Annotated in this window: 45 protein-coding genes, 2 tRNA genes and 1 pseudogene (2 of these 48 running past the window's edge); 25 read left to right on the forward strand and 23 right to left on the reverse strand. The window is 57.7% G+C overall.

Annotation, left to right across the window (positions count from 1 at the left end):
• The 5 genes from JHC09_RS08265 to JHC09_RS08285 all read right to left on the reverse strand — a co-directional run.
• Nucleotides 1-476, reverse strand: the 5' portion of a protein-coding gene (locus tag JHC09_RS08265) for an ABC transporter permease (RefSeq protein WP_199531553.1). The gene continues 364 nt to the left of window position 1, outside the view; the window shows 476 of its 840 coding nt (coding positions 1-476); its start codon is at nt 474-476; its stop codon lies beyond the left edge, outside the window.
• Nucleotides 473-1,417, reverse strand: coding sequence for an ABC transporter permease (locus JHC09_RS08270; protein WP_199531554.1), 945 nt, complete (start codon nt 1,415-1,417; stop codon nt 473-475). Before JHC09_RS08270 ends, JHC09_RS08265 begins: the two co-directional genes overlap by 4 nt.
• 59 nt (nt 1,418-1,476) lie before the next feature.
• A complete protein-coding gene (locus JHC09_RS08275; RefSeq protein WP_199531670.1) occupies nt 1,477-3,078 on the reverse strand; it encodes a TIGR04028 family ABC transporter substrate-binding protein in 1,602 nt (533 codons plus the stop codon).
• Between the two features lie 552 nt (nt 3,079-3,630).
• A complete protein-coding gene (locus JHC09_RS08280; RefSeq protein WP_199531555.1) occupies nt 3,631-4,797 on the reverse strand; it encodes a M20 aminoacylase family protein in 1,167 nt (388 codons plus the stop codon).
• A 75-nt stretch (nt 4,798-4,872) separates the two neighbouring features.
• Nucleotides 4,873-6,390 carry a M81 family metallopeptidase gene (locus JHC09_RS08285; protein ID WP_199531556.1) on the reverse strand — a complete coding sequence of 506 codons (1,518 nt, stop codon included), beginning with the start codon at nt 6,388-6,390 and terminating at the stop codon, nt 4,873-4,875.
• A 342-nt stretch (nt 6,391-6,732) separates the two neighbouring features.
• Between JHC09_RS08285 and JHC09_RS08290 the strand changes: the two genes are divergently transcribed.
• The 4 genes from JHC09_RS08290 to JHC09_RS08305 all read left to right on the forward strand — a co-directional run bounded on the left by JHC09_RS08290 (nt 6,733) and on the right by JHC09_RS08305 (nt 12,057).
• Complete coding sequence (locus tag JHC09_RS08290) at nt 6,733-8,328, forward strand: ABC transporter substrate-binding protein (RefSeq protein ID WP_199531557.1); 1,596 nt, start codon at nt 6,733-6,735, stop codon at nt 8,326-8,328.
• A 75-nt stretch (nt 8,329-8,403) separates the two neighbouring features.
• Nucleotides 8,404-9,345, forward strand: coding sequence for an ABC transporter permease (locus tag JHC09_RS08295; protein WP_199531558.1), 942 nt, complete (start codon nt 8,404-8,406; stop codon nt 9,343-9,345).
• A 28-nt stretch (nt 9,346-9,373) separates the two neighbouring features.
• A complete protein-coding gene (locus JHC09_RS08300) occupies nt 9,374-10,195 on the forward strand; it encodes an ABC transporter permease (protein WP_248308935.1) in 822 nt (273 codons plus the stop codon).
• 14 nt (nt 10,196-10,209) lie between these two features.
• Complete coding sequence (locus JHC09_RS08305) at nt 10,210-12,057, forward strand: ABC transporter ATP-binding protein (RefSeq protein ID WP_199531560.1); 1,848 nt, start codon at nt 10,210-10,212, stop codon at nt 12,055-12,057.
• Between the two features lie 17 nt (nt 12,058-12,074).
• Here JHC09_RS08305 and JHC09_RS08310 read toward each other — a convergent pair whose 3' ends face one another.
• Nucleotides 12,075-12,644 (reverse strand): cupin domain-containing protein, encoded by a 570-nt coding sequence (locus JHC09_RS08310; RefSeq protein WP_282567679.1) that lies wholly within the window; start codon nt 12,642-12,644, stop codon nt 12,075-12,077.
• A 113-nt stretch (nt 12,645-12,757) separates the two neighbouring features.
• On the opposite strand from JHC09_RS08310, the gene hisD reads away from it, so the two are divergent.
• Together hisD and JHC09_RS08320 are read left to right on the forward strand one after the other, a co-directional pair.
• The gene (gene hisD, locus JHC09_RS08315) at nt 12,758-14,035 is read left to right on the forward strand and encodes a histidinol dehydrogenase (RefSeq protein ID WP_199531562.1); all 1,278 of its coding nucleotides are present in this window, start codon (nt 12,758-12,760) and stop codon (nt 14,033-14,035) included.
• A gap of 69 nt (nt 14,036-14,104) precedes the next feature.
• The gene (locus tag JHC09_RS08320) at nt 14,105-15,466 is read left to right on the forward strand and encodes a M20/M25/M40 family metallo-hydrolase (RefSeq protein WP_199531563.1); all 1,362 of its coding nucleotides are present in this window, start codon (nt 14,105-14,107) and stop codon (nt 15,464-15,466) included.
• A 741-nt stretch (nt 15,467-16,207) separates the two neighbouring features.
• On the opposite strand, the gene JHC09_RS08325 is transcribed toward JHC09_RS08320, so the two are convergent.
• Nucleotides 16,208-16,284, reverse strand: a tRNA-Asp gene (locus JHC09_RS08325).
• Between the two features lie 369 nt (nt 16,285-16,653).
• Between JHC09_RS08325 and sulP the strand changes: the two genes are divergently transcribed.
• From sulP to JHC09_RS08340, 3 genes are all read left to right on the forward strand, one after another.
• The gene (sulP, locus tag JHC09_RS08330) at nt 16,654-18,360 is read left to right on the forward strand and encodes a sulfate permease (protein WP_199531564.1); all 1,707 of its coding nucleotides are present in this window, start codon (nt 16,654-16,656) and stop codon (nt 18,358-18,360) included.
• A 77-nt stretch (nt 18,361-18,437) separates the two neighbouring features.
• Entirely contained in the window at nt 18,438-19,316 is an 879-nt protein-coding gene (locus JHC09_RS08335; RefSeq protein WP_199531565.1) for an alpha/beta hydrolase, read from the forward strand.
• Nucleotides 19,317-19,498: 182 nt separating this feature from the next.
• Nucleotides 19,499-20,362, forward strand: a complete 864-nt coding sequence (locus JHC09_RS08340) for a hypothetical protein (RefSeq protein WP_199531566.1) — start codon at nt 19,499-19,501, stop codon at nt 20,360-20,362.
• Between the two features lie 808 nt (nt 20,363-21,170).
• Here JHC09_RS08340 and clpA read toward each other — a convergent pair.
• Nucleotides 21,171-23,513 carry an ATP-dependent Clp protease ATP-binding subunit ClpA gene (clpA, locus tag JHC09_RS08345; protein WP_199531567.1) on the reverse strand — a complete coding sequence of 781 codons (2,343 nt, stop codon included), beginning with the start codon at nt 23,511-23,513 and terminating at the stop codon, nt 21,171-21,173.
• Between the two features lie 9 nt (nt 23,514-23,522).
• A complete protein-coding gene (gene clpS / locus JHC09_RS08350) occupies nt 23,523-23,939 on the reverse strand; it encodes an ATP-dependent Clp protease adapter ClpS (RefSeq protein WP_199531568.1) in 417 nt (138 codons plus the stop codon).
• A 388-nt stretch (nt 23,940-24,327) separates the two neighbouring features.
• Here clpS and JHC09_RS08355 point away from each other — a divergent pair, with 388 nt between their 5' ends.
• Both JHC09_RS08355 and JHC09_RS08360 read left to right on the forward strand, forming a co-directional pair.
• On the forward strand, nt 24,328-25,902 hold the full coding sequence (locus tag JHC09_RS08355) for an SPOR domain-containing protein (protein ID WP_199531569.1): 1,575 nt from the start codon (nt 24,328-24,330) through the stop codon (nt 25,900-25,902).
• 110 nt (nt 25,903-26,012) lie between these two features.
• Nucleotides 26,013-26,285: a hypothetical protein gene (locus JHC09_RS08360; protein ID WP_169193781.1), complete on the forward strand. Its 273-nt coding sequence runs from the start codon at nt 26,013-26,015 to the stop codon at nt 26,283-26,285.
• Nucleotides 26,286-26,307: 22 nt separating this feature from the next.
• On the opposite strand, the gene JHC09_RS08365 is transcribed toward JHC09_RS08360, so the two are convergent.
• Nucleotides 26,308-27,669, reverse strand: a complete 1,362-nt coding sequence (locus JHC09_RS08365) for an MATE family efflux transporter (RefSeq protein WP_199531570.1) — start codon at nt 27,667-27,669, stop codon at nt 26,308-26,310.
• A gap of 216 nt (nt 27,670-27,885) precedes the next feature.
• Here JHC09_RS08365 and JHC09_RS08370 point away from each other — a divergent pair, with 216 nt between their 5' ends.
• The 3 genes from JHC09_RS08370 (at nt 27,886) to JHC09_RS08380 (ending at nt 30,758) form a co-directional block, all read left to right on the forward strand.
• On the forward strand, nt 27,886-28,614 hold the full coding sequence (locus JHC09_RS08370; RefSeq protein ID WP_199531571.1) for an AzlC family ABC transporter permease: 729 nt from the start codon (nt 27,886-27,888) through the stop codon (nt 28,612-28,614).
• Complete coding sequence (locus JHC09_RS08375) at nt 28,598-28,906, forward strand: AzlD domain-containing protein (protein WP_199531572.1); 309 nt, start codon at nt 28,598-28,600, stop codon at nt 28,904-28,906. The genes JHC09_RS08370 and JHC09_RS08375 overlap by 17 nt, the downstream gene beginning before the upstream one ends.
• A gap of 421 nt (nt 28,907-29,327) precedes the next feature.
• The gene (locus tag JHC09_RS08380; RefSeq protein ID WP_199531573.1) at nt 29,328-30,758 is read left to right on the forward strand and encodes a trypsin-like peptidase domain-containing protein; all 1,431 of its coding nucleotides are present in this window, start codon (nt 29,328-29,330) and stop codon (nt 30,756-30,758) included.
• A 215-nt stretch (nt 30,759-30,973) separates the two neighbouring features.
• On the opposite strand, the gene JHC09_RS08385 is transcribed toward JHC09_RS08380, so the two are convergent.
• The 3 genes from JHC09_RS08385 to JHC09_RS08395 all read right to left on the reverse strand — a co-directional run bounded on the left by JHC09_RS08385 (nt 30,974) and on the right by JHC09_RS08395 (nt 34,791).
• Nucleotides 30,974-31,057: transfer RNA gene (locus tag JHC09_RS08385), tRNA-Leu, on the reverse strand.
• 97 nt (nt 31,058-31,154) lie between these two features.
• Entirely contained in the window at nt 31,155-33,620 is a 2,466-nt protein-coding gene (locus JHC09_RS08390) for a penicillin-binding protein 1A (RefSeq protein WP_199531574.1), read from the reverse strand.
• 67 nt (nt 33,621-33,687) lie between these two features.
• Nucleotides 33,688-34,791, reverse strand: a complete 1,104-nt coding sequence (locus tag JHC09_RS08395) for an N-acetylmuramoyl-L-alanine amidase (RefSeq protein ID WP_199531575.1) — start codon at nt 34,789-34,791, stop codon at nt 33,688-33,690.
• Between the two features lie 672 nt (nt 34,792-35,463).
• Between JHC09_RS08395 and JHC09_RS08400 the strand changes: the two genes are divergently transcribed.
• Nucleotides 35,464-38,169 (forward strand): ribonuclease E/G, encoded by a 2,706-nt coding sequence (locus JHC09_RS08400; RefSeq protein WP_199531576.1) that lies wholly within the window; start codon nt 35,464-35,466, stop codon nt 38,167-38,169.
• Between the two features lie 33 nt (nt 38,170-38,202).
• Here the strand turns inward: JHC09_RS08400 and JHC09_RS08405 are convergent, their stop codons facing one another.
• The 3 genes from JHC09_RS08405 to JHC09_RS08415 form a co-directional block, all read right to left on the reverse strand.
• Nucleotides 38,203-38,778 carry a hypothetical protein gene (locus JHC09_RS08405; RefSeq protein ID WP_199531577.1) on the reverse strand — a complete coding sequence of 192 codons (576 nt, stop codon included), beginning with the start codon at nt 38,776-38,778 and terminating at the stop codon, nt 38,203-38,205.
• 155 nt (nt 38,779-38,933) lie between these two features.
• Nucleotides 38,934-39,446 (reverse strand): GNAT family N-acetyltransferase, encoded by a 513-nt coding sequence (locus JHC09_RS08410; RefSeq protein WP_199531578.1) that lies wholly within the window; start codon nt 39,444-39,446, stop codon nt 38,934-38,936.
• 10 nt (nt 39,447-39,456) lie between these two features.
• Nucleotides 39,457-40,602 carry an aminotransferase class I/II-fold pyridoxal phosphate-dependent enzyme gene (locus JHC09_RS08415; RefSeq protein WP_248308937.1) on the reverse strand — a complete coding sequence of 382 codons (1,146 nt, stop codon included), beginning with the start codon at nt 40,600-40,602 and terminating at the stop codon, nt 39,457-39,459.
• Between the two features lie 152 nt (nt 40,603-40,754).
• Between JHC09_RS08415 and JHC09_RS08420 the strand changes: the two genes are divergently transcribed.
• The 6 genes from JHC09_RS08420 (at nt 40,755) to JHC09_RS08445 (ending at nt 45,475) form a co-directional block, all read left to right on the forward strand.
• Nucleotides 40,755-41,615, forward strand: a complete 861-nt coding sequence (locus JHC09_RS08420) for a DsbA family protein (RefSeq protein ID WP_199531579.1) — start codon at nt 40,755-40,757, stop codon at nt 41,613-41,615.
• A gap of 93 nt (nt 41,616-41,708) precedes the next feature.
• On the forward strand, nt 41,709-42,146 hold the full coding sequence (aroQ, locus tag JHC09_RS08425; protein ID WP_182395835.1) for a type II 3-dehydroquinate dehydratase: 438 nt from the start codon (nt 41,709-41,711) through the stop codon (nt 42,144-42,146).
• Nucleotides 42,147-42,179: 33 nt separating this feature from the next.
• The gene (gene accB / locus JHC09_RS08430) at nt 42,180-42,671 is read left to right on the forward strand and encodes an acetyl-CoA carboxylase biotin carboxyl carrier protein (protein ID WP_169193770.1); all 492 of its coding nucleotides are present in this window, start codon (nt 42,180-42,182) and stop codon (nt 42,669-42,671) included.
• Between the two features lie 10 nt (nt 42,672-42,681).
• Nucleotides 42,682-44,028 (forward strand): acetyl-CoA carboxylase biotin carboxylase subunit, encoded by a 1,347-nt coding sequence (gene accC / locus JHC09_RS08435; RefSeq protein ID WP_169193769.1) that lies wholly within the window; start codon nt 42,682-42,684, stop codon nt 44,026-44,028.
• A gap of 39 nt (nt 44,029-44,067) precedes the next feature.
• Nucleotides 44,068-44,724, forward strand: coding sequence for a leucyl/phenylalanyl-tRNA--protein transferase (aat, locus tag JHC09_RS08440; protein ID WP_199531580.1), 657 nt, complete (start codon nt 44,068-44,070; stop codon nt 44,722-44,724).
• Nucleotides 44,699-45,475 carry an APH(3') family aminoglycoside O-phosphotransferase gene (locus JHC09_RS08445; RefSeq protein ID WP_199531581.1) on the forward strand — a complete coding sequence of 259 codons (777 nt, stop codon included), beginning with the start codon at nt 44,699-44,701 and terminating at the stop codon, nt 45,473-45,475. Before aat ends, JHC09_RS08445 begins: the two co-directional genes overlap by 26 nt.
• A 1-nt stretch (nt 45,476) precedes the next feature.
• Here the strand turns inward: JHC09_RS08445 and JHC09_RS08450 are convergent, their stop codons facing one another.
• Genes JHC09_RS08450 through JHC09_RS08460 form a run of 3 tightly spaced genes read right to left on the reverse strand, consistent with a single transcriptional unit; the run spans nt 45,477 to nt 46,849 of the window.
• The gene (locus JHC09_RS08450) at nt 45,477-45,974 is read right to left on the reverse strand and encodes a GyrI-like domain-containing protein (RefSeq protein WP_199531582.1); all 498 of its coding nucleotides are present in this window, start codon (nt 45,972-45,974) and stop codon (nt 45,477-45,479) included.
• A 60-nt stretch (nt 45,975-46,034) separates the two neighbouring features.
• Nucleotides 46,035-46,418 carry a DUF2155 domain-containing protein gene (locus JHC09_RS08455; protein ID WP_248308945.1) on the reverse strand — a complete coding sequence of 128 codons (384 nt, stop codon included), beginning with the start codon at nt 46,416-46,418 and terminating at the stop codon, nt 46,035-46,037.
• A 44-nt stretch (nt 46,419-46,462) separates the two neighbouring features.
• The gene (locus JHC09_RS08460) at nt 46,463-46,849 is read right to left on the reverse strand and encodes an NADH:ubiquinone oxidoreductase subunit NDUFA12 (RefSeq protein WP_199531672.1); all 387 of its coding nucleotides are present in this window, start codon (nt 46,847-46,849) and stop codon (nt 46,463-46,465) included.
• Between the two features lie 482 nt (nt 46,850-47,331).
• On the opposite strand from JHC09_RS08460, the gene JHC09_RS08465 reads away from it, so the two are divergent.
• Together JHC09_RS08465 and JHC09_RS08470 are read left to right on the forward strand one after the other, a co-directional pair.
• Nucleotides 47,332-51,018, forward strand: a complete 3,687-nt coding sequence (locus tag JHC09_RS08465; RefSeq protein WP_199531584.1) for a vitamin B12-dependent ribonucleotide reductase — start codon at nt 47,332-47,334, stop codon at nt 51,016-51,018.
• A gap of 199 nt (nt 51,019-51,217) precedes the next feature.
• Nucleotides 51,218-52,321: an STAS-like domain-containing protein gene (locus tag JHC09_RS08470; RefSeq protein WP_199531585.1), complete on the forward strand. Its 1,104-nt coding sequence runs from the start codon at nt 51,218-51,220 to the stop codon at nt 52,319-52,321.
• A 218-nt stretch (nt 52,322-52,539) separates the two neighbouring features.
• Here the strand turns inward: JHC09_RS08470 and JHC09_RS08475 are convergent.
• From JHC09_RS08475 to JHC09_RS08490, 4 genes and pseudogenes are all read right to left on the reverse strand, one after another.
• Nucleotides 52,540-52,827, reverse strand: a pseudogene (locus tag JHC09_RS08475) (GIY-YIG nuclease family protein).
• Nucleotides 52,828-52,941: 114 nt separating this feature from the next.
• Nucleotides 52,942-53,751 carry an ABC transporter ATP-binding protein gene (locus tag JHC09_RS08480; protein ID WP_199531586.1) on the reverse strand — a complete coding sequence of 270 codons (810 nt, stop codon included), beginning with the start codon at nt 53,749-53,751 and terminating at the stop codon, nt 52,942-52,944.
• On the reverse strand, nt 53,741-54,775 hold the full coding sequence (locus tag JHC09_RS08485) for an iron ABC transporter permease (protein WP_199531587.1): 1,035 nt from the start codon (nt 54,773-54,775) through the stop codon (nt 53,741-53,743). Before JHC09_RS08485 ends, JHC09_RS08480 begins: the two co-directional genes overlap by 11 nt.
• Entirely contained in the window at nt 54,772-55,743 is a 972-nt protein-coding gene (locus tag JHC09_RS08490; RefSeq protein WP_210338125.1) for an iron ABC transporter permease, read from the reverse strand. Before JHC09_RS08490 ends, JHC09_RS08485 begins: the two co-directional genes overlap by 4 nt.
• Nucleotides 55,744-55,869: 126 nt before the next feature.
• Here JHC09_RS08490 and JHC09_RS08495 point away from each other — a divergent pair, with 126 nt between their 5' ends.
• Both JHC09_RS08495 and JHC09_RS08500 read left to right on the forward strand, forming a co-directional pair.
• Nucleotides 55,870-56,793 carry an iron-siderophore ABC transporter substrate-binding protein gene (locus JHC09_RS08495; RefSeq protein WP_199531588.1) on the forward strand — a complete coding sequence of 308 codons (924 nt, stop codon included), beginning with the start codon at nt 55,870-55,872 and terminating at the stop codon, nt 56,791-56,793.
• A gap of 59 nt (nt 56,794-56,852) precedes the next feature.
• Nucleotides 56,853-57,671: the 5' portion of an iron-siderophore ABC transporter substrate-binding protein gene (locus JHC09_RS08500; RefSeq protein WP_199531589.1), read on the forward strand. 105 nt of this gene lie beyond the right edge of the window; 819 of the gene's 924 nt are visible here — the first part of the coding sequence; it begins with the start codon at nt 56,853-56,855; the stop codon falls past the right edge of the window.

The following is a 57,671-nucleotide window of genomic DNA, read 5'->3' on the forward strand; positions in this document are numbered from 1 at the left end:
GCAATGGTCGTGACACCTACCGCCGCAGCAACATTGATCGTGCCAAAGCCAAGAATGATGATGATGGAAAGTTGAAGCAGCAGCCCCGGCACCGACAAGAGAACATCAACAAGGCGCATGATTAGCGTATCAATTCTGCCCCCGGCCGACCCTGAGATCAGCCCCAGTGCCGCGCCACCGACAAAGCCGACGATAACCGCGACAAGCGCGCCGGAGAGCGAATTGAACGCGCCGTAGATAATGCGCGCCAAGACATCGCGACCGATTTCATCAGTCCCAAACCAGTGCGCGGCATCGGGCGCTCGCAGCTGATTGCCCGGCAGGCCAATTGTCCCGCTATGTGGGGTGAACAGTCCCGGCGCGACCGCAAAGGCGACGGCAAGGGCGATCACCACCCAGGCTAGCACCAAGGTCACGTCAACCCGAGGCAAACGCCCAGGGCCAGTCTTGGCCCGAAAGACATCAAGCGTCGTCATGCGCCAACCTCCAGATTGCGTTTCAGACGGGGATCGATCAGCGGCGCGACGAGATCGACAATGAGGTTGATGAGCACAAAGCCCAGCGCCGCCAGCAGCACGATGGCCTGCAATACGGCCGTGTCCTGATTGCTCACCGCCTGTTCGGTCACCCGGCCCAGGCCATTGATGCCGAAAACGGTTTCCGTCACCACGGCTCCGGCCAGCAGCTCGCCGAACAACAGTCCCGCAACGGTCAGAACCGGCAGTAGCGCATTGCGCAGTACATGCCGCCACAACACGCCCTTACGCGTTGCGCCCTTGGCCCGCGCGACAGAGACGAAAGGCTGCGCCTCCACCTGATCAAGGCTCTGGATGAGGATTTGTGCCAAGGGCGCGGCGATGGGCAGGGCCAGGGTTAGCACCGGCAAGACCAAGGCCTGAAACTCGTTGGGGTTGATGATCGGCACCAACCGCAGGCGGAACGAAAAGATTTGGATCAGCATGATGCCGAGCCAGAATACCGGAACGGAGACAATGAGCGCAGGCAGCGTGACAAGAGCATTTCGCAGCCAGCGGAACGGCGCGAGCGTTGCGGCAAAGGCCAAGGCAAAGGCGACCACGACAGCAGCCACCACAGCCAAAGACGCCAGCTTCAAGGTCGGCGGCAGGTTGACCGCCAGCACATGCGTCACCGGCACGCCAGCCTGCATTGAGTAGCCAAAACTACCCTTTGCAAAGTTCCAGAGCGTATTACCATACTGCACCCAGAGCGGCGCATCGGCTCCATAGAGCAGCCGGATTTCGGCAATCTGCTCAGCGCTCAGCCCCATTTCCGGGTTCTGATATTTGATCAAAATAGCGTCGCCGGGCAGCGCCTGCAGCAATAGGAATGACGCAGTGAACGCCAGCAGTAGCACGATGGCCGCCTGCCCAATCCGATGTGCGAGATATGTCATCAAACCTCTCCAGCAAGGGATGTTTTTCGGTGGCGCCCCGATGACCGGGGCGCCTGACCGCCTCAGCGCGGCGCGAGCCAGGTGCTGTAGAAGCTTGGGCGCGCCACAGCCTCGAAGCCCACACCGTTGACATAGGGCGCTCCTGCAAAAACCTGCGGCTCCTCGAAGATCGGGATCACATAGGCCTGGTCGAGAAGGTAGGCCTGCACCTGCCCTGTCAGCTCAAGGCGCTTGGCGCTGTCAGCTTCCGAAGCGATCGCCACAAGCAATTTGTTCAGCTCGGGGTCTTCCCAGGTTGCATTGGCGTTGAGCCCGCCCTTTTGCAGCAGAGCATCACGATTGGTCGGATAGAAATTGGATTTGATCACGTCCGGATCGGCGCGGCCCACCATGGCCGGGGTCACCGGGGTCTTGAGCGGGTCGAGGCGATCGACAGCGGCGCTGCCGGCGTCACCGGCCAGCACGTTCAACTTGACACCCACCTGCGCCCACTGCTGGCTCAGCAGTTGCAAGGAGGCCCGGCTCTGAGGCTGTGGCAGCGACTCATAGACATTGAGCTCGAGCTTCTGCCCATCCTTTTCGCGGATGCCATCGGCTCCCACGGTCCACTCGGCCTCATCCAGCAGTGCCTTAGCGCGCTCAACGTCATGGACAAGCTTGTCGCTGAGGTCGACATAGCCAAGCGCTGTGGAGGCAATCACCGAAGTCGCGACGGGATAATGCTCAGAAAATATCGTCTCTACGATTTCCTTGGCATTAGTCGCCGCCGTCAGCGCCTGGCGCACCTTAACGTCAGCGACTAGCGGGTTTTCCGGACGGAACACAGCATTGTTGTTGACCCCACGGGTCGGTGCAGAATGGATCAGATAGTTTTGCGCTTCCACTTGTGGCTCGTCATAGGCCTGGATCTGGCGAATGAAATCGGCCTGACCCGCCAGCAGAGCACCGATGCGCACACTGTCTTCCGGCGTTACGATAAACTGGATGCCGTCGAGATAAGCGCGGCCCTGATGCTCGAGACTAGCCGGTCCCCATTTGTAGTCTTCGCGCACCTTGAGGTTGAGGCTCTGCCCCAGCACTTCGCTCTCCACCACAAATGGGCCCGAGCCGATGATTTTGGTGGCGTCACCCAATTCGTCATAGGGCAGCGCCAGGACATCCGGAGACACAAGACCAGACCCAATCACCGAGGTCGCTTGCAAAAAGCCGGGCGCTGGCGCCTTGAAGGTGAAGCGAATGGTCAGCGGATCGATGACTTCGCTACTGGCGTAGTTATTGATTGCCTCGGCGACCGGGTAGCCCAGTGTTTTGTCGCCGAGACCAAAGATGTCGAAATTCTTTTTGACGGCCTCCGCATCAAGCGGCGTGCGATCGGAAAAGCTCACGCCCTCGCGCAGCTTGAACACGTATTCGGTGGCGTCCTCATTGATCTCCCAGCTCTGGGCGATCCACGGCTCGATCGCGAGCGTTTCCGGATTTTGCCAGGTCAGCTTGTCGGTGATCTGATTGAGAATGCCGCTATTGGGGTAAAATCCGCCAGCGGGTGGGTAAAGGTTAGTATGGGCTTGCTGTTCGAGGTAAATCAGCGTCCCGCCCTGCACCGGCGCATCCTGCGCCATCACCCCGAGCGCTGAGACAGAAGCAAAGAGCGCGCCCAAGAGCATGGTTCTGCTGCGCTTTTTGCCATTCGTGATCGACAAGAACATTCGAGGCCCCTTTTTCTCAACGACCGGTTTGCGGTCTTCATCTGAGAAAAAGCCTACGAGGATTGGCGAACAACACAACAAACTCTACAGAACTAGTCGTCTATTATTACGTGCGACCAGGTAGTGTTTTTTCTTAATTTTTCAGTCTTCGTAGAAAGTGCGCATTTCGGGGGTAACACTAGTCTGGAGCGCCGCCGCCTAGAGATGCAAATGGCACGCGCCCCTCAATATATCGCCCCCACTCGTGTAGGAACGAGGCTTAAGACGTAGAAAGCGAGGCCCTGCGGCAGTGTGCAATGCTACACAGAACCACCCCTTAGCTTTCATTGCGCGTCCAATAGCTAGTGGTCGATCAATCAATACTTTTAACCAGCCATGATGCGGCGCGACTGGGCTGCCAAACTGTTTGGGAGACTAACCGGAATGCCTGTGGTCGCCCCAATTCCTGCATTCCCCAACGCAATGCAGGAATTGGTGACTGCGTCTTTCTTCTGATTGCGAAACTCGCTCCTACGCGCGTCCGAGTGCTGTATCGACCAAGGCAGCCCAATATCGAGCGCCAGAGGTTAGAATGCTGTCGTTGAAGTCATAGGTAGGGCTGTGCAGCACGCAGCCAGGTCCTTGGTTACCTGCACCGAGGAATACAAACGCGCCAGGTTTTGCCTCGAGCATGAATGCGAAGTCCTCCGAGCCCATCAACGGCTTTTCGGTGACTTCGAACTTATCAGCACCGAGCGCTGCAATCGCCGCGTCCGTGGCAAGAGCCGTCTCGCGGGGGGTATTTATCGAGGCCGGGCACGCTTTGCGATAGTCTAGATGGCCTTCGATGCCAAAGCTTGTGGCGACCCCAGCGACGACTTCTGCCATGCGCTTCTGGATCATGGCTTGGGTCGATTTATCGAGGTGGCGCGTACATCCCGAAACCGTGGCGGTGTCAGGCAGGACATTGCAACTGTCACCGCCATGGATTTGCGTTACCGAGATGACGGCAGCGTTCTGCGGATCAAGATTGCGCGAGACAATGGATTGCAGTTGAGTGTGAACCTGCCCAGCCGCCAGCAACACGTCTTGCCCAAGATGAGGCTGGGCCGCGTGTGCACCTTGGCCGGTCAAAGTGATGTCAAATAAGTCGATGGCGGCCATTTGAGTGCCGACGCGGACGGTGACCATGCCCTCTTCGATGCCAGGCATATTGTGCAGGCCGTAGACGGCGTCCATTGGGAAAAGATCGAAAAGCCCATCTTGGATCATTGCTGCCGCGCCTTGGCCCAATTCTTCAGCAGGCTGAAAGATCAGGTGCAAGGTGCCAGAGAAGGTCGCTTGCGATGCGAACCATTTCGCACCGCCGAGCAACATGGCCATGTGTCCGTCGTGACCACAGGCATGCATCTTGCCTTCCATCCGCGACGCGTGAGGCAGGTTAGTCCGCTCGTGAATCGGTAACGCGTCCATGTCGGAACGCAAGCCAATCGAAGGCCCCTGCCCGCGCCGGAGTGTGCCGACAACGCCTGTCTTGCCCAAACCGCGATGGACCTCATACCCGAATTCGGTCAGCAGCTTGGCAACACGGTCCGACGTCCAGACTTCTTGGAAACCCAGCTCTGGGTTTCGATGAAACTCACGACGCCAAGCGATCATCTCGCTTTCGATCGATGCAAAGAATGCGTCCGGCGACATTGTGAACTCCTAAGAAATTTCCGGGCGAGAGAACGGTTGAGAGCTCGGCAGATCGGCCGCCAAGCTCTATGCCTATTAGGCAGCGGGGTGACCCGGTACGCCATTGCGGCGACGGATAGCGCGCTGCGGCTTGTAGGCGATGTCATCCAGTGGATAGATCGGACGAGCGCGCTTAAAGGGCAAATTTTCGACCTGATAGGATGTCATGCCTGGTGTTTGAACCACGACGCACTCACCGGCCTCGGCGAAGTTCATGGTGTAGTGATAACCTGAGCGGGTGACGACGATGTCATAAAGTTGAGGTTCGATGCCCATCACCACGAAGTTGTTCGGGTCGATATAGTAGCAAGGCAGTTCCGTCAGAACGATGTCGATAGCGCCAACGCGAACAACGGCGAACGGGCCCGTTGGCTCGGACAACCCTGCACCCGACGGACCACGACGGGTGTAGCGCTCATTCTCGCTGATCCGTACGAGCTCCCCGGTCACTGTTACGGGCTCGAAAAAGCCCGACATTCCGCCCCCGACGGACAGTGTCACAACGTCACCAACAGCATGCTGACGCAGTGCGGCCATAGCCGCAGGGTCGGTAATCGGGATCGCAGCCTTGATTTCCGGCGCCAGCTCCAACACGCGTTTGAGAATATGCGTGCTATCCCCCAATCCACCACCGGCAACGCGGTCTCCCTGATCACCCAAGATCAGCGCCCGCTTCTGCTCTGCAGATTTGGCACGCAGAATCTGTTGGTCGAGGTCGGCGAAAGTCTCTCTCAAGCTATCACGCGCGCCCCACAGGCCAGTCGCGAGTTCCTCTGCGAATGCCATCGCTTCGCTGTGGATGCCGTTGCCATATACAAGAATGGTCTGGCCGACGTTTTCGATATCCAAGAACTGCTGAACAGTGAAGATACTGGAGTCGACCACCCGACCAGTAGCCTCTGCTGCACGGGACCGCTCATAAAGCGAAAACAGCGGTTCCTGATCGTGACGGTCGTTCCCAAGCGTCAGCATTGGGAAATGGATATAGGCGCAAACGGGCTCGAACTCACCGTTGATGATGTCCATTGTCTTGGCGAAGAGCCGATGACCGGTCTCGCCCATGTCAATGTGCGGGTTGGTCTGGAAAGCGGTGAGATAATCGCACTCAGCGATAGTGTGCTCGGTGACATGGGCATGCAGATCAAAGCCTGCCGTGATCGGCACATGCGGTCCGACCACACTACGCACGGCTTGCATGAGATCGGCCTCAGGATCATCGAGCTCAGTAGTCATCATCGCGCCGTGCAATGCTAGAACGATCGCATCGTACGTGCCTGCCGCCGCTGCCTCGACCACTACATTCTTGAAATACTCATAGATGGAGTGTTCAACGCGCCCACCTGCGCCAAAGCGCATGTCGATGGGGCAAACGACTTCCACACCAGCCTGTTCCGCCATATCAATGACGCCACCCGCGACAGTGTTTGTGCCGCGCAATCGAGCTATGCTCGCGTCGCCTTCGTGCAACTGACACTGCGCATGTGACATCACGTATGGATTAAAGCTGTGCGCTTCTTGAATCAGGTGCGCGAGCAAAAGGCGGCGATTGGGCATGACGACACTCATAAAGTCTCTGAGCGGAGCGCCAGAGATGCTGGTCTATTGGCAGCATCGTGAAAAACCACCTCGCCCAGGTCAATGACTACAACAGCAACGTTGCATTTTCTCACCTGCGAAATGGACGCCAGACCACAAACTAGAGCTTGATTTACCTCGGTTTTTTACTCCAAAGCTGACACTCAGCGTGGATAGCACGCACATCCGCCGCCCCAGACCTCGCGTCATGGTTAGTATATTGAACGCACGGTTTTTGCCCCGTTGTCCAATCTGCGTCCGCTCGGTCACTCTGAAAGACAAGCGACTGTCACAAGCGCTACAAGATTGGGAGAAAATCGAATGAAACGTCGCAGCTTCCTTGCGCTGGGAACCGCAGCCTCTGCCTTATTGGCAACTGGCGCCCTCCCTAGAGTAGCTTTTGCTCAGGACGCGCAGAAGACTCTAAAGCTGTTCTACACCACGAACCTGGTCAGCCTTGACCCAGTGACCTCTACCGCAGAAACCGTCATTCAGCACGGCTACTATGTTTTCGATACGCTTTTCGGTGTTGACGAGAACTTTGCACCGCAGCCGCAGATGGTCGACACCTATTCGATGTCGGAAGATGGTCTGGCGTGGACCTTCACCCTGCGCGAAGGCCTCAGCTTCCATGATGGTGCACCAGTTACGGCAGAAGACTGCGCAGCATCAGTGCACCGTTGGAGCCAGATCGACGGCTTTGGGCGTCTGCTTGGGGAAGCGACCGAAACCATCGAAATCGTCGACGACGTCACATTCAGCATTAACCTGAAGTGGAAGTTCCCGCGCATGCTCGATGCTCTGGCGAAGGTACACTCCTCGCCGTGTTTCATCATGCCGGCACGCCTAGCCGCGCAGCCAACCTCTGAACCTGTCACCGAAATGGTTGGCTCGGGCCCGTATAAGTTCATCGCTGAACAGTTCGTCTCCGGCAGTAAGGCTGTCTACGAGAAGTTCGAAGGGTACAAACCACGCGCTGAACTGGGCGCAATGACTGCTGGCGGCAAAGTTGCCAAGTTTGACCGCATTGAGTGGGTGATCAACACCGACCCGGCGACCGGTCTGAACGCACTCAACCAAGCAGAAGTCGATATTCTGCAGTATGTCTCCGCTGACCTGTTCCCACTGATCGAAGGTCGCGACGACGTAAAAGCAATCCCGTACAACGCACAGGTTCCAATCGTTCGTTTCAACAGCACTCAGGCGCCGTTCAACAACGCCGAGTTCCGCCGTATCGCGGCGCGCGCGCTGTCCCCGAAGGACGTTCTGGCCTCGCTCGTCGACCAGATTCCTGACCTCTACTCTGATTGTAAGGCGACGTATCCCTGTGGCCTTCCGGGTGTAATCGAAAACGCTGGCGAACTGTTTGACATCTACCAAGGCGATTTCGAACGCTCTAAAGCAGAACTGGCAGCAGCAGGTTACAATGGCGAACGCGTCGTTATCCTCAACCCTACGACCAGCTTCATCGGCACAACAGTATCGACCATTGTTGCTGACCAGTTGCGCAAGGCCGGCTTCAACGTTGACCTGCAGGACATGGATTGGGGCACATTGCTTGAGCGACGCCGGTCGCGTGAATCTGTCGACAACGGTGGCTGGTCTATCTTCACCTCCGCCTGGACACCAGTTTCTATCGCGAACCCAGCCCTAAACCCGTTCATGCGTGGTGATGGCGATGCGGGCTACGCTGGCTGGTATGAGAATGCAGAGCTGGAAGGCCTCATCACTGAATGGATGCAGGCAGAAACACAGGAAGACAACGTCACTGTCTTCGCGCGGATCCAGGACATGCTGGTTGAGGAAGTGCCCACGGTTCCTCTCGGTCAGTTCTATAGCATCGTCGCAGCGCGCTCCAACATTACCGGTCTTGAACCAAAGCCTGTAATCTACCCTTGGCTCCTCGACCGCGTATAAACCGATCCTGCGGAGGCTTTCGAGCCTCCGCATTCCCAACATTGCTAGGGTGCCGCAGAGCACTAAGGATGGCTTATGCTCCCATTCGTTTTTTGGCGGACGCTCGCCTCTATTCCTGTCGTGGCGCTCGTAGCATTGCTGGTTTTCAGCATGCTGTATCTTACTCCCGGCGACCCAGCGACAATGCTGGCGGGCGAAGCAGCGTCAGATGCGGATATCGAGCGCATCCGCGAAGCATTGGGCCTCAATAAGGGCTTTATTGAGCGCTTCAGCATTTGGGCTTTGGCACTCATCCAGGGCGATTTTGGCTCTTCCATCTACACCAAAATTCCGGTTCTCCAGACCATACTCTCCCGTCTCGAGCCGACATTATCGCTTATGGCTTTGACTTGCGTAATAGCGGTTACCGTTGCCATACCGCTCGGCGTTCTCGCCGCTTGGAAACGAGGCTCGGCTCTGGATGCCGCAGTTATCGGCGGCGCTGTTCTGGGCACCTCCGTGCCGGTGTTCGTGATGGGGTATTTGCTCGCCTACCTCTTTTCAGTTCGCTTAGGGTGGTTCCCCGTTCAGGGCTATAACCCCATCGCCAGCGGGTTCAGTAAGTGGGTGATGAGCATTCTGCTTCCCTCCTTCGTGCTTTCACTTGGGTTTATCGCCTCGATTGCCCGCATTACCCGCGCCACCATGCTCGAAGTGCTCTCTCAAGACTACGTGCGAACGGCCCGCGCCAAAGGTCTTTCTGAGCGCGCAGTGCTGTTCGTTCACTCCCTACGCAACGCTGCTGTACCAATCGCGACCGTCGTCGGTCAGGGTGTCGTCATGCTCATCGGCGGCGCTGTTGTAACCGAAACCGTCTTCAACATCCCAGGGATTGGCCGTCTGACCGCTGACGCGATCTTCCAACGCGACTATCCGATCATTCAAGGCATCGTGCTGCTGTTCAGCTTTGCCTATGTCTTCGTGAACATCCTCATCGACGTCTTCTATGCGGCCATGGATCCGCAGATGCGCCGCTAACCAGAGCCCAGCCCCGGACATGACGAAAATGACAATCCTAAGTGCCATTCGTCGCCACCCCAGTGTGGTGTTTGGCGCAACTGTAGTTCTAGTACTCGCCACTATCGCCATTTTAGCGCCATGGCTGGGCACCGTAGACCCAACAGCAATGTCGCCCGCGATGCGCAATCGCGCTCCGTCTGCGGAACACTGGTTCGGCACAGACTCATTCGGCCGAGACATCTACTCTCGCGTTCTCTACGGCGCCCGTGTGTCGCTGACAGTTGGCCTGAGCGTAGCCGTTATCGCATCGCTTATCGGCATCGTCATCGGCCTGTTAGCGGGTTACGTCCGCGTCCTTGAAGGCCCTCTAATGCGCCTCATGGATGCGATCATCTCCATCCCATCTATCTTGCTAGCCATCGCTCTGATGACCCTGATCGGCGGTAGCGTGGTCAATGTGATCATAGCCATCGCAATTACGGAAATTCCGACCGTTGCACGCTTGGTTCGTGCCGGTGTCCTGAGCCTCCGCAACAAGCCATACATCGAGGCTGCGCTGACTGGCGGTACGCCGGAGTGGAAAATAGTGCTCAAGCATATTCTTCCCAACACCATGACCCCCGTGATTATCGCCGCCACATTCATCTGCGCCTCAGCCATGGTGGTGGAGTCGATCCTGTCGTTCATCGGTGCAGGCACGCCTTCAAGCATTCCATCCTGGGGCAATATCATCTCGGAAGGCCGCACGCTCTGGCAGGTTAAGCCACACATCGTGTTCTTCCCTGCTGCTTTCCTTTCTGTCTGCATTCTTGCTGTGAACGTCCTTGGTGACGGCCTGCGCGACATGCTTGACCCACGCGCTCGCTGATCACGGAACAGACCATGACCAATCCACTCCACACACAGGTCTCCTCCCCGCCGAGCCTTTTAAGCGTGCGCGATCTCAACGTGTCGTTCCGAACTCAAGGCGATTGGAAGCAGGTTCTTCAGAACATCTCATTCGATTTGACCGCCGGCCAAACACTGGCCGTCGTGGGCGAAAGTGGCTCTGGCAAAAGCGTCAGCGCGCTGGCGGTCATGGGCCTCCACGACCCGGTTCGGACGAAGATCACCGGACGCGCGCAATTTGAAGGCAAAAACCTCTTCGACCTGCCCGCCTCTGAAATGAACGCCATCCGTGGCAATAAGATCTCGATGATCTTTCAGGAGCCGATGACCTCACTCAATCCGGTGCTGACCGTTGGCCAGCAACTCTGCGAGACCATCCGTCGCCACCGTGATGTATCGGCCGCGGAGGCCAAAAAGCTCGCCATTGAGCTGATGGACAAGGTTCACATTCCATCAGCCGCGGCGCGCTTTGACGAATATCAGCATCGGTTCTCTGGTGGCATGCGCCAGCGCATCATGATCGCAATGGCTCTGGCGTGCCAACCCAAGATCTTGATTGCTGACGAGCCGACAACTGCGCTTGACGTGACGGTGCAGGCGCAAATCCTCAACCTGATCAAGGAGCTACAGCGCGAAGAAGACATGGCCGTGCTCTTCATCACCCACGACATGGGCGTGGTGGCGGAAGTTGCTGACCAGACCATGGTGATGTTCCGCGGGGACATGCTGGAAACTGGATCGTCAGAACAGGTATTCCTGAAGCCTGAAAATGCCTACACGCGAAAGCTTCTTGCCTCTGTGCCGAAGCTGGGCGACGTGGCTCATATCAATACCCCAATCCCGTTCCCCGAAATCATCGATGGCCAACCCCAGCCCGTCGAGCCCTGCGCCGATACAGTTAGAACCGACATCGAACCGGTCCTTCGCGTCCAAAACCTGAGGACCCGATATGACGTTCGTGGCGGAATTCTCAATCAGGTGCGCTCACGCGTTCACGCAGTTGAGGGCATTTCATTTGATCTCTACCAAGGCGAAACTTTGGCCATCGTGGGAGAGTCTGGCTGTGGAAAGACAACAACCGGCCGCAGCCTCATGGGTCTGGCGCCGGTAGTCGATGGCACTGTAACGCTTGATGGCGTTCAGATTACGGGCAAAATGCCAAATGGCAAAATAGCTGCTCACACGGCCCAAACGCGACCGAAAATCCAGTTCATATTCCAAGACCCGTTCGCGGCCCTCAATCCGCGCCAGCGTATCGCCGACGCGATTGTTGAGCCCTACCTCGAACAGGGGCTGGGCAGGCGAGAGCAGGCCAAGGCTTTGGTGCCAGAGTTACTCGAGAAAGTTGGTCTTCCTGCACAAGCTGCGGAGCGCTTCCCGCATGAGTTTTCAGGGGGACAGCGTCAGCGCATCTGTATCGCCCGAGCGCTCTCGGTAAACCCTAAGGTGCTCGTCGCCGACGAAGTGGTGTCCGCACTCGATGTCTCGATCAAAACGCAGGTAATCAACCTGTTGCTTGAGCTTCAGGCAAAGACGGGAATTTCGTTGATTTTCATCAGCCACGACATGGCTGTGGTCGAGCGCATCAGCCATCGCGTGGCGGTGATGTATCTCGGTGAAATCGTCGAGATTGGTCCGCGCCAATCGATCTTCAACGCCCCGCAGCACGCCTATACCCAAACGCTCATCGGAGCAGTTCCGGTGGCAGATCCCGCCAATAGGCACATCATTCGACCCGTTATTGATCGTGAACTTGCCTCCCCGGTGCGGATGCCGGATTTCGTGCCGCCGGCCCGCTCCTATCGCGAAGTGGCAAAGCACCACCTCGTGCGTATCGACTGAGAGTTCTGATCAGCCCGTCAATAAGTTGGCGGGCTGATCGCGCTAAAGATCTCGCTTTCTCCGTCCGACACATTCTTAAATGCGTGCGGAACACGGCTATCGAAATAATAGCTGTCGCCCCGTTCTAACACGCGTGTCTGGTCACCGACGGTAACCTCCACTGCACCCGAGATGACGATCCCAGCCTCCTGCGCAACATGCGAGAAGAGATTGCCCGTGTTGGTCCCAGGCTTATAACGTTCGTGCAGAACCATCATATTGCGGTGCGGAAAATCAAAACCCACAACGCGATAGGAAATGGCGTCTATGCGTCCAATCTCGACCAAGTCCTCGGACCGGTAGAACGGGCTATATCTCTGTCCTGAATCATGACCAGAAAAGAAGCCTGAGAGCGTCAGACCTAATGCGTCGAGAATTGCGCCCAGCGTATCTATCGACGGGCTCATTTTATCGCGTTCGATGAGCGAAATAGTGGAATGTGAGACCCCAGAGCGCGCCGCGAGCTCCCGCACCGTCAAATTTCGGCGTCGACGATGCTCGTAAATCTGGCCACCGATCTTGGGCATTAGAGCGCTCTTTCTAACCAGCTGAGCGAAGTGTGGTGAGTTTAGTCACCATCGCTGTTTCGTGGAATTGTCGTTGTCTTACAGGTGTTTCATGTTGCGAACATCATCTGTTGTCAACCGAGACCACACACCAAATGACCACTCGCTTCACCACCGTCAAATCCCGCGTCGAGCATATCAAGGCGCCAGTCGCCGACGTGGTGGCCGACAGCTCGGCAATCGAGAACACCGTCAAGGACGTTATCGCGGCCGTACGCGAACGTGGCGATGCTGCGGTTCGTGAGTTCTCTGAACGCTTCGACAAGGTTGCGCCAGAAACACTCGAAGTGACCATGGCAGAGCGTCTTGCGGCAGTTGAAGCGCTGGATCCGCAAACCCGCGCCGATACAGAATTTGCCATCGCTAACGTGAGCGCCTTTGCCAAGGCCCAGCTTGCCACTTTGGCGCCCCTGGAAGTCGAACTGCTGCCCGGTCTTCACCTCGGCCATCGCATCATCCCAATCGAGACCGTCGGTTGCTACGTGCCAGGCGGCCGCTATCCGCTGCTCTCCGCACCAATCATGACCATCGTTCCGGCCAAGGTTGCGGGCTGCGATAACGTCGTTGCTTGCCTGCCGCCAAACGCACATGAGGCGATGATTGCTGGCTGCCACCTGTCGGGCGCAGATCGCATCTTCCGAGTCGGCGGCGCTCAGGCAATCGCGGCAATGGCACTCGGCACTGAATCCATTCCTCAGGTCGATAAGATCTTCGGCCCGGGCAATGCCTTCGTCAACGAAGCCAAGCGACAGTCGTTCGGCCCAGTCGGCATTGACCAGCTCGCAGGCCCTTCCGAGATCTATGTTGTTGCTGACGACACGGGCAATGCGGAACTGATCGCAACCGATCTGCTAGCGCAGGCGGAACACGACATTCGCACTCGCGTCGGCCTGATCACGACCTCGCGTCGTTTGGCAGAGGAAACCCTCGCTGCAGTGGAACGCCAGTTGCTCGATCTGCCAACCGCACCGACCGCTGGTCAGGCATGGCGCGACTATGGTGAAATCGCAGTCTGCGCGACCGAGCAGGATATGATCGACTACTCGGATTTCATCGCTGCCGAACATTTGCAGGTTCACACCGCCGACGCTAAGGAATTCGCTCTGAAGTTGCGCAACTATGGTTCGCTCTTCATCGGCGAAAACGCTTCCGTTGTGTATTCCGATAAGTGCTGTGGCACCAACCACACCCTGCCAACCATGGCCGCTGGTCGCTATACCGGTGGTCTGTGGGTCGGCTCCTACGTCAAGACCTGCACCCATCAATTCCTCGACCCAGAGGGCGTTGAGCAGGTTGCGCCTCCAGCAATTCGCCAGAGCGCATCCGAAGGCCTCGAAGGTCACCGCCGCGCCGCCGCTGCCCGCGTGAAATAATACCTATACTTGACCTAACTCTTGTCACCGCGGTCCACTGCGGTGACATTTTTTAGCCAGGGAACACCAATGTCCTCGCCTTCGCTCGACCCCGTATTTGCCTATATCGATGCTCGTAGTGATGAATACGTCGCCCGGTTGATGGATTATGTGCGCCATCCCTCCATCAGCGCGCATAATATCGGGATCGCAGAGGTCAGCCAGATGCTCGTCACGCAGCTGAGCGAACTGGGCATGGAGGTTGAGGCGATCCCCTCAAAAGGCCATCCGTTTGTCTTGGGGCGCTATCAAGTTGACCCAGCCAAGCCCACGGTTTTGCTCTATGGCCACTATGATGTGCAGCCGCCTGACCCTCTAGAACTTTGGGACAGCCCGCCGTTCGAGCCAACGATCCGTAATGGACGCATTTATGCCCGTGGCGTTGGCGATAACAAAGGCCAGCACTTCGCCCAGATCATGGCACTTGAGGCCCATCTAGCAGTGCATGGCACCCTGCCATGCAATGTGCTTTTGCTCTTAGAAGGCGAAGAGGAGATCGGTTCACCTCAGATCGCAGACTTCGTTCGCCAGAACAAAGAGCGCCTTAATGTGGACTTCGTCGTCACCGCCGACGGTCCCTTGCATGAGTCCGGCACAGCCACGCTTACCTATGGTGTGCGCGGGATTGCAACTTTTGAACTTCGTGCTCGCACGGCGTCCCGCGATGCGCACTCGGGCAATTTTGGCGGCGTCATGCCCAATGCGGTGTGGAGCCTAGTCCATCTCCTCGCGACGATGAAGTCGGCCGATGGCGAGATCACCATTGAAGGCCTGCGCGACGAGCTCTTGCCACCGACGCCGGCTGACCTCGACGCCGTCACCAAGCTGCCGGTCGAAATCGAGAGCTATATGGCCGAGATGGGCATGACCCAGCTTGACGCCCCAAAGGACCGTCCCTTCTGGGATCGCCTGATGTTCCATCCAACGCTGACCATTAACGGTTTGCACGGTGGCTACGATGGTCCCGGTATCAAGTCAGTACTGCCCTGCTCTGCCGTCGCCAAATGTGACATTCGCTTGGTCTCGCCAATGACAACCGAGCACGTCTACGCCTGCGTGAAGGCCCATGTCGCCAAGCATGCCCCAGACGTCGAAGTCATTATCCACGGCTCGATGCCGCCTTCGCGCACGCCAATGGACGATAGATGGGGCCAACTGATCCAGCACGCGATCGCCGACGCGCGCAACGAAACGCCACTTGTCTACCCATCGCTCGGCGGAAGTCTGCCTGACTATGTCTTCACCCAAATTTTGGGTGTTCCCGCCTATGTCATGCCCTATGCGAATGCCGACGAAGCCAATCACGCTCCGAATGAGAACTTGGATATTTCGTTGTTCTTAAAGGGCATCCGTACCGGCGCGTCATTGCTCGACCGGCTCGGCAGAATCTAATCCGCCTCGCCTTACCGCGCTTATAAGAAAGCGGTCAGCAAGACTGGCCGCCCAATCGAGCATTACGCTTGGCCTTAGAAAAACTACCGTTCGACACACAGCGCTTTACGTTCTTGGGCGTCGCGGCACTGGCGTGCATCTTCCCAGCATCCGTGCTCGCGAAACCGCCAAACAAGCTGTCTACTCTGCCGTCGCGCGACTGTTTTTCGCCTTTGGGCCAAAGCTAAGAAGCAAAGCGATCATCGCCAGGTTTTTTCACTGGAAACTGCAGCTGGGCGCACAGGCCTAACCTGTGTCGACTTCCCTATCGTCGCGATGGCCATCGCGTATACATACCGAGACGTGCTCACCGATGAACTCGTTATTGGCCTGATTTACATTAGGCATTTTTCCGACAGCGGTTCAATCCTCCAGTGCGATCAACGCACAGCGGTCTAACGCTTCATGACAATGCTGCAAGCAGGAGCGGTTGAGGCCATTGTCGGTGGTGGTACAGCCGAGGCTCTGTCCCACGCTTCGGGTAACACCCGAAGTACATTGAATATATTGTTCGCGACGTACGGACCCCTCAACGCCGAGACGATCCGCGCAGTTACAGAAGCGCGCAGGCGTGGAAGGAGAAAACTGCGGTAGTGGAACGGACCGCGATCAAAAGTGGGAACACGTCAGCTATGAAAGTGGGAACACGCTCCAGTCGCGAAAGGCGCCACCCGAAAACTTCAACGATTTGAAGGGAAAAGGTGGCGCGAGAGACGGGGCTCGAACCCGCGACCTCCGGCGTGACAGGCCGGCGCTCTAACCAACTGAGCTACTCCCGCAGCGCTTGGGGAACATCCGTTCCGCGCAACGTGGGCTCTGTATAGGGGCGTGATTTGCCCCTGTAAAGCGGCCCCAAGAAAATTCTCAAAGCTTTTCAACATCTGTGGCGCCGATGGGCATATCATTGGCACTTGGCTGGCACTTTTGGGCGCCACGAGTGGCGCGGCAAAGGCATATCGCACCCCAAAGGCGCAACAATAGGCTTGCTATATATTAGATATTGCGTATATACGAATGAAAATACTGCGCGAGAGAGCCGGAAATCCGGGCCACACGCTCTGTAACCAGACGTCGGCTTACATTCGGCCCGCCAGCGCGCAAATATTTCTGCGGCCTCTGGGCCAGATTGAACCGCCAGGAGCCCGAGAGTGCGCCGCCAATCCTACCTCCCCATTCTCGACTGGGGTAGAAAATATAATCGCCAGACCCTGACCAGCGATGTGCTCGCGGCGGTGATCGTCACGATCATGCTCATTCCGCAGTCACTAGCCTATGCGCTGCTGGCGGGGCTGCCGCCGGAAGTTGGTCTTTATGCTTCGATCCTGCCGCTGATCGCCTATGCGATTTTCGGCACCTCCTCGGCGCTGGCGGTTGGGCCTGTCGCGGTGATCTCGCTGATGACGGCGACAGCGGTCGGTCGCGTGGCGACCGAAGGCACGGCGGATTATGCCAGCGCCGCCATCATTCTAGCGCTGATGTCTGGCGCGATGCTGACGCTCATGGGGCTATTGCGCCTTGGCTTTCTAGCGAATTTTCTGTCCCATCCGGTGATCTCGGGCTTCATCACCGCCTCGGGCCTGATTATCGCGACCAGCCAGCTCGGCGGCCTTTTGGGCATTTCCACCAGTGGCCACGCCCTGCCCGGCTTGTTCAGCTCCATTGCAAGCAACATTGGCGCGATCAATCTCTATACCCTTGGCATTGGCGCGCTTTCGCTCGGGCTCTTGCTCTGGATCCGCTTCGATCTCAAAAAATGGTTGAAGCGGCTCCATGTGCCGAAGGGAGTGGCAAACGTCATCGTCCGCGCCGGTCCGGTGTTTGTGGTCTTTCTGACTATGGCGCTATCGGTGATTTTCGATCTCGGCGCTAAGGGCGTTGCCCTAGTCGGCGATGTGCCGCAAGGCCTACCCATGCTGTCGCTTCCGAGCGTCTCGCTCGACACCGTGCAACAGCTGCTGGTTCCGGCGCTGATCATTTCCATCGTTGGGTTTGTCGAAACCATCTCCGTTGCCCAAACGCTGGCTGCAAAGCGCCGCGAGCGCATCTCGCCCAATCAAGAATTGATTGGCCTCGGCATGGCCAATGTGGCGGCAGGCATTGGGGGCGGCTATCCGGTGACCGGCGGCTTTGCGCGGTCCGTTGTCAATTTTGATGCGGGCGCGGCCACCCCAGCGGCGGGTGCATTCACGGCCATCGGCATTGCTCTCGCAACGCTCCTGCTGACGCCCTTCCTCGCCGTTCTGCCCAAGGCAACACTGGCGGCGACCATTGTGATCGCGGTGCTGACGCTGGTCGATTTCTCAGTATTCAAACGCGCCTGGGCCTATTCCAAGGCCGATTTTGCGGCTGTCGCCATTACGCTGATCGGAACGCTTCTGCTCGGCGTTGAAACCGGCATCGCTCTGGGCGTCGGGACTTCAATCCTGATCTTTCTCTACCGTTCGTCAAAGCCCCACGCCGCTGTGGTCGGCCAAGTGCCCGGCACCGAGCATTTCCGCAATATCAAGCGTCACACGGTGGAAACGCATCCGGAAATCCTCTCCATCCGCGTCGATGAAAGCCTCTATTTTGCCAATGCGCGCTTCTTGGAGGATTTGGTCACCGATCAGGTCGCGGGGAATGATCGGGTGAAACATGTGGTGCTGATGTGTTCGGCGGTGAATTTCATCGACCTATCAGCCCTCGAAAGCCTCGAAGCGATCCAACATCGCCTCGACACTCAGGGCGTTAAACTGCACCTCTCTGAGGTGAAAGGCCCGGTTATGGACAAACTCAAATCCACCGACTTCCTGCGTGATTTGTCCGGCAAGGTTTTTCTCAGTCAGCACCAGGCAGTGTCTGCGCTGCGGAGCTAGCCGAGCCATTGCACAGCCGCGAATTTGGTGACTATCCTCCTTATAGGGCCGGAGAGTCCGGCCCGGAGGGAACGCAAATGGCATCACGCATTGCACTCGGCCTTGGCCTAGCCCTGCTGCTCACCAGCACCGCTTTCGCCGCGCCGGAAACTAAAATTGTTTCATATGAGGTCGACGGCATGAAAGTCGTCGGCACACTCGTCACCCCCGAGGGCGACCCAGCCCCTGTGGTTCTGCTGTTCCACGGCTTTGGCGGCTCCCGCGATGAGCTGGAAATCCCATCCGTGGGCAAGGGCATTTTCACCTATACCGCCGACAAGCTCGCCGCGGAGGGGATCGCGAGCCTGCGCATCGACTTCCGCAATTCGGGCGAAAGCGATGGCGAATTCCCTGACACGACCTATTCCGGCCAGATCGCCGATGGCCTCGCCGCGCTGGATTTCGTCAAGACGCTCGACAGCGTCGAAGCCGACAACATCGGCATCATCGGTTGGAGCCAAGGCGGCCTCGTCGCCTCTGCCGTTGCGGGCCGCAGCAATGTCCCAAAAGTCACAGCGCTCTGGGCCGCCGTCGCGGACCCCAAACAGACTTTTGACACGCTCCTCACCCCTGAAAAGGTGCAAGCGGGCCTGACGACCGGCGACACGCCGCTCGAACTCCCCATGCCATGGGGTTTCTCGCTGTTTTTGAAACAGGGCTATTTTGAAGAAATCGCCACCACCAAGCCGACCGAAGAAATCGCCGCCTACAAGGGCGCGCTTTTCGTGGCCGAAGGCACCAAAGACGAAGCGGTCGCCTATGGTGGCGGTCAACTCTTCATCGACGCCCACGAGGGCGAGGAAGAACACTTCGTCCGCGATATGGACCACAGTTTTAATGTGTTCACCGACACCACAACGCTGGATGAAATGCTGGAAAGCACATTGGCGTTTATGAAGCCGCATTTGGGGAAGTAACAAGCAAGAGTGGCGGTGACGGGAGATTTGCTCAGGGCACCGCTGCTTCTATGGTGAGCACAACACGCCTGCTTTGTCCGAGATGCCGCAAGGAATGTTCGCAAACACGCTGAAACTGAAACAGCCCAAGTAGAATTGCCGCAGTTCCATCGCTCAATCTCCCGCTGCTAAGGATTTCGCAAGTGACTGGTTTAATCGAAGAAATACAGCGAGACGCTCTGGATCCAAATATTCCGGTCACCACTATTCTTCGAAAGGTAAAGGTGGCTGCATCGAAGCTATCGCTGCCAAATCTAGAAGACTGGGTACAAATGGAGCTGACGGGATACAACGGAGAACTGCCTAGCTATCGTCAACTCTACGGGCGCCCTATGGCACATAATCCATACCAAGGTTGGATACCCATCATGATGGCCTCAGACGAGGACCAGAATTTGCTATCTGAGGCTCCAATAAGCCAGGCTATATCTTCATTAGAAGACCTGATTGATAGGTCTAAAAGTGGGTTCGTGCAGATTGAGTACCCCGCAGCGGTCATCCGGTTATTGAATCAACAACTAGATATTGAACTTGGACGAATGGCCAACCACCTTTCAATCACTCAAATTCAGTCAATTATCAATACAGTCAGAAACATGGCCTTAGACTGGGCCGTCAGGATGGAGCAGCGCGGAATTATCGGAGAAGGTCTAACTTTCAATGCCTCTGAGAAGGAACAGGCTAAATCCGCTATGAATACATTCAATGTCGGTAACATCGGCCAGTTTATCGGTGCTTTGGGAAGTGGCAACACGACTGGGGATATAAGCGCTAGCCAATCAGCCCAATCTGACGAAATTTTTGATCGCCTCATCGATATAGCTAAGCAGCAGGTCGAACTGCCAGCTGATCAAGTAACCATTATAAGTGCGATTGAAGACATGCGCGCGTCTAAAAATGAACGCGCCGCTTACGCTCGTGCATACAGTAGCTTTATCGGCAGCATCGCCGACCATATGGCGGTTTTCTCCCCTTACGTTACACAGCTTGGTGCCCTCCTCGGATAGCGGCCCACAGCACCCGCCCCCCTCCTCAAAAGGGGGAGGAATAAGAGTGGATGTGGCCTAGTGATCTGGTTCCATCACACCCACTGAGCGTCACCCTCGGCCTTGAGCCGAGGGCTCTGTACTTCACAGGGTTAGTGCGGGGCGTGATCGCGTAACAGAGCGATCTGTTTCTGTAGCAGGCTTGGTCAAGTGAAGACCCCTCGGCTCAAGGCCGAGGGTGACGGCTGGTGGGGATTGAGGCAGAGGGTTTTCAGCGGAAACGTGCAGCTCTTGGGAGATAACACCCCCACCCAACCTCCCCCTGAAAAGGGGGAGGAGTTAGAGTGGTATCCGTGTAGAAATCGAGTTCTATCCCCATCCACGGACCGTCACCCTCGGCCTTGAGCCGAGGGTTCTGTGCTTTATGACTCCCGGCGGGGTGATGATCGCGTGTTGGAGCGATCTGTTTCTGTAGCAAGCTTGCTCAAGTGAAGACCCATCGGCTCAAAGCCGAGAGTGACGGCTGGTGATTGGGCAGAAAAGTGTTCTTGGTCTCAGGCCGCCCAAGCGAACGCGGTGTGTCCCTCCCTCGCTTGCGGGAGAGGTTAGGTGGGGGCTTGGCACGTGGCGAATTCCAAGAAGGCCCCCTCACCCGGGTTGTGGCCGAGCAAGCCATTCGAGCATAGCTCTTATGGCCTTCTCGCCTAAAATCATCCCACAGGGATGATTTTACCTCCGGCAGACTCAAATCCCGCAGAGGGAGAGGTGAAAAAGGCCCGGGGTCCCCCCGGGCCTTCTGTTTGTTCAACCAACTAAAATCCAGCGGATATTAGCTGTCCTTGCTTGCCGTTGCCTTTGGCTTTTTGGGCTTTGGTAGGGCCTTTGGCTTGGCGGGGCGTGGGGGCACGGCCACCAGTTCCAGCTTTGCTTCGCGGCCTTCGCCGACCACGGCGACGGTGACGGAACCGCCGTTGACCAATTCGCCGAACAGCAGCTGATCGGCCAGAGGCTTCTTGACGTGTTCCTGGATGACGCGACCAAGCGGACGCGCGCCCATGCGTTCGTCATAGCCATGTTCAGCCAGCCAATCGGCGGCTTCTGGGGTCAGGTTGATGGTCACGCCGCGTTCGGCCAGCTGGCCTTCGAGCTGCAGCACGAACTTTTCGACCACACGACGCACGACCTCGCGCGGGAGAGGCGCGAACGAGATGATCGCATCCAACCGGTTGCGGAATTCTGGCGAGAACTGGCGGTTAACCGCTTCCTCGTCATCACCCACTTCGCGCTTGCGGCCAAAGCCGATCGGCGCACGAGCGAGCTCCGCCGCACCAACGTTGGAGGTCATGATCAGGATCACATTGCGGAAGTCGACCGACTTGCCGTTGTGGTCCGTGAGCTTGCCGTGGTCCATCACCTGCAACAGAATGTTGTAGAGGTCCTGATGGGCCTTTTCGATTTCGTCGAGCAGCACAACGCAATGCGGATGCTGATCCACGCCATCGGTGAGCAAGCCGCCCTGATCAAAGCCGACATAGCCCGGAGGGGCACCAATCAGGCGCGAGACCGTGTGGCGCTCCATATATTCCGACATGTCGAAACGCAGGAGTTCGACGCCAAGCGTATCGGCGAGCTGCTTTGCGACTTCGGTCTTACCCACGCCGGTCGGGCCGGTGAAGAGGTAAGAGCCGATTGGCTTTTCCGGTTCGCGCAGGCCCGCACGCGCCAGCTTAATGGCGGACGAGAGCGCGGTGATCGCATTGTCTTGGCCAAAGACCACAGTCTTGAGGCTCTTCTCGAGACCCGAGAGCAGTTCCGCGTCAGACTTGGAAACGGTCTTAGGGGGAATGCGGGCGATGGTCGCGATGGTTGCTTCGATGTCTTCGACGTCGATGATTTCCTTGCGCTCGCCTTCCGGAAGCAGCTTTTGGCTCGCTCCGGTTTCGTCGATCACGTCGATGGCCTTATCGGGCAGCTTGCGATCATTGATATAGCGCGCGCTCAGCTCGACGGCGGCCTTGAGGGCATCGTCGGTGTACTTGAGCTTGTGGAACTCTTCAAAGTAAGGGCGCAAGCCCTTCACGATTTCAATCGCATCAGGAACGGTTGGCTCGTTGACGTCGATCTTTTGGAAACGACGAACCAGCGCACGGTCCTTTTCGAAGAACTGGCGATATTCCTTATAGGTGGTCGAGCCAATGCAACGGATCGCCCCGGAAGCCAGAGCTGGCTTGAGGAGGTTGGATGCATCGAGCGCGCCGCCCGAAGTGGCGCCAGCGCCGATCATGGTGTGGATTTCGTCGATGAACAACACGGCTTCCGGCTGCTTTTCGAGCTCCTTCATCACCTGCTTGAGGCGTTCTTCAAAGTCACCGCGATAGCGCGTGCCAGCGAGAAGCGCGCCCATGTCGAGCGAATAAACGATGGCGTCCTTGAGAACGTCAGGCACATCGCCTTCAACGATTTTGCGCGCCAGACCTTCGGCGATGGCGGTTTTACCGACCCCAGCGTCGCCCACATAAAGCGGGTTGTTCTTGGAGCGGCGGCAGAGAACCTGAATGGTGCGGCGCAGCTCAGCGTCACGGCCAATCAGCGGGTCAATCTTGCCCTTCTTGGCCTTGTCATTGAGGTTGACGCAGAACTCGACGAGCGCCGAAGTCTTCTTGCCTTCCTGCGCATTGTTGATGCCACCTTCCCCGTCTTCGGCGCCGTTGACGCGACGATCTTCATTGGGGCCGGATTTGGTGATGCCGTGCGAGATGAAATTGACGGCGTCGAGGCGGCTCATGTCCTGCTGCTCAAGGAAATAGGCAGCATGGCTTTCGCGCTCGGCGAAAATCGCCACGAGCACGTTGGCACCGGTCACCTCTTCGCGGCCGGAGGATTGAACATGGATCACCGCGCGCTGAATAACGCGCTGAAAAGCAGCGGTCGGGCGCGCTTCCTGACCGTTATGGACGACAAGGCTATCGAGTTCTTCGTTGATAAAATCTTCGAGGTCGCTTTTGAGCGCATCAATATCGACGTCGCAGCCGGTTAAAACGGCGATGGTTTCCCGATCGTCGGTCAACGCCAGCAGCAGATGCTCAAGCGTTGCGAACTCATGGTTGCGCTCACGGGCAAGGTTCATCGCCTGGTGCAGGGCCTTTTCGAGTCCGCGCGAAAATGAGGGCATATGATGTTCCTACTGTTTTTCCATCACGCATTGCAGCGGATGCTGGTTTTTGCGTGCCGTATCCATGACGCGAGTGACCTTGGTCTCAGCCACTTCGTAAGGATATACGCCGCACTCACCGACCCCCTTTTGGTGAACATGCAGCATGATGGTCATGGCGTCCTCGCGTGACTTGTTGAAGACGTCCTGAAGCACCAAAACGACGAATTCCATCGGCGTGTAGTCGTCGTTGAGAAGAAGCACCCGATAGAGGTTCGGACGCTTGGTTTTGGGACGCGTTTTGGTCACCGTCCCGGTTTCGAAATCTGCGTCGTTTCCGCCCGATCGGTTATCCCCATCATCCTTCGGCCCGAGCCAAGGCCCATCGGGCCCAGCCGAGCGTTCAGAATAAAAGGAAACAGGGATCTGCGTAGAGAGTGTTTTCATAAAGTAGACTGTCGCCAGACAAAACGAAGCAGCGGGTTGGACCCATTATGTAGGTAACAATGGACCCATGTTAAGGGCTCGGCCACCCCGAACTGGCGAGAGTGCAGAACCCAGCTCAAACTTGCCCATAGAATAGCTCAATTCGCCGCACATTGAAGCGACAAAACAGCAAAGCGGCATGTCACCCATCACATTGCTGAAAAACTCTCGTGACATTGATTCAACAGTGCCGGTGAAAAAGCTTTGCATTTTACGAAATCGTAACCGCCCCACCGTAGCTTACAAAAGGCTGCTCAGTCAGGTTTGGGGGACAAACCCCGATTGGACGGCCGCGTTAGTTGTGTTGCGTACGGGCATTTTTCGCCCGAGTGAGTAAACGGAGTACCGGGTGGCTTCCCTGGCAAAATCCCCTTGGCGCGGCATTATTGCCCGCGCAGCCGCTGCCTTTGTCGTTGCGCTAACTGTCAGCATCTCTGCTGCAGCGCCGACCTATGCAATTGAAAACCTACGCAAATATGCCGGTATCGTGGTCGACGCGAAATCGGGCAAAATCCTATATGAAGAGCAGGCTGACTCTCGTCGCTATCCGGCATCTGTCGCGAAGGTGATGACGCTTTACGTCCTGTTCCAAGAATTGCAGGCGGGCAATCTCTCGCTCAATTCCAAGATGACTGTGTCCCGTCATGCCGCTGCAGCCGTTCCGACTAAACTCGGCCTGCGCGCTGGCGCCACCATTTCGGTGGAAGACGCCATCAAGTCCCTCGTCACCCTGTCGGCCAATGACATGTCGCGCGTTATCGCGGAACATATCTCGGGAACTGAAGCCAAGTTCGCTGAGCGTATGACCGCAACTGCGCGTGCTCTGGGCATGGGCAGCACCACCTATCGCAACGCTTCGGGCCTTCCCGACGGCGGTCAGGTGACCACTGTGCGCGATCAGGCTATTCTGGCGATTGCTGTCTACCAGCACTTCCCGAACTATTACGAATTCTTCCAGACCCGCTCGTTCTCCTACGGCAAGCGCACCTACGGCAACCACAACCGCGTTCTCGGTTACATGGGCGCTGTGGACGGCATCAAGACCGGCTTCATCAATGCGGCTGGCTCGAACCTGATGACCGCAGCCCGCAAGGATGATCGCCACGTTGTCGTCATCGCTTTCGGTTTCAACTCTGCCGCATCGCGTGACGAAAAGGTCCGCCAGCTGGTCAACACCTATTTCAACAAGGGCCGTTCGGGCGGCTACTTGCAGACCGCTATGGTTCCAGTGCCTGGCCGTCAGGGCAGCACCCAGTTCGCTTTGGCGCAACCAAACCAGCAGCGCAAGGCGACCTTCGCCATGCCAACGCCAATGCCTGAGTTCCGCCTCGCTGCACTTGTTGCCGCCAATGGTGCACAGCCACAGGCAGCAGTTGCGGTCGCATCGGCCCCGGCTCCTGCGGTCTCAGTTGCGATGCCAGCGCCTGCCCCTGCAGACCTCGGCCTCGTGCCAGCCGCACAGGCAGCCAATGCTTTGGCAGCGCCAAGCGTGCCGGACTACAATTCGGACGTGATCGGCGCTTGGCTGAGCGACACCTATAAGCTGGGTGCGCCGCCATCGGCCCTTGGCCAGACTGCGCCATCGGCACCGCTCGGCATCGGCCCAACCAGCTCGAACACCCAGACGCCAAACGTCGACCCAATCAATACAGCTTCGGCACAGACGGGCTCTGCCCAAGTCGCTGGCTGGATCGTGCAGATCGGCGCTGGTCCATCGGAAGACGGTGCACGCACCATGCTTTCTGATGCCGCCCGCAAGGTTGGCTCTCTGGGCGACTTCCGCTCCTTCGTCGAACCGTTTGATCGGAACGGCAAGACCTTCTACCGCGCCCGCTTCGTCGGCTTTGGTGACCGCAGTGCCGCCAACGCCATGTGCGAGCGCCTAAAGGGCCAGGATATGCAGTGCCTGGCCATGCAAGGCTAATGAACGAACGACGTGGCGGCTTCCCGCCAAACCATACCACCGGGATGATCAGCTCATTTGAGCCCCATCCTATAGGAAACAAAATTGGTGCTTGTGTACGGAGTAGCCCAATGAGTGACCGTAAAGCTCTCGTCGAACTGGCCAGTTTCATTGGTCGCTCGCCGCTCGCCTCCCCTGATATGAAAGTGCGCAATAAGGCACTTTCGGGCATGACTGAACGCATGCTGCCCAAGAAGCGCTCGGTGAGCGACCTGCTTGGTGTGGTGATGACGCTCTCGGCTCGAACCCGCCGCATGGCGCAGGAGCCGGCCTTCGTCGAACTCGACGTGTTTGCCCCAGGCGGGAAGCGGGCCATCCGCCTCACGCTGGGCAACAAATCCTAAGCAGAAGTTTTGATGTGGCGCTCTAAACGAGCGCCACAATCTTTTTGCGCTTCCAGACGAACTGATACCAGGCCGCCTGCAAGATCAGCATGGCCGTAAAGCTGGCAGCGTAAGCAATCCAAATCCCACGCAGACCCAGTTCGGTGCCGCTGAGCCAGATCGCTCCGGGGATTTCGATCCCGATGATACAGAACAGCGAAATCACCATTGGCATATAGACGGTGCCGCTGGCGCGCATCACGCCCGAGAACACGACGCTGCCACCAAAGCAGATGATGCTCCACAGCACGACCCGGAGCAGGTCTTCCGTCAGCTGTACGACTTCAGGATCGGTCAGGAACAGCGCCACAACAGCTTCACTGAAGAGATAGGCCAGCACAACCAGCGTACCGGTAACGATCAGATTCATGATCAGCGCAGTACGGGTGATAGGGCCAAGCTGATCCTGTTTGCGGGCACCAATGGCCTGTGCCGCAAAGATCGACGCCGCAACACCAATCGACATGGCCGGGAACTGCACATAGCTCATCACCTGCCCCAGCGCGCCATAAGCGGCCGTTGCGTCCGAGCCGAAACGGTTGACCAGGCCCACGACCACAATCCCGGCAATGGACGAGATGATCATCTGCAGACCTGCCGGAATGCCCAGCTTCAAGGTCAGGCGCAAGAGCTTCCAATCAGGACGCAGGATGGAGGCCAGCAAGACACGGTCTGGCGCGAGCGGCATATTGCGCGCACGCATATAGACGAAGAGGAAAATCAGGACAGTCACAAAACCGGCCATGGTTGCCCATGCTGCAGCGGTGACACCCAATTGGGGTAAACCACCCCAACCGAGGATCAGCGCTGGCGTTACAAGCAAGCTCACCACCATCGACATGATCAGCGAGAGCAGCGGCGTTATAGTGTCGCCCACACCACGCAGGATCGAGGTTGCAACAAGAAAGAGGAAGAATGTCGGCATGCCGTACAGCGAAATGCGCGCGTAGCTGATCGCCATATCCCGGATGTTCTCGGGCGCACCCAATGCCATCATAATCTGCTCAGCGAAGGTTCCGCCAAACACACCTACAATGAGACCGAAGACAATCGTGGCCGCGAAGGCAGAGCCCGCGATCACCTTGACCTTGGCAATATCCCTCGCGCCCCAAGCCTGACCGATAAGCGTGGTCGCGCCAGCGGAGAGACCGATCATGAAGCTCATCAGCAAAAAGATCAGCGGGAAGTAGGTCGCAATAGCGGCCAGCGCCTCCACCCCAATCATCTGCCCTACGTAGATTGAGTTCACGGTTCCTGACAGCGCCTGCAGGATATTCGACGCCATAAGCGGGACGAGAAAAATGGCGAACCTCTGCCAGAGAGGGCGCGCAGAAAAGGGATTCATGAAACGCTCCGAAGGGCCAAATTGCGACTGGCCCGGCTCAGCAAACCGTAGAAACAGTCATTGAGTCGAAACAATCGCGCCCAATGACTACGTCGCGTCTCTACGCCCGGATTAACAAAGCGTCAATTCAGCCACCGATCCCCACAATCTAATGGCGAACGGAAAGGCTTTCCCCAGCCCTTCCCGTACTCTGCGAGCGTGTTAGACGATTGCGGCATGGTTCACTCCTCTCCCACCAGCGATTCCATTCGCAATGAATTCTTGGCCGGGGCTCGCGCCTTCGTGCCCGTCGCCATTTCTGTTGCGGCCTATGGCCTGGTGTGGGGCGTTCTCGCCCGGTCAACCGGTCTCAGCGCCCTCGAAGTGGTTTTGATGAGCACCATGGTCTTTGCCGGTGCCTCACAGTTTCTCGCTTTGGAATTGTGGAGCACACCGGCCTCAACCCTGCCCATAGGGGCAATGGTGTTGGCAGCGCTGATCGTCAACCTGCGCTACCTACTGCTCACCGCCACCCTGCGCCCGCTCTACCCGCCCGCCCCTCTCGGCTTTAAAGCCTTGCAGATGTATCTCGTCACCGACGAGAACTGGGCAATGACAGTCTCGGCCATGGCCCATGGCAAGGGATCCGTCGCCTTCCTGCTGGGCGGCGGCACTTTGGCTTGGCTCTCGTGGATGCTGACCAATCTCATTGGCTATGGCCTCGGCTCAGCCATTGATGACCCAGCGCAATGGGGCCTCGACTTCGCCTTCACAGCGACCTTCCTCGCCCTGCTCCTTGGCATGTGGAAGGGCAAGGCCGACCTCATTCCATGGATCGTCGGGGCACTCGTCGCCATCATCGCGTCAAAACTGATCGATGGCAGCTGGCACATTCTCATTGGCGGCATCGCCGGTTCGCTCGCGGGCGCATTTTTTGAGGTGCGCAAGCATGCACATCTCCCCTGAAGCTTTCCTCGCCATCCTCGGCATGGCCTTTGTCACCATTGCGGTGAAAGTCTCGGGCCTGCTCCTAGCGGACCGCCTCCCCCGCGACGGTTTTGCAGCCGCCTGGCTGAAACATATTCCCGGTGCCGTTCTCGCCGCACTGGTCGCGCCTGCCCTCGTCACCGGTAGCCCCGCCGAACTGGTGGCGGCTGTTGCAACAGCGCTGGTTTTTATCGGCACAAAAAACCTGTTTGCCGCGATGGTTGCAGGGGTGGGCACGGTGTATTTGGTGAGGATGTGGATTGGGGCGTAACGCACGCGCCCTAGCATGCTGGTCCCCCTTTCTCCGGCCCGTCCCAGTGCAGCATCAAACCACCATCTGGCCACGAACTGGTCGGCAGTTTTTGCGCGCTCGGCAAGGCTGACCGACACGTCCAATCCGACGTATATTCACCGACAAGAACAATCGCACCGTCATGGAAGTCTGGCTGCGCTCCGGCTCGATCTAGTCCGACGCCGCCAAAGCGATCGTGCGCGGCAATGTGGCAGTGCTTGTCGAGGCATACGGAAACAGTGGCACTAGGCGGCCTATGCAGGGCGTGCTGCATAGGTAAGTGGAGCGGCCCAAAAACCTCCTCCCACGAAAACAACACCCTGCACAGATGATACTATACGAGCAACGACCACTTGATCTCTCAACCCCCCGCTGCAATTATTGCCATTAGGGGATCTCCATGCTCAAAATAAAATCTAAGCAAAGACTACGCGTCACACTAATAGCTATCGCTTCAGTTTTCACTGCGACTGCAGCTCTGGCAGATTTTGGGTTAAGCCAACGTTGGTTCAACCAGCATACGAGCGAAGATCGACGACTACTCCAATCTAATCTCATGCTAATTGGCCATTACAGTGGATTGGCGGATGGAGAGTTCGGCAGGTTCACATATCAAGCCCTATCAAACTTCCAGCGATCTTTAGGTGAGACGTCGTCTGGAGTTCTAAGTACAACACAACAAGATCGTCTGCTTGAAGACGCGGCAGCCATCTATCAGCAATTTGGATTTGACGAAGTTATTGACGTTCGGGGCGGCATGACCATGCTACTCCCCAAAACACTTCTTCCAGAAATCGGGGAAACGAAACGAGGGACGTCCTACTCCTCGTACGACCGCACAATTATAATGGAGACAATCAGCAAGTCTCATGCGGTTGAGCCATATCTCAGTCTATATGAGACCCTTTCCTCGGGACCGGGACGATCTATCAGCTACAAAACAATTGATAGTTCTAGGTTTGTCGTTTCTGGTAGCCGCGGCACGAAACGTTTCTACACCTACATCTACAATACACCAGGTGCGAGTGTTGGCTTCTCCATGGACTGGGAACCGCAAGTTAACGGAGTTGCAGCCATGGTCGCGACTTTCCTTGCGTCATACGCTCTACCCTTTGTTCCCGAAGAGTACGACGCAAAGAACGAGGACAGGCGCGGACAAAGCGCACCTCAATCCGCTGGCACACCGCCCCAGAATGCAGTGACTAGAGGGGCGTCATCCGGCAGCGGATTCTTTGTCGCCGAGCGAGGCGTCCTTGTCACTAACAACCATGTCATCGACCAGTGTGAAACGCTAACGGTAGCGGGATACGGCAGCGCACGGGTCATCACTAGCGACGAAGATCTTGATTTGGCCGTACTACAACTCGACAAAATCGTAGAGCATCCCGTCGCAGAGATCCGCTCAACACCAGGGGAATTAGGGGAAAGCGTCTTAGCGTTGGGCTTTCCACTATCAACCATAATGGATTCCACTCTCACTATCGGTACAGGTATTGTCTCAGCACAAAATGGCCTCGGCGGCGAACCGCGATGGTTTACCACCAACGTTGGCATTCAGCCCGGAAACTCTGGCGGTCCGCTGCTGGACGAATTTGGAAAGGTTATAGGCGTCGCCGTGGCCAAAATTAGCGATGAGGCACTATTGGAGGCGATGGGAACCACGGCCCCAAATGTAGGCTTTGCCATAAAAAGCGAAGTGCTTTCGGACTACCTCAGCATATTCCGGGTAAAGGCTCCGTCAGAATCCCCCGATATTGCTCTATCGCCCCGGCAACTGACTGAAATAGGACGCCAGTTCACCGTTCAGATCAACTGCGACAGCGCCGCCTAGTACGGCAGCGCATCTCACAGCAACCTAGAATTATCGCTATGTGCGGTAATGCAAGGCAACAAGCTACTCACCTCGCTGACGGCAAGTGTTTCAGGCACTTTGCTTATATAGAAAAATGCGCATCGCAATGTTAGATGCGCGACACCGTGTAGATCGCCACAAAACAGCCCGAACTATACGAGCGGTATTCAGCGTGCAGACATGTCAGGAAAAGATGGTGCCCCCCGCCGGACTCGAACCGGCACACCTCTCGATACTTGATTTTGAGTCAAGCGCGTCTACCATTCCGCCAGAGGGGCACGCTTAGGGTGTTACCGTAAGCCATTTTGCTACGCAACAGATTCTGTGCGTTTTTCCTGCGGTTCAACACCTACGCACAGATTTTATCCCCTCGCCTTACCAGCCGAACAAGGTGCGGCGCGGTTGCGGCTCAGGCTCGGGCTGGGGCGGGACGATGCCGCCGTTGTATTGCTGCTGCAGGATCTGATCGCGCACCAGCGCATCGTTAGCGGCGTGCCCCACGCCGATTACCGAGGTCATCAGATTCGGCCCCGTTCCGGGCTTAAAGGCTTCAGCAATGCCACTTTCGCCTTCATAGGCGGCTGTCCCGGTATCGGGATTGATGCGTACGCGATCCATACCGGTCGGCACGTTAAACGGCGTGGCAGGCTTGCCTTCCAAGGCATTCGCCATAAAGCCAGCGAAAACGGGAACGGCCATGCCCGCGCCCGAGCCAGCCGAGCCCATGGAGCGCGGCGTGTCATAGCCAATGTAGACGCCCACGGCCAATTCCGGCGTGAAACCAACGAACCAGGCGTCCTTGTAATCATTGGTGGTGCCGGTCTTGCCCGCTACTGGACGATTGAGCCGCGCGGCGGCCGTACCAGTACCGCGCTGTACGACGCCTTCCATCATCGACGTGATCTGATAGGCAGTCATCGGATCAAGAACCTGCTGACGGGTATCGATGATGCGGGGTTCGCCCTGCCCGTTCCACGCTTCGGCATTGCAGCCTTCACAAATCCGCTGATCGTGTCGGTAGACGGTTTTGCCGTAGCGATCCTGAATACGGTCGATGAGTGTCGGCTGAATTTTGCGACCACCATTGGCCATGGTGGCATAGGCCGAAGTCATGCGCATCGCCGTGGTTTCGCCCGCGCCCAAGGCCATGGAGAGCACTGGCTGCATGGTGTCGTAAACGCCGAATAGCTTGGCATAATCCGCAACCAGCGGCATGCCGATTTCACGCGCCAGACGCACTGTCATCACGTTTCGCGAGCGCTCGATACCGCGACGCAGGGTCTGCGGGCCATAGAACTGCTGGGAGGCGTTTTCAGGCCGCCATACGGACCCGTCTGCCATGCGCATTTCAATCGGCGCATCGAGGACGATGGAGGCCGGCGTATAGCCATTATCGAGCGCCGCTGCATAAACGATTGGCTTAAAGGAGGAGCCCGGCTGACGCAGGGCTTGGGTCGCGCGGTTGAACTCGCTTTCGGAGAAGGAGAAGCCACCCACCATGGCCTGAACACGGCCCGTGCGCGGATCCATCGCCACCAATGCGCCTTCAATTTCAGGCACTTGCTGAAGGGTATAGGAGCCAGACTTACCGGCGACCGGCGACACATAGATCACGTCACCAACCGCAAGAATGCTGTCGAGGCGCTTGGAGACCCAGCGCACGTCGCCGCCCGATAGTGTCCCGGTCAAACGGTCAACACCGGGCTTGCCGTCCGCGTCGCTTTCGGGACGCAGGCCAATTGTCAGCTCATTGCCATTGGCTTCCAGCACAACTGCGAGCTGCCATTCTGGCACGTCACTGAGTGGCTTAATGGCCGAGACCGCCAAGCCCCAGTCCTCGCTGAGATCAACCGAGGCCACAGGCTCGCGGAACCCGCGTTGCTGGTCAAATTGGATGAGGCCATCCATCAAGGCGCGACGCGCATATTCTTGCAGACGGGGCTCGAGCGTGGTGCGCACCGAGAGGCCACCACCATAAAGCTGGTCTTCGCCGTAGAGCTTGGCCAGCTCGCGGCGCACATCCTCGGTAAAATACTCAGCCGAATAGAGCTGGCTGCCTGAGGCGCGCGGAATAACGTTGAGCGCTTCTTCTTTGGCCTGTGCAGCCTCGGCGGGCGCGACATAGCCGTTTTCGACCATGCGATCGATCACCCAATTGCGGCGCTCAATAGCGGCCTGCGGGCGACGGAAGGGGTGGTAATTATTCGGGCCTTTGGGCAGTGCAGCGATGTATGCGGCTTCCGGCAGGGTTAGCTGATAGAGCGCCTTATCAAAATAATTGAGCGCTGCAGCGGCCACGCCATAGGAGTTCAAACCAAGGAAAATCTCGTTCAAGTAAAGCTCGAGGATTTTGTCCTTAGTGAAGGTGCTTTCGATACGAATAGCCAGCAAGGCTTCTTGCAGCTTGCGGTCCCACGTCTGTTCGGAAGTCAGAAGGAAATTCTTCGCCACCTGTTGGGTGATCGAAGAGCCACCACCCTGAATGGAGCTATTGCCATCCATACGCGCCAGAACGTTGTCACGCAGCGCACGGATAATGCCGTCGAGCGCTATGCCGTTGTGGCTGTAAAAATCTTTGTCTTCCGCCGAGAGGAAGGCTTCAATCAGCAGCGGCGGAACAGTTTCAATCGGCTGGAACAACCGGCGCTCGCGCGCATATTCAGCCAAGAGCGTACCGTCGGCCGCATGAACTCGCGTCGTTACCGGCGGCTGATAGTCCTTGAGGACAGTATAATCGGGCAGTTCGGCCGTCACAGTGGACAGATACACGGCCGCTGCGCCCACGCCACCGAGAGCGAGGAACATTCCAAAACCGAACAGCCAGCCGAGTAGACGAAACATCCCGTCAGACACTCCAAACGCGGATTACCCGCAAAACATTATCCCACACGCCCTGAGTCGGAAGACGTCACTGGGCCTCTTCATCCAAACTATCGAAATAGGTCGAAATTCCGCGCGCAATGGCTTCTGCGGTGCGATCGCGCCAGCTCGATTGCGTTAGGTTGGTTACGTCTGCGGGGTTGGACATATAACCCAATTCCACCAATACCGAAGGCACATCCGGGGCTTGCAACACAAAGAAGTCCGCCTGTCGCACAGGAAAACGTCGCAGTTGCACGCTTGGCTCCAGCGAATGCACGATGGCCTGTGCCGCCGCAAAGGACTGCGCCCGCATTTCGCGGCGCATCAGGTCGACCAGAATGTCCACCACCTCCGGCGCCATCACCTGAGGCATGACAAAGCCCGCGATCACATCAGACGTGTTTTCATTGTCGGCGAGAACTTTGTCGAGAATGTCGGTCGCCCGCTCGTCGCGCGTGTAGATGCTCGCGCCGCGAATTTCGGGCTGCTGGAAACTATCGGCGTGGATCGAAACGAAGAGATCAGCCTTGTTGGCGCGCGCTAGGGCAACGCGCTCTTCGAGGCGCAAATAGCTGTCGTCCTGACGCGTAAGCGCCACGTCAAAGCGTCCCGATTGCACCAGCAATTCTTGCAGCTTGAGCGAAAACGCCAGGACAATGTCCTTTTCGCGGAAGCCGCCCGGGGCTTCGGCGCCGCTATCAATACCACCATGACCGGGGTCAATGACCACCAGGGGGCGCGTGGCGATGGGCAGCTCGGAGCCGCCCGCGGGTGTCGATTCGCTGGTCGCCGCGGAGATTTGCTTATCGCGCGCCACATTGGCGGCGAACTCTTCGGGTGTCGCAGGAATGATGTCGACGACTAGGCGAGCGGGTTGTCCGTCATAGGGTTCAAGGACATAAGCCTGCTGCACCTGTGCCGGAGCCGAGAGACTCAGCACTGTGCGAACACGGTCGCCTGCCGCCTGTTCAATGGCGAAACGGGTGACAAAACCCTCGCCCGCAGGCTCCCCTTCGGTCTCTTGAACCGTGAAGGTCCGTGCCCGTACGTCCACGGCCAAGCGATTAGGTTCATCGAGAGAAACGAATGCGAATTCGGTCTTTGCAGCCAGATCAATCACAAGGCGCGCCCGCTCGGGCGTGATCGTCACTCGTGCATCTATGACGTTTGGTAAGGCAGCACTTTGCGCCAAAGCAGGCCCGCACAGCCCACCCAAAACGACGATCAAACCTATGACACGCTTAAAAATAGCTCTGGTCAAAACTGGACCTTGCCTCGCACTGATTTGACACCCAAATGCACCGCGCTTGCGGCGATTCTTCGGCATAGAACGAGCCTTATGCGATGATTTGTTCGCTGCGCCAACCGATGCCCATGACAATGCCATGACGGAAGGGCGTTTCGACTTTCTTGTTGCTAATCGGTCCCAACTTTCTTACACGCTAAGGATGAAAGCGCGCGTGTTTCGCGACTAGTTCTGAGTGCCCTAGCACTCTCTGTGGTCGGAGACGGACGTTGCGGTTGCGCTTTCAGTTGAAGAATTTCGGCTTGTACCAATAGCCGGACGGCCTGCTGCACTGACGTAGCGGCCTAACAGGAAGAGGTCATATGGCCCTCAGGCGAGAACAGCGCGACGCGATCGAAGAAGTCGATTGCCGTCCCCTTTCGCCCAGTGAGCCAGCCTTTGCCATCAATACAACTGCGCCGAACGTGAGAGGTTCGCGCATTACCAAACTCAACCCATTCGCCCCGCAACGCGCTACATGCAGACAGCCTATCTCACGGCGTGTCTCTGTCGGCGCGCGGGTGCGCGGAGCTTATTATGGCGACCAAGAGAATGCTGGTGGATGCCATCCACCCCGAAGAAACCCGGATTGTAGTCACTGAGGGAAACCGTCTCGAAGAGTTCGATTTCGAATCGGCAACCCGCCGCCAGCTGCGCGGCAATATTTATCTAGCCAAGGTTACTCGGGTTGAACCCAGCCTGCAGGCAGCCTTTGTTGAATATGGTGGCAATCGCCACGGCTTCCTCGCGTTCAGCGAAATCCACCCCGATTACTACCAGATCCCGGTAGCCGATCGCGAAGCCCTGCTGCTCGATGAAGAGACCAGCGAAGACGAACACGTCGAAGAAGCCGCGCCAGCGGCTGAAGCTGTTTCTGAAACAGAAACCTCGGCTGAAGCCGACGCAGACTCCGAAGGCGATGCCAGCCACATTGAGCAGGCCCCAGCCAACACTGAGCCAGTCGAGTCCATCGGCGGCGCAGACGCGCTTGAAGAAGTGCCAGAGCGTCGTCGCTCCAGCCATCAGCGCCGTCATCAGTATAAGATTCAAGAAGTTATCAAGCGCCGCCAGGTCATGCTGGTTCAGGTGGTCAAAGAAGAGCGCGGCAATAAGGGCGCTGCTCTCACCACCTACCTCTCGCTTGCTGGCCGTTATTCGGTGCTGATGCCAAACACCGCCCGTGGTGGTGGTATTTCGCGCAAGATTACCAACGCTGCTGACCGCAAGCGCCTCAAGGAGATCACCTCCGATCTCGAGGTGCCACAGGGCATGGGCGTCATCCTTCGCACAGCCGGTGCTTCGCGCACCAAGGCTGAAGTGAAGCGCGACTTTGAATATTTGATGCGCCTGTGGGAAAGCGTCCGCACGCTGACCCTAGAGAGCGAAGCGCCATGCCTCGTGTACGAAGAAGGTTCGCTGATCAAGCGTACCATTCGTGACCTCTATAACAAGGAGATCGATGAAGTTCTCGTGGCCGGCGACGCTGCCTTCCGCGAAGCCAAGGACTTCATGGCAATGATCATGCCGAGCCACGCTAAGAACGTGATGCTCTACAAGGATGATCAGCCGCTGTTCTCCAAGTACGGCGTTGAAGCCCAGCTCGACCAGATGTTCTCTCCGGTCGTCACCCTGCCCTCCGGCGGCTACATCGTTATCAACCCGACCGAAGCGCTCGTCTCCATCGACGTGAACTCGGGTCGTTCGACCAAAGAGCACAACATCGAAGACACCGCTCTCCAGACCAATCTGGAAGCCTCCGACGAAGTGGCGCGCCAGCTGCGTCTGCGCGACCTTGCCGGTCTCATCGTTATCGACTTTATCGATATGATGGAAAACCGCTCGAACCGTGCTGTTGAGCGCCGTCTTAAGGACGCCCTCAAGGACGATCGCGCGCGCATTCAGGTTGGCCGCATTTCGCACTTTGGCCTCATGGAAATGAGCCGTCAGCGCATCCGCTTTGGTGTTGTTGAAAGCTCGACCCACAAGTGCCCAATCTGCGATGGCACGGGTCTGGTTCGTTCGACCGAAAGCCTAGCGCTGATGATCATGCGCCACATTGAAGAACACGTCATGCGCAAGCCTGGCCAGTCGATCAATGTCCGCGTTCCGGTCGAAGTCGCTCTCTACATTCTGAACTACAAGCGTGACACACTCACGCTGCTGGAAGCCCGCAACAATCTCTCCATCACCATTACGGCTGATGGCAAGATGACCGGCCACCAGTTCGCCATCGAAAAGGGCGAAACCCGCGTCGCGTCCTATGTCGATCAGCGCGCAGCAGCGCACGTGCGTGTCGACAGCGCCGTCATCGAAGACGCAGCGGACGAAGACGTCGCCGAAGCTGAAAGCGACGACGAAGAAGAAGAAACCCCGGCCAAGGCTGCCGACACCGAAGAAGGCGAAGGCAATAATCGCCGCCGTCGTCGTCGCCGCCGTCGCGGTGAACGTGGCGAACGCAATGGCGACAGCAATCCTGCGGCGCAACAGGTTGCGGCCAATGACGATGGTGAAGAAAGCGAAGATGCTGACGCATCGGAAGCGACACCATCTGAAGCGGACGCAGCCGATGACGCGGATAGCGAAACCCGCCGCCGCCGTCGCCGTGGCCGCCGTGGTGGTCGCCGCAACCGTCGTGACGGTGAAGCTGAAGCCGCACAGGCCATCGGCGAAGCTGTTGCTGCAGAAGTGAGCACGGTTGAAGCTGACATCGCACCAGAAGCAGATACCGCTTCTGAACCGACGCCAGTCCTCGAAGTCGCTGCCTCAGCACCACACGCTGAACCTGCGACGCCTGCTGCTAGCGAAGCTCAGGCAAAGCCAAAGCGCACGCGCCGCAAGAAGGTCACGGAAACCGAAGAGTCTGCACCAGCAGAAACCACTCCGGTCGATGCGACCCCAGCTGAGACAGCCGCTCCGGCCGCCGCCGAAGCAGAACCGGCTGAAAAGCCAAAGCGCAAATCTCGTGCGCGCAAGCCAAAGGCCGACGCCGCTGATGCTGCGCCAGCAGCCGATGCGAGCGCAGTCGAGGCCGCGCCCGTTGTCGCCGCGTCCGCTGCAGAAGCCCCAGCGGACTCTGACAAGCCGAAGCGCAAGCCACGCGTGAAGAAGGAACTGCCGCCAGAAGGTCTGGTTGTCACTTCGTCCGCGCCTTCTGAGGCAGCAGCGCCAGAAGTTGAGAACGCCGAAGCGCCCGGCGAAAAGAAGAAGGTCGGTTGGTGGCAGCGCCGCCTAGGCCTGAACTAAAACATAAAGGGCGGTCTTCGGACCGCCCTTTCTTTATGCCCTTTGCCCAATTGGTGCGGCGGATAAAAAGACTTCGCGCCGGACGACCGCTATCCCCTCTTTCACAGAGCGATGGATCGTAAGCCGGCTATGGTCGAAATTCCCCTGCCGCCGCCCGGAGTACTGGTGCCCACTGGGCTCCATACGGCGCCGGTCCGGGCCGAGATAATTGGCCGTTTCGATATAGAGCTGATCATTGCCAATCTGCGAGGTTAGACGCGACTGCAGAATGTGCTGATTTTCCGGCAAGCTAATGACATCGTCAAAACCCATTTCGATATGGGCGAGGACGTCTTCGCTCGGGCCGTCGGGAAGGAAGGTGATGATGGGGGCAAAGCGGACCTGGTCCAAGCTTGATACCCGCAATTGCGCCAAGAGGCGCTGTTTAGCCGCGACGCTAATGTTGTAGTGAACAAGGAAGAAGACCACCAAGGGCTCATCATCAGAGCCGCCATCGACAGTGTCGTGGGAAACAACTTGGCCGAAGCCCATCTTCCGCGCCAATTGCATAAGCTCGACGCGACCGTGGGCTTCATTGGCCACAATGATCGCCTTACAGTTTCCCAGCATCGTCGGCACCACTTGTAGCACTTTGGCTAGATCCAATGGGCTGTCGCAGATCCGATAGAGAAAGACTGTTGCGCTAAAAAAGTTCCAATCTCGCTAAAGCACGTGAGGAGGCTCAGCCCGCCAGAATGTCGAAACATTCAGCGAGCTGTTTCAATTTAGGCTGTAAGTCCTTGATTATAATGGCGATAAACAACGTCCTCAGGATCTTGCCTTACGCAGTTATCGTCACGCACCGCCCCCATGCGCTCGACGAGCTTAATCGAGCCCGCATTGCGGTCATCGATATAGCTTACGAGGTCCGGCAGCTTGAGGGCATCAAAGGCCCAAGAGCGGAACGCCAGCGCCGCCTCAAAGGCATAGCCCTGCCCCTCGTGCCCGTCGTAAAGCATCCAGCCGAGCTCTTTTTCCGGATAAAACGGACCGGCATTGATGCCCAACTCGCCGATGCATTGGCCGGTGGATTTGAGCTCGATCATCAACGAGCCATGCCCATACATCTGCCACAGCGCTAGGCCGTGACAGAACATGCCCCAGGCAGCCTTCTTGTCGAATGGTCCGCCCATGAACTCGGCTCGCTCAGACGCCATCAACTCGGCATAGGCCGCAAAATCCTCGGCCCGCGGCTCCCGCAGGATCAGTCGTTCTGTTTCGATTGTGGGTATAGCCACGCGCCCCTCCTCACTTCAAATAGGTCCGCATCCGCACAAGTGCCTCCTCGACACTGGCGCGGGTGCCAGCAAAGCTGAACCGAACGAAGCGATTGCCGTCGACACGGTCAAAATCGATCCCCGGCGTTGCCGCAACACCAATGGCGTCGAGCATTTTCTCGCAGAATTCCAGCGAGTTATTGGAGAATTTCTCAATGCCCGCATAAGCGTAAAACGCGCCGTCGCTGTCATGCGGCAGCGAGAAGCCGATCTCGCGGAGCCCATTGAACAGAACATCGCGCGTTGCCGCATAACCCGCCTTCTGCTCTTCGGAATAGTCGACTTCGCCAAGGGCGACGGTTGCCGCAATCTGGCTGAGGGTCGGCGCGGAAATGAAGAGGTTTTGCTGCAAAATTTCAGCGCGACGCACGAGCGCCTCGGGCATGACCATCCAGCCAATGCGCCAACCCGTCATGCAATAGTATTTTGAGAAGCTATTGATAATAATGGCGTTCTGCGTGAGTTCCAAGGCGCTAACGCTTGGCCCGGTGTAGTCGAGGCCGTGGTAGATCTCATCGGAGATCAGGGTAACGCCCAGCTTTTCGCAGGTGGCGATGATTTCGGCCAATTGCTCACGCGACACGGATGCGCCGGTCGGATTGGCCGGGCTGGCAAACAGCAGACCGTCAAATTTTTCGCGCGCATAGGCGGCCTCAATATCCGCACCAGTCAACCGCCAGCCGTTCTCGGCTGTGAGCGGGATTTCGGCTATACCGAAGCCCAAGCCAAACAAGGTATTGATATAGGCCGGATAGCCGGGACGGGTGATGGCAATGCGTGCGCCGGGCTTGAAGGCCGTGTGGAAGGCCAGAATAAAACCTGCCGAAGAGCCCATGGTCGCCAGGATCAGTTCAGGATCAACTGCGACGCCGTGATTGCGCTGGTAATAGGCGGCAAGCCCTTCGCGCAGCTCAAGCAAGCCCTTAGCATTGGTATAGCCCTGCGGATTTTCGACGGCCTTGGCCACAGCCGCGCGCACGGCTGGCGCAGGGGCCGATCCCGGTTCGCCAACTTCCAAATGGCAGACTGTGCGTCCCTGCCCTTCAAGCAGCTTGGCCTGCTTGAGAATATCCATGGCGAAGAACGGCATTAGCCCGTCAGCAGCAGTCGAAGTCATGAGGCCTCCAGAAATTACACTGGTGCTAGCCCGCCCCGAACACCGCTTCAACCGAAATGATCGACTTGACCTTCACTTCGCCATCATGGGTACGCATCACCATACTCCTCTGCTAAAAGCAGTGAACTGAATCAGCGCCCTGAGGAACATCCATGGCTAGGACGACGATTACTCTCACCGCTCTCGCTGGTGTTTTGGCTGGAGCCTTGGGCTGGGCCGTCATTGATCGTCCCGCTGCGGCTCTTCCAGAGGCCGAGCTGCGCGCCGTGGTCGAGAGTGTTGTCACCGCCAAGCTGGCCGACGCCCTGCCCGCGCCACAAGTTCTCTCGCCGCCGCCGCTCGACGCCAGTTTCCTCAATCCGATGATTGAAGATTATCTGATGCAAAACCCCACGGTTCTGCGCCGCATGGTGGCGAATTTGGAAGCCACTGAGCGTACCGAGGCCATGGCCAAGGCCGAAGAAGGGCTCGCGGCCAATGCGGACCTTATCTACAACGCCCCCAATCAAGTGGTGCTCGGCAATCCCGATGGCGACGTCACGCTGGTCGAGTTCTTCGACTACAATTGCGGCTACTGCCGCAAGGCCATGCCTGACCTCGTGACGCTGATGGCCGAAGATCCCAATTTGCGCGTCATCCTCAAAGAGCTTCCAATCCTTTCGGACGATTCCGTCGATGCGGCCCGTATTGGCGTTCTCGTTGCCGAGTCGGATGCCGACTACTGGACCTTCCACGAGGCGCTCTACACTGCCCGCGGTAAAGTGACCAAAGATACGGCCATTGCCGCAGCCCGTGGCCTTGGCCTGTCGCCCGTCGACCTCGAACTTCGCATGAAGGACGAGAGCGTCGCCACAGTCCTGCAGGATTCCTATAAGGTTGCCCAAGCATTGGGTATTTCGGGAACACCTGCTTATATCATCGGCAATGAAATCATCCCTGGCGCCATAGGCGTCGATGCATTGCGGGAACGAATTGCAAACATGCGCGAATGCGGTAAGGCACAGTGTGTTTAAAACCGGCCAACGCCGTTTTCCTTGGCGTTTTCGGTGCATTTCGTATAACCGCCCTTGCAGCGACTATGAATGGCAATGCACAAGACTAAGATCATGACGAAACGCGTTCTTGTCCTCAATGGCCCGAACCTCAACCTGCTCGGCACGCGCGAGCCGGGGACCTATGGCTCGGAAACTCTCAAAGACATTGAGAACCTTTGTCTCGCGACTGCAAAAGACGCGGGCATAGCTATCGATTTTCGTCAGTCTAACCACGAAGGTGAGCTGGTCACCTGGATTCAAGATGCCCGGAAAACGGCCGACGGCATTTTGATAAACCCAGCCGCTTATTCCCACACCTCAGTCGCCATCCACGATGCCTTACGCGCCGTGGCCCTTCCGGTGGCTGAAGTTCACTTGAGCAATATCCATCAGCGCGAAAGTTTCCGACATCATTCCTATGTGTCGTCGGTGGCTTTCGGCGTTATTTGCGGCTTTGGCGCACTTGGATATAAACTGGCCCTCATGGCCTTGGCCGACAAACTCAAATAACGCTTCAACGCGAGAAGCGGGAGACCGACAAGAATGACCAAGTCATCGTCAGTGGATCAGGATCTGATCCGCGCCATCGCCGAACTCCTCAACAAGGAAAACCTTGCTGAGATCGAAATCGAACAGGACGAAATGCGCATCCGCGTAACCCGTTCCTATCCGAACGAAGCTCCCGTCTATGCTCAGGCGCCGATCCAGTACGCAGCGCCAGCTCCGGCCGCTGCTGCACCGGCAGCGCCTGCTGGCTCCGTCCCAGCCGCTGCGCCGAAGGCAGAAGATCTGGCATCGAACCCAGGTACGCTGACCTCGCCAATGGTTGGCACTGCTTACTTGGCTCCAGAGCCAGGCAAGCCAGCATTCGCTGCTATCGGCACCAAGGTTTCTGAAGGTCAGACCGTCCTCATCATCGAAGCGATGAAGACCATGAACCAGATCCCAGCACACCGCTCCGGCACCATCACCCGCATTCTGGTCGAGGATGCTCAGCCCGTTGAATATGGCGAGCCGCTCGTCGTCATCGAGTAAGGGGGCGACCATGTTCCAGAAAGTCCTGATCGCCAATCGCGGTGAAATCGCGCTGCGCATTCTGCGCGCGTGTAAGGAGTTGGGTATTCAGACCGTGGCGGTTCACTCCACGGCTGACGCCAATGCCATGCACGTTCGCCTTGCGGACGAAAGCGTCTGTATCGGCCCGAACGCCGCCAAGGACAGCTATCTCAACATTCCGGCCATCATGGCTGCATGTGAGATCACTGGCGCCGACGCTGTGCACCCGGGCTATGGTTTCCTTTCGGAAAACGCGCGCTTCGCCAAGATCCTCTCCGAGCACAACGTAACCTTCATCGGCCCCTCGTCGCACCATATCGAAATCATGGGCGACAAGATCACCGCGAAGAAGACCGCTGTTGAGCTTGGCATTCCAGTTGTTCCGGGTTCTGCCGGTGCCGTGGAAACCGAAGAACAGGCCCTCGAAGATGCACGTCGCATCGGCTATCCGGTCCTGATCAAGGCAACCGCTGGTGGCGGTGGTCGTGGCATGAAGGTGGCGCAGACTGAAGCTGACCTCCTTGTCGCTTGGTCCACTGCCCGCTCGGAAGCCAAGGCCGCGTTCGGCAATGACTCTGTGTACATGGAAAAGTACCTGGGCAAGCCACGCCACATCGAAGTCCAGATCCTGGGCGACGGTCAGGGCAACGCCGTGCACCTCGGCGTGCGCGATTGCTCGCTCCAGCGTCGCCACCAGAAGGTCTGGGAAGAAGCTGGTGGTCCAACCATCAAGCCGGAAGAACGTGACGAGATCGGTGAAATTTGTGCTGCCGCTATGCGCAAGCTCAAATACTCCGGTGCTGGCACGATCGAGTTCCTCTACGAAAACGGCGAGTTCTATTTCATTGAAATGAACACCCGCCTGCAGGTGGAACATCCGGTCACAGAACGCATCACCGGCATCGACCTCGTGTACGAACAGATCCGCGTTGCTTCGGGCGAAAAGCTCTCGATGACGCAGGATCAGGTCAAGTTCACTGGCCATGCGATCGAAGTGCGTATCAACGCCGAAGATCCGCAGACCTTTGCGCCGTCACCCGGCACGATCACCTTCTACCACCCCGCTGGTGGCGTTGGTGTGCGCGTCGATAGCGCCGTCTACCAGGGCTACAAGATCCCGCCCTATTATGACTCGCTGATCGGAAAGCTGATCGTTTACGGTCGCACCCGCGAAGAATGCCTGCAACGTCTGCGCCGTGCGGTCGACGAGTTCGTCATCGATGGCGTCAAGACCACCCTCCCGCTCTTCCAGCGCCTGATCAAGGAAGCCGATATTCAAAACGGCAACTACGACATCCATTGGCTGGAAAAGTTCTTGGCTGAGAACAAGGTCTAATCATTTGAGGGGCGCGCAAGCGCCCCTTATCATATTCCCATGACCGACCCTCAAGACCCGTTCGACATCGAACTCACTCCAGAACTGATCATCCGCGCCTATTGCTCGGGCATATTTCCGATGGCGGAAGATGCTACCGACGAGAACGTCTTTTGGGTGTCTCCCGAAGAGCGCGGCATCATCCCGCTCGAGAATTTCCACGCCTCCAAATCCCTGCGCAAAACCATCCGGAAGTCCGGCTGGACCATTCGCGTCGATAGTGATTGGGACGGCATTTTGGACGGTTGTTCCACTGTCGGCAAAGACCGCAACTCCACTTGGATCAACTCCACCATTCGCTCCGTCTATGGCGAGCTGTTTGAGCGCGGCATTGCCCATACGGTTGAGGTCTGGGACGGCGAGCAACTGGTTGGTGGACTTTATGGTCTCGCCATTGGCGGCGCCTTTTTCGGCGAGAGCATGTTCCATCGCCAAACCGACGCTTCAAAAGCGGCTATGGCCCATCTCGTGGACCGGCTCCGCGCGGGAAATTTTGTTCTCCTCGACACCCAATTCCTCACGCCACATCTAGCCTCGCTCGGGGGAATTGAGATACCACGCGAGGACTATGAGGAACGCTTGGCTAAATCTCTCGAACACATGGGAGATTGGTGGGCATGGGAAGAGATAGATGAGCAAACCGACCGACCTGCCTGAGAGCTTTGCGCCTCTCAAAGACCTCGAGTGGCAGAAGATTACCATCGGCAAGTCTGCCGCTGCGGTTTGGCAAATCGCGCTTCGCGACGGCAATTCTGTTTTCCTGAAATCGGAAGCCAACCACCCTCTCGCCGAACTCCCCGGCGAGATCGAGCGGCTGAACTGGCTCACCAAAATGGGCTTCAAATCCCCGCGCGTCATCGACGCCGAACAAAGCGCCGACCGCGTCTGGCTGCTGATGAGCGCCGTGCCCGGTTCAGACCTGACGCACTTGCGCGACAAACCCGAATTGTTCATCCGCGCCTATTCGCAGGGCCTCAAGCGCATGCATGCGCTAGACCCGCGCCAATGCCCCTTCGATCACTCCATCGAGGCTCGCATCGCTCTCGGCACCCAACGCGCTGCGGCAAAGCTCGTTGACGAAAGCGATTTCGATCAGGACTGGATCGGTTCCACGGCGGAGGACGTGATCGCTTGGCTCAACGTTAATAGACCCACAGAGAGTGAGCTGATCGTCACCCACGGCGATCCTTCAGCCCCCAATATTCTGAGCGACGACGAGCGCTTTTCCGGCATGGTCGATTGCACCCGCCTGGGAACGGCCGATGTGTGGCAAGACCTTTCAATTGCCTGCCGCTCCATCGCTTACAATGTCGGCCAAGAGCACGTCCGGCCCTTTCTCGACCTTTACGGGGTCGAATGGAACGCAGAAAAGTTTCGCTTTTACAACACACTAGACGAGCTTTACTGACTCAACGCATTAACCGAAAAGCGATCTCGGTCACTGGCATTCCGCTGGGATGCTCGCCGGGGTCGAGGTGATAAATCTCTAGCCGCGTGCTATCGCTCCACGAGCCCTGCCCGTCGCGCCGACCATCAAGCTCCAAGCCTTCCCGTTCAACCCACTCGCCCAAGACCCGATTGGCATCATACAACTTGTGATAGTCGACATTGGCGTGCAGGGAGGCGTAGCGCCCGGCGGGCAAGATTGCCGTGCTCACCTCCCCTGATGGCGTCATCATGGTGGTCGTCGGTACGCCAACGATCACTTCCATGCCGCCATCTGAGTAACAGCGCGGGTAGTTGAAGAAGGATCGGCCGGCGACGGTCCCACCCATCTCTTCAATCCAAGCAATAAGCTGATCGACAAGCGGCGGCGCGACACGGCCAATCTCAGGCTGAGGTACAACCACGCGCATAAACGCGAAAGTCAGCGCTTCGCGCTCGACAATTTTGGGTTCAGTCAGCATTTCACTCCCCATCAAACACTGATGGGCAAGTATGCCTCTCAAACCGAGGCAAAAGCTAGACTATCTGCTCGAGGGCGGCGGCACGTCTGTCGAGGTCTTACACTCGATCAGCCACACGTCATAAACCGCATGATCAACCGCGTTAAGCGCCGGGCTATCGGCGAACATCCAGCCGGTGAAAATCCGTTCCGCCGAGCCATCAAGGCTGCGCTGGTCGACTTCAAGGAAAGCCGAAGTGCGCTGCACCGTGTCGGAGCTCGAGCGATTGTAGCAAGCGCGTGGCGTCATCTCGAGCGCGCCAAACAGCACCGTCTCATCGATGAAAACGTCAAAACGGGTAATGCGACCGGTAATTTTGTCGAGCCCGGCAAAGGTCGCGACCGGATTGGCAATCGGCTGCGCATATGCGGGGGCCGAAAAAGCGAAAACGGTCGCTGCCAGCAGCGACCGAGAAATGAGACGACGGAGAAAGGGCAAGCCCAAAACCCTTATTCGGGCGACCACGCCTGGTAGTCGCCGGTAACCTGCGGACGTTCACCGGACTTCAACAAGCTGCCTTCCGGACGGTAAGCAGCGGCAGTGCCGGTGAGGTTCTTCTGATGCGGCTTTTCCCAAGCGCGCGGCTGATAGTTTGCGCCACTTGGCACCTCGTCGGTGCGGTGATGCATCCAGCCATGCCAACCGGGCGGAATCGCCGAAGCGTCAGCAAAGCCACCCGCATAGGTAACATACCGACGGCTCGCCTTGCGATCCTGATAATAGCGATTACCGAACTCATCCGAGCCCACATATTCGCCAAAGCGCTTGATCCAAAGGCGCGTGCCCCAGGTGTTGCCACCCCACCACGCGAAGATTTCACTCAGGAATTGCTTGATACCGGACTGGGCCACTTGTCGATTCCAGAAGAATTGGTCGTCAATACTCTGGGCGGTTTAGCATGGCCCGCCCCCCGATCCAATTCTTTCTTGCGACAATCGGACCCACCACAGGGCTTTTTCTATCCCCGTCATACTCAACCGTGCCCATTGACCATTTTCTTGCGCTTGACATTGACCATGGCTGATTCAGGGATTTGACCCGAACCTGAAAACCGCAAGTGCTTTCACCCTTTAGCGTCAAAACCTCAAACATCACTACCCTCCCCGCAGCGCCCAATTAACGAGTGCGACGGCTTGTGAAGCGCAGGGGCTATATCCATATAAAATACTAGATTTTGAGATTAAACCCAAATGCACCACTAGGGATAGTGTGATCGAAATCTCAAATTTGCGTCTCGACTCGTACAGGGATCGGGCTTCTCATGGCCTCAACACCTGTGTGCATGCCGAGCACACTCACCCGAGCCCAGAGACCGAAAATGCGCATCACCCGCCGCTTTACGACCGCCACCTCTGATCGCTACGCCAATATCGCGTTTCGCGCTGCCACCAGCGAGATCCGCAATCCCAATGGCTCGACCGTCTTCAAGCTCGAAGATATCGCCATTCCCGAGACTTGGTCTCAGGTGGCGACCGACATCATCGCCCAGAAATACTGTCGCAAGGCGGGCGTGCCGGCGGCGCTCAGAAAAGTCGAAGAGAACGCGGTTCCCTCCTGGCTTTGGCGCTCTGTGCCCGATGAAGCCGCCCTCGCCCAGCTCCCCGCAGATCAGCGCTACGGCTGTGAGCGCGACAGCCGGCAGGTGTTTGATCGTCTTGCGGGCACATGGACCTATTGGGGTTTTAAGGGCGGCTATTTCGACACCGAGGACGACGCCCGCGCCTTTTATGACGAGCTGTGCTACATGCTCGCCACCCAGCGCGTTGCGCCGAACTCGCCGCAATGGTTCAACACGGGCCTGCACTGGGCCTATGGCATCGATGGGCCCGGTCAGGGCCACTACTATGTCGATCCCTTCACCCATGAACTGACGGCCTCCACCTCGGCCTATGAGCACCCGCAGCCCCACGCCTGCTTTATCCAGTCGGTCGACGATGATCTCGTCAACGAGAATGGCATCATGGACCTTTGGGTCCGCGAAGCGCGCCTTTTCAAATACGGCTCGGGTACCGGCACCAATTTTTCCGCCCTGCGCGGCTCTGGCGAAAAACTCTCGGGCGGCGGCAAGTCCTCCGGGCTGATGAGCTTTCTCAAAATCGGCGACCGCGCTGCGGGCGCGATCAAATCGGGCGGCACCACACGACGCGCCGCCAAAATGGTCGTTGTCGATATCGATCATCCCGACATCGAAGAGTTCATCAATTGGAAGGTGAAAGAGGAGCAAAAGGTCGCCGCTCTGGTGACCGGCTCGAAAACCGTTTCCAAGCATTTGAAGGCCGTCATGAAGGCTGCCATCAATTGCGAAGGCGGAGTGGGCGATGACTGCTTTGACGTCAGCAAAAACCCAGCCCTCAAGCGTGAGGTCCGCGCCGCCAAAAAGGCGCTGGTGCCGGAAAACTACATTTTCCGCGTCATCCAATTCGCCCGCCAAGGTTTTACCGACATCGACTTCCCGGTCTACGACACCGATTGGGACAGCGAAGCCTATCTGACTGTTTCGGGTCAAAACTCGAACAATTCCGTTCGCGTCACCGACGCGTTTCTGCACGCGGTCGAAGCCGACGCGGATTTTGCCCTCACCGGTCGCCGCGATGGCAGCACCTTCAAGACGCTAAAGGCGCGCGATCTCTGGGATCAGATCGGCCACGCCGCCTGGGCTTCGGCTGATCCGGGGCTGCAATTTCACACGACCATCAATGAGTGGCACACGTCCCCCGCTGCAGGCCCAATCACGGCTTCCAATCCGTGCTCGGAATACATGTTCCTCGACGACACGGCCTGCAATCTCTGCTCGGTCAACCTGCTGCCCTATCGTCAGGCCGACGGCAGTTTTGACACCGAAGCCTTTGAGCATACTGTCCGCCTCTGGACCATTGTGCTCGAAATCTCGGTGATGATGGCGCAGTTCCCCTCGCGCGCCATTGCCACCCGCTCTTTCGAATACCGCACGCTCGGCATTGGCTACGCCAATATCGGCGGCTATCTCATGACCTCCGGCATTCCCTATGACAGCGCCACCGGCCGCGCCATCACCGGGGCCATCACCGCCGTCATGACCGGGGTCAGCTACGCCACCTCCGCCGAAATGGCCAAGGAGCTTGGCCCCTTCGCCGATTATCCCCGCAATGCCGCGCATATGCTGCGCGTCATCCGCAATCACCGTCGCGCCGCTCACGGTCAAACCGCCGGCTACGAAGGCCTTTCTATCGCGCCAGTCGCCCTCGACCACGCCAACCTCTCTGACGCCACGCTCGCCGCGCGCGCCAAGCAAGCCTGGGACGACGCGCTCGCCTTGGGCAGTGAGCACGGTTTCCGCAATGCGCAGGTCTCCGTGATCGCACCCACGGGCACCATTGGCCTCGTGATGGATTGCGACACCACCGGCATTGAGCCCGATTTTGCGCTGGTAAAATTCAAAAAACTCGCGGGTGGCGGTTATTTTAAAATCATCAACCGCGCCGTGCCCCCGGCCCTGCGGACCCTAGGCTATTCCGAAAGCCAGATCGCGGAGATGGAAGCCTATGCCGTCGGCCACGGCAATCTCAACCAAGCCCCGGCCATCAACCCGGCCAGCTTGAACGCTAAGGGTTTTACTGAGGACAAGATTGAGGCCCTCAACGGCGCGCTCAAGTCGGCATTCGACATCAAGTTCGTCTTCAACCAATGGACGCTTGGGGTCGACTTTCTCAAAACCCTTGGGGTTACCGACGCCCAGCTGGCCGATCCAAGCTTTGAGCTTCTGTCCTTCCTTGGCTTTTCCAAGGCCGAGATTGAAGCCGCGAACACCCATGTGTGCGGAGCCATGACGCTCGAAGGCGCGCCGCACATCAAGGCCGAACACCTGCCGGTCTTTGATTGCGCCACCCCCTGCGGAAAAATCGGCAAGCGTTACCTGTCCGTGGACAGCCACATATTGATGATGGCCGCCGCCCAGCCCTTCATTACCGGGGCGATTTCCAAGACCATCAACATGCCCAATGACGCGACGGTCGAGGACACGAAAAACGCCTATATGCAGTCCTGGCGTTTGGGGCTGAAAGCCAATGCGCTCTATCGCGACGGCTCCAAGCTGAGCCAGCCGCTCAATGCCTCGCTTCTCGCCAATGATAATGACGATGAAGACGACGTGGTCGAAACCTTCGCCGCCATGCCCGCCGCCGCGCGCACCGAAGTCATCGTCGAAAAAATCGTCGAGCGCCTGCGTGAACGCGAGAAAATGCCTGACCGCCGCAAGGGCTACACCCAAAAGGCTGTCGTCGGCGGCCACAAGGTCTATGTCCGCACGGGCGAATATGACGATGGTCGCTTGGGCGAAATTTTTATCGACATGCACAAGGAAGGCGCCGCCTTCCGCGCCATGATGAACAATTTTGCCATCGCCATTTCTCTGGGCCTGCAATATGGCGTGCCGCTCGATGAGTATGTGGAGGCCTTCACCTTCACCCGCTTCGAGCCGGCCGGCATGGTCCAAGGCAATGACCGCATCAAGAACGCTACATCCATTCTCGACTACGTCTTCCGCGAGCTGGCCGTGTCTTACCTCGACCGCGACGACCTCGCGCATGTTAACCCCGACACGCCCACGGCGCTGGGCAAAGGCGTCGCCGAAGACCACGACGCCCGCACGGCCCCAACACCCGTTCCTGCGGCACAATTTGTCTCGCGCGGCATGACCCGCGGCCGCACGGCGAACACGTCACTCATGCTCGTCCCGACAGCCGAGATCTCCCGACTGTCACCCTCGGGCACCAACACCAGCACGGTGACCGCCCTGCGCTCTGGCACGGCCCTCAAAATTGAGCCGAGCCCAACAGCGCTCAACGCCGCCGAACTCTCCCCCCTCCCAGCCCCGCCGCCCTCAAAGGACACGGGGCTCCTCCGCGCCGAAGCTCAAATGAAGGGCTACACCGGCGACCAATGCACCGAGTGCCACAACTTTACGATGGTGAGGAATGGGACGTGTTTGAAGTGTGACACGTGCGGAACGACGACGGGGTGTAGTTGAACAACAAATTAAGCACACCGACTCCGATGACATTCTTGCAAATTACTGGCATCAATCAATTACACTTAAGTAATTTGGAAGTACCATGCATTCGGATGGCAACCGTATATATTTTACTAGCGACACTGGGCATGACCCACTCCCTACCGCGGCGGCGCTACACAACCTAATCACCAAACAAGGATACTCTGACATAATATTGGACTTCGAGAATGCAGGGTATTTGTCACCCTCTTTCATGATTCCACTAGTAACCATTTCTCGAAACTACCGGAGAGAGAACGTCAACTTTGAGATCGTGATGCCAAGCACGAAGAAAAGTGCATTGCACGTCAGCAACACTAATTGGGCTCACCTCATTTCGCCAGAGAGCTATGAGGCCAAAGGGGCTGATCAGCTGCACATGTCTGCTAGGCAATATCTTAATCCTGACGAGCAATTTAGAGCCGTTGATGACAGCATTGGCGTCATGATCAATTCGCTAGAAGGGGTCAATCGATCTGGCCTACAAGCTCTGGAATGGGCGCTCAATGAAATAACTGACAACGTGCTAAACCACGCCAATTCAGCTGTTGGCGGGATAATGCAAGTAGTCAACTTCCCGAATAGACGACGCGTGGAATTTTACGTTTGCGACGCAGGTATGACAATTCCGCGCAGTCTACGAAGCGGCCGCCAAGATATTACGAATGACACTAGCGCCTTACGCTCTGCAATTGAAGAAGGAGTAACCAGAAACAAGCAGACTAATCAAGGGAACGGGTTATTCGGAACCTTTAAATGCTGCGAGGTAAGCAACGGTGACTTTGACATTACATCCGGCATGGTATCGCTCCGCGCTAGGCCAGGTGAACTACCGGTCACAGAGGGCACAATTCCGTTTCCTGGAACTTTCGTAAGAGCGTCGATAGGCTATGACTATGAAAAACTGTTGGAACGTGCCCTTGTATTCGGAGGAAAACGTCATGTTCCGGCACACGATTTCATCGATCGCTTCTACCAAATCGACGGCGAAACTATCCAATTCAAGGTTGCAATTGAACTGAAAGCGTTTGGCAGCAGAGAAGCGGGTAAGTTAGCGCACGCAAAAATCGAAATGCTAACGGAATCCTTCTCCATTCCAGTAGAGTTCGATTTCGAGAATGTCAGATTGATCACCAGCAGCTTTGCTGACGAAGTCTTCGGCCGAATATTTGAAAGCATGGGCGCAGTGCGGTTTGGGCACATTTGTCGCTTTAAGAACGTCGACTCAACCATCCGTGCACTAATTGACAGAGCGATCGCGCAGCGCATTAGCCAATAGCTCCCCGAAGAAACCTTATCCCCCCACAGGCCGCGCGGTCGCGAAGAACTGTCCAGTAGGGAGAGCCGGATGGGGCTGGTACATTAGCCCCCACCAGCCGCCACCCTCGGGCTTGACCCGAGGGCTCTGCACTTGCCGAGCCATCCAAAAGTACAGTCTCTTCGGGTCAAGCCCGAGGACGACGCGCGGGGATTGAGTGAGAAAAGGCATGACCAGGCCTAGTCCCAGATCTCATCCCAGAGATCGCGCCACTCGGGGTTATCCAGTTCAATCAGCGCTTCCTTCCACGCGCGATACCATCGCTTGAGTGATGTCTCCCGCTGGCTCGCATCGGGGATTTCTCCATGCTCCTCAAAATACACCAAGCGCTTGATATTGTTTTTCTTGGCCTATCCCGGCACGAGCCCTTCGCGATGCTCATACACAAGGCGCTGGAGATCATTGGTCACGCCGATATAGGTGCGGCCACGGCGCGTATCGGCAAGTATGTACACAAAGCCTGACATGGAGAGATCATCACGCCTCTGCAGGCGGGATCAACTTGTCAGAATTCCCTAAATCCGCCCAACGTCGCTCTACAAAAAGCGGGAGCACCACGCAGGACCTAGCGCGTGAAAGCGCTATTCGGCGGCCCTGACGGTGCTCAGCGGAATGCACAAGGGACGCTGGTGCACAGGATCGGTGATGACACGGGCACGGACGTCAAACACGCGCGCAATGGTGTCTTCGGTCATCAGATCTTCCGGCGATCCGCTGGCCGCAATGGCGCCATCGCGCAAAAACACCAGATGATCGGCATAGCGCGCCGCCAGATTGAGATCATGCAGCACCAGCACAACAGTGCGCCCGAACCCCTCCTTGAGCTCCCGCACGAGATCGAGGCAATCGAGCTGATGGGCCATGTCCAAGTGGTTGACCGGCTCATCGAGGCAAACGACGTCCGTCTGTTGCGCCAAGACCATCGCGATCCAGACGCGTTGCAACTGACCGCCAGAGAGCGACCCGATGCGGCGATCGCGCAAGGCGGTGACGCCCGTCCCTGCCATGGAGCTTTCCAGTGCCGACGCATCATCGCGGCTCCACGGTTGCAGCATGGATTGGTGCGGATAGCGGCCCAGCCGAACCAGTTCCTCAACCGTCATGTCTTCCGGCGCGGACGGGCTTTGGGCCAAAAGGCCGATCTGTCGCGCCAGCGCCTTCTCGCCCAGCCGAGAAATGTCGAGCTCTTCGAGGAAAATACCACCAGAGGTGGGCTTATGCAGGCGGCGAATAGCGCGGAGCAGAGTGGACTTGCCACACCCATTTGGCCCGGCCAGAACGGTAATTTTACCGCGCTCAATAGGCAGCGACAAAGACTGCAGCACATTGACCTTGCCATAGGAAAGGCTGAGATCGCGCACATCGATGCGGGAGCAGGATTTATCCGTCATTGCGTTGCTTGCCCATCAGCAGGAATAAGAAATAGGGAGCGCCAATAATGGCGGTCACAGTGCCCGCGGGCACCTCAATCGGCGAGAACAGAACCCGCACGATCATGTCGGCACCGACGAGGAAAATAGCGCCGAGCAGGAAGCTGGCGACAATACCGGCATAGACATTGCGCCCAACCAGCAAGCGCGCCAGATGCGGCGCCATAAGGCCGATGAAGCCGACAGCGCCAACAAAGGCGACCGAGAGAGCGGTCAGGCTCGCGGCGAGCGCGAAAATGACGATGCGAAAGACCGGCAGGTTGAGCCCGACGGAACGCGCCGAAACTTCATCGAGATCAGCAGGTGGCAGACGCCGTGCGGCCAGCAGCACTAAAATCATGATGGGCAGTAGGGCAATCGCGGTGATCTGGATTTCCCCCCAGTTCACCTCGTTGACCGCGCCAGCCAGCCATCGCTGGGCTTGGGTGGCGCGATAGATCGGCCCGATCAGCATGAAAATGACGGTGAGGGCCTTAGCAACCGCCGCAACGGCAATGCCGAACAGCAGAAGCCGGATCGCCGATGAGGCCTGGCGTCCCGATAAGGTGAATACGAGCGTGATCGCCAAAAACGCGCCGATTGCGGCCGCAACAGGCTGATAGGCAATGGAGGTGACCAGCGCATTGGACTCGTTGGAGAGCAGCGCCAGAAACAGCACAACGCCTAGGGCAGAGCCGTCAATAACGCCCAACACACCGGGCGACGCTAGGCTATTGCGCGTGACCTTTTGCAGAAGAAACCCGGAGACCGCCATGCCGCCACCAGCCAAAATGGCCATGACGACGCGCGGGAGGCGCAATTGCAATACAATGATGTTCTGCGTCTTCTCGCCAACGCCGAGAATTACGCCGATGATTTTATCAAAGGCGATCCAGGTTGAGCCAAAGGCAACAGCGCTGAGGGACAGCAGGACGAAGACGGCGATGATGGCCACGAGGCTCATCGCATTTCGATACTGGGTCACAGCCGAAGACGAAGGGGTCATGCGGCTCTCCGCTTCAACAAAACCAGCAGCGCAATTCCGCCGACAACAGCAGTGATCGCCCCGACCGGCGCTTCTGTGGGATAGACAACAAAGCGGGCGACCACATCAGCTGTGGTGGCGTAGATGGCGCCAATCAGCGCTGCCGCTGGAATGAGACGACGATGGCTCAAGCCGACCAGCCAACGGGCAATGTGCGGAACGACAAGGCCGATAAAGCCCACCGGGCCAGCCATCGATACTGAAGCGCCCGTCAACAGCGACACCGCCAAAAAGCTCAAGCCACGCACGGCAAACAAGGGGACTCCGAGTCCCGTAGCTGTCGAGTCGTCAGCCTGCAAAGCATCAAGCGGGCGCGCCAACACAATGGCAAGCACCGCGCCCAGGGCAATGATGGGAGCACCGGTCTGCACCAAGGCGATTGGGCGATCAACGAAGGCGCCAGAAAGCCAGAACAGAAGTTGAGAGAGCTGCGCCTCATTGGTGCTCAGGACTACTTCAACAAGCGAGTGCCCGAGGCCCGCAAAGGTCACCCCGATCAGAACGATCCGAATGGGCGACAGACCGCCCGCGCTAGTAGCAATTGCAAATACCAGCACGCTTGTTGCCAGCGCACCCATGGCGGCCGCGATTGATAGCCCGGTCAGCGACCCAACACCGAACCAGAAACTCGCAATGACGACGCCCAAGGACGCCCCGGCATTCAGCCCCAAGGTGTCAGGCGAGGCAATGCGGTTTCGAGACAGCGTCTGGACGAGGACGCCGGCGATGCCCAGCCCAGCCCCAACCAGTGGCGCGATCAAGGCGCGCGGGAGACGTAAATTGGCAATGACGACGGCAGTTTCCGAGCCGTCATAGGCGACAATGGCCTGCCAGACTTGGTCAAGGCCATAGACGCGATAACCGACGCAGATGCTGATGAGCACCGCGGCGATGAGAGCAATGATCAGACCCGCATATATCGAGGGCATTGGTCCGAACTGGCGATGTGCGGATGGCGTACTCAGCTTAGCCCTCAAACTTGAAGTTGACAGTCATGTTAAACTCTGGTGTGAGCTATGCGCATTCATGACTATCAATGTCAAGTTAGGTGCAAAATGCGCAATCTGAAGATTGTTGTAATCGCCGCCTCGGTGGCTTGTGTTGCGGCCTTCGCGTCATCGGCCGGTGCCCGTGAAGTCACCCATTCCATGGGCACGACAGAAGTCCCAGACGCGCCGCAGCGCGTGGTGGTGCTGACCAATGAAGGGACGGAGGCACTGCTCGCCGTCGGCATTACGCCAGTCGGCGCAGTCCGCTCCTGGCTTGGCGACCCATGGTATGGCCATATCGCCGATCAAATGGCCGATGTGACCGTTCTGGGAGAAGAGTCGGCGATTAACCTCGAGCTTCTGGCTGCCCTTGAGCCAGACCTGATCATCGGCACCAAAATCCGCCATGAGCAGATCTACGAACAGCTGTCGGCAATCGCCCCAACGGTGATTTCCGAGCGCCTGCGCGGCGACTGGAAGATCAACATGGAGCTCTATGCAGAGGCTGTCGGCAAGTCCGCCGAAGCTGAAGCTGCGTTTGCCGCCTATGACGCGCGTATTGCGACCACGAGCGCTGCGCTTGGCGATGCCAAAGCAGAAGAGATTTCGCTCGTTCGCTTCATGGCTGGACGCACAAGAATCTACCTGAATGACACATTTGCCGGCAATGTTCTGAGCCAGATCGGCTTTGCCCGTCCGGCGAACCAGGACCGCGACGAATTTGCCGACGAGGTGACCAAGGAACGTATCCCTGAGTTCCAAGGCGACCGTCTGTTCTACTTCATCTACGAGACCGGCGATGGCGCGGCAGACACGGCAGCCGCTGAATGGATGGCCGACCCCCTGTGGGCCGCGCTACCCGTCGTCGCCGCTGGCAAAGCCCAGGGCGTGTCGGACGCGACTTGGAATACGGCCGGCGGCATCCTCGCTGCCAATGTAATGCTTGACGATATTGAAGCCATTTATGGGCTTCCAGCGACCCGCAAATAAGCCTCAACGCGGGCCCGACTGCGGGCCCGCTCCTTATCCGCAAGAGAAACCAAATAACCATGATCAAATCCCTCCTAACAGCCGCAGTGCTGAGCTCGGCGCTCTTCGGCTTCGCCGGATCGAGTGCGGCCCGCGAAGTGACGCACGCCATGGGCGTTACAACAGTTCCAGACGCGCCCCAGCGCGTGGTCATGCTGACCAATGAAGGCACTGAGGCGCTGGTCTTTATCGGCGTGATCCCTGTTGGCGCGGTCCAGAGCTGGGACGGCGATCCGTGGTATGCGCACCTAAGCGAAGCGCTCAAGGACACGGTCGCCCTTGGCACTGAAAATGCTGTCAATCTGGAGGTCATCGCCAGCCTTGAGCCAGACTTGATCATTGGCAACAAAGTGCGTCAGGAGAAGATTTACGACCAGCTGTCCGCCATTGCCCCAACGGTTTTCGCCGAGGACCTGAGCGGTAGCTGGAAGGATAATATGACCCTTTATAGCGAAGCCGTCGGCAAGGCAGAGGAAGGCAAGCAGGCGCTGGCCGATTTCGACGCCCGCGCCGCCACGATCGCCAATTCCATTGGTGACGGGCTTGCTGAAGAGATCTCGCTGGTTCGCTTCGCTCCCGGTCGTGTCCGCCTTTACTACAAGGACACCTTCGCCGGTGGCATTCTCGGCCAGATGGGCTTCCAACGTCCTGCAGCTCAGAACAAGGATGAGTTTGCAGAAGAAATCCAGAAGGAACGTATCCCGGACATGGCCGGCGACCGTATCTTCTACTTCTCCGATGATGCCGACCCAGAAGATGCCAAGGCGAATTTGTCCGAGTGGACCAGTGACCCGTTGTGGCAGAACCTTGAGGCCGTCAAGTCGGGCAAAGCCCAGCGC

Source organism: Devosia sp. MC532 (assembly GCF_016461625.1).
Lineage (GTDB): Bacteria > Pseudomonadota > Alphaproteobacteria > Rhizobiales > Devosiaceae > Devosia.

Excerpts from the sequence above, each read along its gene's own strand:
- JHC09_RS08490 (WP_210338125.1), bottom strand. The coding sequence starts at position 55,743 with ATGCCCTCGATATATGCGGGTCTGATCATTGCTCTCATCGCCGCGGTG.
- JHC09_RS08465 (WP_199531584.1), top strand. The coding sequence starts at position 47,332 with ATGCGCATCACCCGCCGCTTTACGACCGCCACCTCTGATCGCTACGCC.
- accB (WP_169193770.1), top strand. The coding sequence starts at position 42,180 with ATGACCAAGTCATCGTCAGTGGATCAGGATCTGATCCGCGCCATCGCC.
- JHC09_RS08390 (WP_199531574.1), bottom strand. The coding sequence starts at position 33,620 with ATGTTTCGTCTACTCGGCTGGCTGTTCGGTTTTGGAATGTTCCTCGCT.
- JHC09_RS08305 (WP_199531560.1), top strand. The coding sequence starts at position 10,210 with ATGACCAATCCACTCCACACACAGGTCTCCTCCCCGCCGAGCCTTTTA.
- JHC09_RS08495 (WP_199531588.1), top strand. The coding sequence starts at position 55,870 with ATGCGCAATCTGAAGATTGTTGTAATCGCCGCCTCGGTGGCTTGTGTT.
- JHC09_RS08365 (WP_199531570.1), bottom strand. The coding sequence starts at position 27,669 with ATGAATCCCTTTTCTGCGCGCCCTCTCTGGCAGAGGTTCGCCATTTTT.
- clpS (WP_199531568.1), bottom strand. The coding sequence starts at position 23,939 with ATGAAAACACTCTCTACGCAGATCCCTGTTTCCTTTTATTCTGAACGC.
- JHC09_RS08450 (WP_199531582.1), bottom strand. The coding sequence starts at position 45,974 with ATGCTGACTGAACCCAAAATTGTCGAGCGCGAAGCGCTGACTTTCGCG.
- JHC09_RS08360 (WP_169193781.1), top strand. The coding sequence starts at position 26,013 with ATGAGTGACCGTAAAGCTCTCGTCGAACTGGCCAGTTTCATTGGTCGC.
- aat (WP_199531580.1), top strand. The coding sequence starts at position 44,068 with ATGACCGACCCTCAAGACCCGTTCGACATCGAACTCACTCCAGAACTG.
- JHC09_RS08420 (WP_199531579.1), top strand. The coding sequence starts at position 40,755 with ATGGCTAGGACGACGATTACTCTCACCGCTCTCGCTGGTGTTTTGGCT.
- accC (WP_169193769.1), top strand. The coding sequence starts at position 42,682 with ATGTTCCAGAAAGTCCTGATCGCCAATCGCGGTGAAATCGCGCTGCGC.
- JHC09_RS08295 (WP_199531558.1), top strand. The coding sequence starts at position 8,404 with ATGCTCCCATTCGTTTTTTGGCGGACGCTCGCCTCTATTCCTGTCGTG.
- JHC09_RS08375 (WP_199531572.1), top strand. The coding sequence starts at position 28,598 with ATGCACATCTCCCCTGAAGCTTTCCTCGCCATCCTCGGCATGGCCTTT.
- JHC09_RS08285 (WP_199531556.1), bottom strand. The coding sequence starts at position 6,390 with ATGCCCAATCGCCGCCTTTTGCTCGCGCACCTGATTCAAGAAGCGCAC.
- JHC09_RS08300 (WP_248308935.1), top strand. The coding sequence starts at position 9,374 with ATGACAATCCTAAGTGCCATTCGTCGCCACCCCAGTGTGGTGTTTGGC.
- JHC09_RS08415 (WP_248308937.1), bottom strand. The coding sequence starts at position 40,602 with ATGACTTCGACTGCTGCTGACGGGCTAATGCCGTTCTTCGCCATGGAT.
- JHC09_RS08370 (WP_199531571.1), top strand. The coding sequence starts at position 27,886 with ATGGTTCACTCCTCTCCCACCAGCGATTCCATTCGCAATGAATTCTTG.
- JHC09_RS08275 (WP_199531670.1), bottom strand. The coding sequence starts at position 3,078 with ATGCTCTTGGGCGCGCTCTTTGCTTCTGTCTCAGCGCTCGGGGTGATG.
- JHC09_RS08335 (WP_199531565.1), top strand. The coding sequence starts at position 18,438 with ATGGCATCACGCATTGCACTCGGCCTTGGCCTAGCCCTGCTGCTCACC.
- clpA (WP_199531567.1), bottom strand. The coding sequence starts at position 23,513 with ATGCCCTCATTTTCGCGCGGACTCGAAAAGGCCCTGCACCAGGCGATG.
- JHC09_RS08480 (WP_199531586.1), bottom strand. The coding sequence starts at position 53,751 with ATGACGGATAAATCCTGCTCCCGCATCGATGTGCGCGATCTCAGCCTT.
- JHC09_RS08320 (WP_199531563.1), top strand. The coding sequence starts at position 14,105 with ATGTCCTCGCCTTCGCTCGACCCCGTATTTGCCTATATCGATGCTCGT.
- JHC09_RS08380 (WP_199531573.1), top strand. The coding sequence starts at position 29,328 with ATGCTCAAAATAAAATCTAAGCAAAGACTACGCGTCACACTAATAGCT.
- JHC09_RS08280 (WP_199531555.1), bottom strand. The coding sequence starts at position 4,797 with ATGTCGCCGGACGCATTCTTTGCATCGATCGAAAGCGAGATGATCGCT.
- JHC09_RS08290 (WP_199531557.1), top strand. The coding sequence starts at position 6,733 with ATGAAACGTCGCAGCTTCCTTGCGCTGGGAACCGCAGCCTCTGCCTTA.
- JHC09_RS08400 (WP_199531576.1), top strand. The coding sequence starts at position 35,464 with ATGGCGACCAAGAGAATGCTGGTGGATGCCATCCACCCCGAAGAAACC.
- JHC09_RS08405 (WP_199531577.1), bottom strand. The coding sequence starts at position 38,778 with ATGCTGGGAAACTGTAAGGCGATCATTGTGGCCAATGAAGCCCACGGT.
- JHC09_RS08445 (WP_199531581.1), top strand. The coding sequence starts at position 44,699 with ATGAGCAAACCGACCGACCTGCCTGAGAGCTTTGCGCCTCTCAAAGAC.
- JHC09_RS08485 (WP_199531587.1), bottom strand. The coding sequence starts at position 54,775 with ATGACCCCTTCGTCTTCGGCTGTGACCCAGTATCGAAATGCGATGAGC.
- aroQ (WP_182395835.1), top strand. The coding sequence starts at position 41,709 with ATGACGAAACGCGTTCTTGTCCTCAATGGCCCGAACCTCAACCTGCTC.
- hisD (WP_199531562.1), top strand. The coding sequence starts at position 12,758 with ATGACCACTCGCTTCACCACCGTCAAATCCCGCGTCGAGCATATCAAG.